Origin of the sequence: Streptomyces sp. KL116D (genome assembly GCF_030766975.1) — a bacterium.
Lineage (GTDB): Bacteria > Actinomycetota > Actinomycetes > Streptomycetales > Streptomycetaceae > Streptomyces > Streptomyces longispororuber_A.
The window spans coordinates 114,090-170,351 of sequence record NZ_JASERH010000026.1; the positions used below are offsets into that span (position 1 = coordinate 114,090).

52 protein-coding genes and 3 tRNA genes (2 of these 55 running past the window's edge) are annotated in these 56,262 nt (G+C 70.7%); 34 read left to right on the top strand and 21 right to left on the bottom strand.

Annotation, left to right across the window (positions count from 1 at the left end):
* The 9 genes from dnaA to RBJ77_RS08415 all read left to right on the top strand — a co-directional run.
* On the top strand, window positions 1-397 hold the end of the coding sequence (gene dnaA / locus RBJ77_RS08375) for a chromosomal replication initiator protein DnaA (protein ID WP_372344351.1). The gene continues 1,586 nt to the left of window position 1, outside the view; 397 of the gene's 1,983 nt are visible here — the last part of the coding sequence; its start codon lies beyond the left edge, outside the window; it ends in the stop codon at window positions 395-397.
* Window positions 398-1,299: 902 nt separating this feature from the next.
* Complete coding sequence (gene dnaN / locus RBJ77_RS08380) at window positions 1,300-2,430, top strand: DNA polymerase III subunit beta (protein ID WP_255981007.1); 1,131 nt, start codon at window positions 1,300-1,302, stop codon at window positions 2,428-2,430.
* Window positions 2,431-2,596: 166 nt separating this feature from the next.
* Window positions 2,597-3,472, top strand: a complete 876-nt coding sequence (gnd, locus tag RBJ77_RS08385) for a phosphogluconate dehydrogenase (NAD(+)-dependent, decarboxylating) (RefSeq protein ID WP_372344352.1) — start codon at window positions 2,597-2,599, stop codon at window positions 3,470-3,472.
* Between the two features lie 72 nt (window positions 3,473-3,544).
* Window positions 3,545-4,669, top strand: a complete 1,125-nt coding sequence (recF, locus tag RBJ77_RS08390; protein WP_372344353.1) for a DNA replication/repair protein RecF — start codon at window positions 3,545-3,547, stop codon at window positions 4,667-4,669.
* Window positions 4,666-5,226 (top strand): DUF721 domain-containing protein, encoded by a 561-nt coding sequence (locus tag RBJ77_RS08395; RefSeq protein ID WP_372344354.1) that lies wholly within the window; start codon window positions 4,666-4,668, stop codon window positions 5,224-5,226. The genes recF and RBJ77_RS08395 overlap by 4 nt, the downstream gene beginning before the upstream one ends.
* A 275-nt stretch (window positions 5,227-5,501) precedes the next feature.
* Window positions 5,502-7,574 carry a DNA topoisomerase (ATP-hydrolyzing) subunit B gene (gene gyrB / locus RBJ77_RS08400; protein ID WP_372344355.1) on the top strand — a complete coding sequence of 691 codons (2,073 nt, stop codon included), beginning with the start codon at window positions 5,502-5,504 and terminating at the stop codon, window positions 7,572-7,574.
* A gap of 42 nt (window positions 7,575-7,616) precedes the next feature.
* A complete protein-coding gene (gene gyrA, locus RBJ77_RS08405) occupies window positions 7,617-10,241 on the top strand; it encodes a DNA gyrase subunit A (RefSeq protein ID WP_372344356.1) in 2,625 nt (874 codons plus the stop codon).
* Window positions 10,242-10,259: 18 nt separating this feature from the next.
* Window positions 10,260-10,949 (top strand): DUF3566 domain-containing protein, encoded by a 690-nt coding sequence (locus tag RBJ77_RS08410; protein WP_372344357.1) that lies wholly within the window; start codon window positions 10,260-10,262, stop codon window positions 10,947-10,949.
* Window positions 10,950-11,092: 143 nt separating this feature from the next.
* Window positions 11,093-11,166: transfer RNA gene (locus RBJ77_RS08415), tRNA-Ile, on the top strand.
* A 58-nt stretch (window positions 11,167-11,224) separates the two neighbouring features.
* Here the strand turns inward: RBJ77_RS08415 and RBJ77_RS08420 are convergent.
* Window positions 11,225-11,638, bottom strand: coding sequence for a DUF6193 family natural product biosynthesis protein (locus RBJ77_RS08420; RefSeq protein ID WP_372344358.1), 414 nt, complete (start codon window positions 11,636-11,638; stop codon window positions 11,225-11,227).
* 220 nt (window positions 11,639-11,858) lie between these two features.
* On the opposite strand from RBJ77_RS08420, the gene RBJ77_RS08425 reads away from it, so the two are divergent.
* Complete coding sequence (locus tag RBJ77_RS08425) at window positions 11,859-12,326, top strand: hypothetical protein (protein WP_372344359.1); 468 nt, start codon at window positions 11,859-11,861, stop codon at window positions 12,324-12,326.
* A gap of 477 nt (window positions 12,327-12,803) precedes the next feature.
* Here RBJ77_RS08425 and RBJ77_RS08430 read toward each other — a convergent pair whose 3' ends face one another.
* The gene (locus tag RBJ77_RS08430) at window positions 12,804-13,142 is read right to left on the bottom strand and encodes a DUF6344 domain-containing protein (RefSeq protein WP_372344360.1); all 339 of its coding nucleotides are present in this window, start codon (window positions 13,140-13,142) and stop codon (window positions 12,804-12,806) included.
* A 325-nt stretch (window positions 13,143-13,467) separates the two neighbouring features.
* Here RBJ77_RS08430 and RBJ77_RS08435 point away from each other — a divergent pair, with 325 nt between their 5' ends.
* Together RBJ77_RS08435 and RBJ77_RS08440 are read left to right on the top strand one after the other, a co-directional pair.
* A complete protein-coding gene (locus RBJ77_RS08435; RefSeq protein WP_003999697.1) occupies window positions 13,468-13,596 on the top strand; it encodes a DLW-39 family protein in 129 nt (42 codons plus the stop codon).
* A gap of 214 nt (window positions 13,597-13,810) precedes the next feature.
* Window positions 13,811-15,304: a hypothetical protein gene (locus RBJ77_RS08440; RefSeq protein WP_372344361.1), complete on the top strand. Its 1,494-nt coding sequence runs from the start codon at window positions 13,811-13,813 to the stop codon at window positions 15,302-15,304.
* 98 nt (window positions 15,305-15,402) lie between these two features.
* On the opposite strand, the gene RBJ77_RS08445 is transcribed toward RBJ77_RS08440, so the two are convergent.
* Complete coding sequence (locus RBJ77_RS08445; RefSeq protein ID WP_372344362.1) at window positions 15,403-17,163, bottom strand: protein kinase; 1,761 nt, start codon at window positions 17,161-17,163, stop codon at window positions 15,403-15,405.
* Window positions 17,164-17,298: 135 nt separating this feature from the next.
* Complete coding sequence (locus RBJ77_RS08450; RefSeq protein ID WP_255973463.1) at window positions 17,299-17,847, bottom strand: helix-turn-helix domain-containing protein; 549 nt, start codon at window positions 17,845-17,847, stop codon at window positions 17,299-17,301.
* Window positions 17,848-18,030: 183 nt separating this feature from the next.
* Here RBJ77_RS08450 and RBJ77_RS08455 point away from each other — a divergent pair.
* Window positions 18,031-18,103: transfer RNA gene (locus tag RBJ77_RS08455), tRNA-Ala, on the top strand.
* Between the two features lie 96 nt (window positions 18,104-18,199).
* Here RBJ77_RS08455 and RBJ77_RS08460 read toward each other — a convergent pair.
* A complete protein-coding gene (locus tag RBJ77_RS08460; protein WP_372344392.1) occupies window positions 18,200-18,904 on the bottom strand; it encodes a DUF5324 family protein in 705 nt (234 codons plus the stop codon).
* 323 nt (window positions 18,905-19,227) lie between these two features.
* Here RBJ77_RS08460 and RBJ77_RS08465 point away from each other — a divergent pair, with 323 nt between their 5' ends.
* A complete protein-coding gene (locus RBJ77_RS08465) occupies window positions 19,228-19,755 on the top strand; it encodes a peptidylprolyl isomerase (protein ID WP_372344363.1) in 528 nt (175 codons plus the stop codon).
* A gap of 114 nt (window positions 19,756-19,869) precedes the next feature.
* Complete coding sequence (locus RBJ77_RS08470; protein ID WP_372344364.1) at window positions 19,870-20,763, top strand: rhomboid family intramembrane serine protease; 894 nt, start codon at window positions 19,870-19,872, stop codon at window positions 20,761-20,763.
* Window positions 20,764-21,064: 301 nt separating this feature from the next.
* Here the strand turns inward: RBJ77_RS08470 and crgA are convergent, their stop codons facing one another.
* Window positions 21,065-21,322 carry a cell division protein CrgA gene (gene crgA, locus RBJ77_RS08475; protein WP_255973469.1) on the bottom strand — a complete coding sequence of 86 codons (258 nt, stop codon included), beginning with the start codon at window positions 21,320-21,322 and terminating at the stop codon, window positions 21,065-21,067.
* Window positions 21,323-21,475: 153 nt separating this feature from the next.
* Between crgA and RBJ77_RS08480 the strand changes: the two genes are divergently transcribed.
* The 6 genes from RBJ77_RS08480 to RBJ77_RS08505 are packed head-to-tail and all read left to right on the top strand — an operon-like array spanning window position 21,476 to window position 25,889.
* The gene (locus tag RBJ77_RS08480) at window positions 21,476-22,255 is read left to right on the top strand and encodes a DUF881 domain-containing protein (RefSeq protein ID WP_372344365.1); all 780 of its coding nucleotides are present in this window, start codon (window positions 21,476-21,478) and stop codon (window positions 22,253-22,255) included.
* Between the two features lie 26 nt (window positions 22,256-22,281).
* A complete protein-coding gene (locus RBJ77_RS08485; protein WP_372344393.1) occupies window positions 22,282-22,989 on the top strand; it encodes a class E sortase in 708 nt (235 codons plus the stop codon).
* Between the two features lie 40 nt (window positions 22,990-23,029).
* Window positions 23,030-23,191 (top strand): hypothetical protein, encoded by a 162-nt coding sequence (locus tag RBJ77_RS08490; protein ID WP_150188316.1) that lies wholly within the window; start codon window positions 23,030-23,032, stop codon window positions 23,189-23,191.
* On the top strand, window positions 23,188-23,826 hold the full coding sequence (locus tag RBJ77_RS08495; protein WP_255973473.1) for an aminodeoxychorismate/anthranilate synthase component II: 639 nt from the start codon (window positions 23,188-23,190) through the stop codon (window positions 23,824-23,826). The genes RBJ77_RS08490 and RBJ77_RS08495 overlap by 4 nt, the downstream gene beginning before the upstream one ends.
* Complete coding sequence (locus RBJ77_RS08500; RefSeq protein WP_372344366.1) at window positions 23,823-25,106, top strand: class E sortase; 1,284 nt, start codon at window positions 23,823-23,825, stop codon at window positions 25,104-25,106. The genes RBJ77_RS08495 and RBJ77_RS08500 overlap by 4 nt, the downstream gene beginning before the upstream one ends.
* A 48-nt stretch (window positions 25,107-25,154) precedes the next feature.
* Window positions 25,155-25,889 carry a class E sortase gene (locus RBJ77_RS08505; protein WP_372344367.1) on the top strand — a complete coding sequence of 245 codons (735 nt, stop codon included), beginning with the start codon at window positions 25,155-25,157 and terminating at the stop codon, window positions 25,887-25,889.
* Window positions 25,890-25,969: 80 nt separating this feature from the next.
* On the opposite strand, the gene pknB is transcribed toward RBJ77_RS08505, so the two are convergent.
* The 6 genes from pknB to RBJ77_RS08535 all read right to left on the bottom strand — a co-directional run bounded on the left by pknB (window position 25,970) and on the right by RBJ77_RS08535 (window position 34,110).
* The gene (gene pknB / locus RBJ77_RS08510; RefSeq protein ID WP_372344368.1) at window positions 25,970-27,961 is read right to left on the bottom strand and encodes a Stk1 family PASTA domain-containing Ser/Thr kinase; all 1,992 of its coding nucleotides are present in this window, start codon (window positions 27,959-27,961) and stop codon (window positions 25,970-25,972) included.
* A gap of 204 nt (window positions 27,962-28,165) precedes the next feature.
* A complete protein-coding gene (locus tag RBJ77_RS08515; RefSeq protein ID WP_372344369.1) occupies window positions 28,166-29,623 on the bottom strand; it encodes a peptidoglycan D,D-transpeptidase FtsI family protein in 1,458 nt (485 codons plus the stop codon).
* On the bottom strand, window positions 29,620-31,047 hold the full coding sequence (locus RBJ77_RS08520) for an FtsW/RodA/SpoVE family cell cycle protein (protein WP_255973483.1): 1,428 nt from the start codon (window positions 31,045-31,047) through the stop codon (window positions 29,620-29,622). The genes RBJ77_RS08515 and RBJ77_RS08520 overlap by 4 nt, the downstream gene beginning before the upstream one ends.
* A 24-nt stretch (window positions 31,048-31,071) precedes the next feature.
* Complete coding sequence (locus RBJ77_RS08525; protein WP_372344370.1) at window positions 31,072-32,613, bottom strand: Stp1/IreP family PP2C-type Ser/Thr phosphatase; 1,542 nt, start codon at window positions 32,611-32,613, stop codon at window positions 31,072-31,074.
* Window positions 32,614-32,744: 131 nt separating this feature from the next.
* Window positions 32,745-33,263 carry an FHA domain-containing protein gene (locus RBJ77_RS08530; RefSeq protein ID WP_255973487.1) on the bottom strand — a complete coding sequence of 173 codons (519 nt, stop codon included), beginning with the start codon at window positions 33,261-33,263 and terminating at the stop codon, window positions 32,745-32,747.
* A gap of 10 nt (window positions 33,264-33,273) precedes the next feature.
* A complete protein-coding gene (locus RBJ77_RS08535; RefSeq protein ID WP_255973489.1) occupies window positions 33,274-34,110 on the bottom strand; it encodes a DUF3662 and FHA domain-containing protein in 837 nt (278 codons plus the stop codon).
* A 432-nt stretch (window positions 34,111-34,542) separates the two neighbouring features.
* Here RBJ77_RS08535 and RBJ77_RS08540 point away from each other — a divergent pair.
* Window positions 34,543-34,626: transfer RNA gene (locus RBJ77_RS08540), tRNA-Leu, on the top strand.
* Window positions 34,627-34,788: 162 nt separating this feature from the next.
* Here the strand turns inward: RBJ77_RS08540 and RBJ77_RS08545 are convergent.
* The gene (locus RBJ77_RS08545) at window positions 34,789-35,442 is read right to left on the bottom strand and encodes an FMN-dependent NADH-azoreductase (protein ID WP_372344371.1); all 654 of its coding nucleotides are present in this window, start codon (window positions 35,440-35,442) and stop codon (window positions 34,789-34,791) included.
* Window positions 35,443-35,568: 126 nt separating this feature from the next.
* Between RBJ77_RS08545 and RBJ77_RS08550 the strand changes: the two genes are divergently transcribed.
* From RBJ77_RS08550 to RBJ77_RS08565, 4 genes are all read left to right on the top strand, one after another.
* A complete protein-coding gene (locus tag RBJ77_RS08550) occupies window positions 35,569-35,979 on the top strand; it encodes a winged helix-turn-helix transcriptional regulator (protein WP_372344372.1) in 411 nt (136 codons plus the stop codon).
* A gap of 102 nt (window positions 35,980-36,081) precedes the next feature.
* Window positions 36,082-37,569, top strand: coding sequence for a DUF2252 domain-containing protein (locus tag RBJ77_RS08555; protein WP_372344373.1), 1,488 nt, complete (start codon window positions 36,082-36,084; stop codon window positions 37,567-37,569).
* Window positions 37,570-37,873: 304 nt separating this feature from the next.
* Window positions 37,874-38,740 (top strand): hypothetical protein, encoded by an 867-nt coding sequence (locus tag RBJ77_RS08560; protein WP_372344394.1) that lies wholly within the window; start codon window positions 37,874-37,876, stop codon window positions 38,738-38,740.
* Window positions 38,741-38,771: 31 nt separating this feature from the next.
* Window positions 38,772-39,119: a rhodanese-like domain-containing protein gene (locus RBJ77_RS08565; RefSeq protein ID WP_372344374.1), complete on the top strand. Its 348-nt coding sequence runs from the start codon at window positions 38,772-38,774 to the stop codon at window positions 39,117-39,119.
* Window positions 39,120-39,225: 106 nt separating this feature from the next.
* Here RBJ77_RS08565 and RBJ77_RS08570 read toward each other — a convergent pair whose 3' ends face one another.
* The 6 genes from RBJ77_RS08570 to paaA form a co-directional block, all read right to left on the bottom strand.
* Entirely contained in the window at window positions 39,226-40,392 is a 1,167-nt protein-coding gene (locus RBJ77_RS08570) for an acyl-CoA dehydrogenase family protein (protein WP_372344375.1), read from the bottom strand.
* A gap of 99 nt (window positions 40,393-40,491) precedes the next feature.
* Complete coding sequence (gene paaE / locus RBJ77_RS08575) at window positions 40,492-41,607, bottom strand: 1,2-phenylacetyl-CoA epoxidase subunit PaaE (RefSeq protein ID WP_372344376.1); 1,116 nt, start codon at window positions 41,605-41,607, stop codon at window positions 40,492-40,494.
* Window positions 41,604-42,224, bottom strand: a complete 621-nt coding sequence (paaD, locus tag RBJ77_RS08580; RefSeq protein WP_372344377.1) for a 1,2-phenylacetyl-CoA epoxidase subunit PaaD — start codon at window positions 42,222-42,224, stop codon at window positions 41,604-41,606. The genes paaE and paaD overlap by 4 nt, the downstream gene beginning before the upstream one ends.
* On the bottom strand, window positions 42,218-42,946 hold the full coding sequence (gene paaC / locus RBJ77_RS08585; protein WP_372344378.1) for a 1,2-phenylacetyl-CoA epoxidase subunit PaaC: 729 nt from the start codon (window positions 42,944-42,946) through the stop codon (window positions 42,218-42,220). The genes paaD and paaC overlap by 7 nt, the downstream gene beginning before the upstream one ends.
* Window positions 42,943-43,254, bottom strand: coding sequence for a 1,2-phenylacetyl-CoA epoxidase subunit PaaB (paaB, locus tag RBJ77_RS08590; protein ID WP_372344379.1), 312 nt, complete (start codon window positions 43,252-43,254; stop codon window positions 42,943-42,945). Before paaB ends, paaC begins: the two co-directional genes overlap by 4 nt.
* Window positions 43,251-44,240 (bottom strand): 1,2-phenylacetyl-CoA epoxidase subunit PaaA, encoded by a 990-nt coding sequence (paaA, locus tag RBJ77_RS08595; RefSeq protein WP_255973505.1) that lies wholly within the window; start codon window positions 44,238-44,240, stop codon window positions 43,251-43,253. Before paaA ends, paaB begins: the two co-directional genes overlap by 4 nt.
* Before the next feature lie 756 nt (window positions 44,241-44,996).
* On the opposite strand from paaA, the gene RBJ77_RS08600 reads away from it, so the two are divergent.
* From RBJ77_RS08600 to RBJ77_RS08610, 3 genes are read left to right on the top strand one after another with little or no spacing between them, the layout of a single operon-like run.
* On the top strand, window positions 44,997-45,704 hold the full coding sequence (locus RBJ77_RS08600) for a DUF5819 family protein (RefSeq protein ID WP_372344380.1): 708 nt from the start codon (window positions 44,997-44,999) through the stop codon (window positions 45,702-45,704).
* Window positions 45,701-46,915, top strand: coding sequence for an HTTM domain-containing protein (locus RBJ77_RS08605; protein ID WP_372344381.1), 1,215 nt, complete (start codon window positions 45,701-45,703; stop codon window positions 46,913-46,915). The genes RBJ77_RS08600 and RBJ77_RS08605 overlap by 4 nt, the downstream gene beginning before the upstream one ends.
* Before the next feature lie 37 nt (window positions 46,916-46,952).
* On the top strand, window positions 46,953-47,720 hold the full coding sequence (locus RBJ77_RS08610; protein WP_372344395.1) for a TrmH family RNA methyltransferase: 768 nt from the start codon (window positions 46,953-46,955) through the stop codon (window positions 47,718-47,720).
* A 16-nt stretch (window positions 47,721-47,736) separates the two neighbouring features.
* Here RBJ77_RS08610 and paaN read toward each other — a convergent pair whose 3' ends face one another.
* Complete coding sequence (gene paaN / locus RBJ77_RS08615) at window positions 47,737-49,440, bottom strand: phenylacetic acid degradation protein PaaN (RefSeq protein ID WP_372344382.1); 1,704 nt, start codon at window positions 49,438-49,440, stop codon at window positions 47,737-47,739.
* Between the two features lie 205 nt (window positions 49,441-49,645).
* Between paaN and RBJ77_RS08620 the strand changes: the two genes are divergently transcribed.
* Together RBJ77_RS08620 and RBJ77_RS08625 are read left to right on the top strand one after the other, a co-directional pair.
* On the top strand, window positions 49,646-51,154 hold the full coding sequence (locus RBJ77_RS08620) for a 3-hydroxyacyl-CoA dehydrogenase (RefSeq protein WP_372344383.1): 1,509 nt from the start codon (window positions 49,646-49,648) through the stop codon (window positions 51,152-51,154).
* Window positions 51,151-51,777, top strand: a complete 627-nt coding sequence (locus RBJ77_RS08625; protein ID WP_372344384.1) for a TetR/AcrR family transcriptional regulator — start codon at window positions 51,151-51,153, stop codon at window positions 51,775-51,777. Before RBJ77_RS08620 ends, RBJ77_RS08625 begins: the two co-directional genes overlap by 4 nt.
* Before the next feature lie 129 nt (window positions 51,778-51,906).
* On the opposite strand, the gene RBJ77_RS08630 is transcribed toward RBJ77_RS08625, so the two are convergent.
* On the bottom strand, window positions 51,907-52,416 hold the full coding sequence (locus RBJ77_RS08630; RefSeq protein ID WP_255973515.1) for an Lrp/AsnC family transcriptional regulator: 510 nt from the start codon (window positions 52,414-52,416) through the stop codon (window positions 51,907-51,909).
* A 174-nt stretch (window positions 52,417-52,590) separates the two neighbouring features.
* On the opposite strand from RBJ77_RS08630, the gene pdhA reads away from it, so the two are divergent.
* The 3 genes in view from pdhA to RBJ77_RS08645 are tightly spaced (at most 43 nt apart) and all read left to right on the top strand, a layout consistent with a single transcriptional unit that may run on beyond the window.
* Window positions 52,591-53,757, top strand: coding sequence for a pyruvate dehydrogenase (acetyl-transferring) E1 component subunit alpha (pdhA, locus tag RBJ77_RS08635; protein WP_372344385.1), 1,167 nt, complete (start codon window positions 52,591-52,593; stop codon window positions 53,755-53,757).
* Complete coding sequence (locus tag RBJ77_RS08640) at window positions 53,754-54,776, top strand: alpha-ketoacid dehydrogenase subunit beta (RefSeq protein WP_372344386.1); 1,023 nt, start codon at window positions 53,754-53,756, stop codon at window positions 54,774-54,776. Before pdhA ends, RBJ77_RS08640 begins: the two co-directional genes overlap by 4 nt.
* A 43-nt stretch (window positions 54,777-54,819) precedes the next feature.
* Window positions 54,820-56,262, top strand: partial view of a dihydrolipoamide acetyltransferase family protein gene (locus RBJ77_RS08645; RefSeq protein WP_372344387.1) — the 5' portion only. Its footprint extends 12 nt past the window's final position; 1,443 of the gene's 1,455 nt are visible here — the first part of the coding sequence; its start codon is at window positions 54,820-54,822; its stop codon lies beyond the right edge, outside the window.

Consider the following 56,262-nt stretch of genomic DNA (forward strand, 5'->3'; position numbering starts at 1 on the left):
GATCCGGGTCACGGCCTTCGCGTCGCTCAACCGACAGCCCGTGGACCTGGGGCTCACCGAGATCGTCCTCAAGGACCTGATCCCCGGTGGCGAGGACGCGGCCCCCGAGATCACGGCGACGGCCATCATGGCGGCGACCGCGGACTACTTCGGTCTGACGGTGGAGGACCTCTGCGGATCGTCGCGCAGCCGCGTGCTGGTGACGGCGCGCCAGATCGCGATGTACCTGTGCCGGGAGCTGACGGACCTGTCCCTGCCGAAGATCGGCGCGCAGTTCGGCGGCCGCGACCACACGACCGTGATGCACGCGGACCGCAAGATCCGCGCGCTGATGGCCGAGCGGCGCTCCATCTACAACCAGGTCACCGAGCTCACCAACCGCATCAAGAACGGCTGACAGCAGCCCGGTCACGGCTCTGCCCACGCCTCCGAAGGGCGCTCCGGAACGACTTCCGGGGCGCCTTTCTTCATGTCGACGTGCGCTCGCGGAGGCCGCCGCACGAAGGCGGTGTTCGATTTCCGGCCGCGTTACGGGTGTTCTCCACAGATGTTCCGGGTTTTTCCGATCCACACCCTGGGGACCGCGAAGTTGTCCAGACTGCGTCCACAGGGGCTCCTGGTGACAGAGCATCAGGGCAGGTCAGCGGGCTGTGGATTGGTGGACAGAAGATCTCCACAGGCTGTGGACAGATTTTTCTTCCACAGGGTGTGCATTTCGTTGTCCACCGTCGACCCACAGGATGACAGCCCTTGTGCACAGCGATCCGGAGCTTCTCCACACGGCTGTCCACTGTTCGGCAACGCGACGCGCCTCGTCACCGTGGCGAGTGAAAGGCGTCACACCAAGGGGGTCGGTTGGGCTGTGGGGAACGGGGGTAAAGCTGGGGACGGCGCTGGGGAGAAGTACCCCGAGCCTGTGCATCGGGTGTGCAGAACTTTCGGCCGTCCACAGAAACCGTGAGTTGTCCACCGCCTCGGCCCACAGCCTCCGTGGACAAAAAACCGGCTCTGACCTGCGAACTAACGGTTATCCACGGTTTCCACAGCCCCTACTACTACTCCCAACTAGAGAGAGCTGGGAATTCGTTTCGAAGTGGGGGCTGTGCACAACTTGCTCTCGGCACCCCGGCCGCGGCTCGGCACGACTTGACCGAGGCGGGCAACGACTGTCAGTGCGGTGCGTCAGACTGGTCCCCGGTGTTCTCCCCATCGGTGGGCCGAGCGACACCACGTCTGACGACGAAGACCGAGACCAATGCAGGGCGAGAGCAGCCAGCAACGCGCAGGAGGCGGCTTACGGTGAAGATCCGGGTGGAACGCGACGTACTCGCGGAGGCGGTGGCCTGGGCGGCACGCAGCCTCCCGGCACGACCGCCTGCGCCGGTCCTCGCCGGCCTTCTCCTGAAGGCCGAGGAGGGCGCACTCAGCCTGTCGAGCTTCGACTACGAGGTCTCGGCACGCGTCTCCGTGGACGCGGAGGTCGACGAGGAAGGCACGGTGCTCGTCTCCGGCCGCCTGCTCGCCGACATCTGCCGCGCCCTCCCCAACCGTCCGGTGGAGATTTCCACAGACGGTGTACGAGCGACCGTGGTCTGCGGCTCCTCGCGATTCACACTCCACACCCTCCCTGTGGAGGAGTACCCGGCGCTGCCGCAGATGCCGACCGCCACGGGCACCGTCCCCGGCGAGGTCTTCGCCTCCGCCGCGCAGCAGGTGGCCATCGCCGCCGGCCGTGACGACACGCTGCCCGTCCTCACCGGTGTGCGCATCGAGATCGAGGGCGACACGGTGACGCTGGCGTCCACCGACCGCTACCGCTTCGCCGTGCGCGAGTTCCTGTGGAAGCCGGAGGACCCGGAGGCGTCCGCGGTCGCCCTGGTGCCCGCCAAGACGCTCCTGGACACCGCCAAGGCCCTCACGAGCGGCGACACGGTCACGCTGGCCCTGTCCGGCTCGGGTGCCGGTGAAGGCCTCATCGGCTTCGAGGGCGCCGGTCGCCGCACGACGACCCGCCTGCTCGAGGGCGACCTGCCGAAGTACCGCACGCTGTTCCCGACGGAGTTCAACTCCGTGGCCGTCATCGAGACCGCCCCCTTCGTGGAGGCCGTCAAGCGCGTGGCCCTCGTCGCCGAGCGCAATACCCCGGTGCGGCTCAGCTTCGAGCAGGGCGTGCTCATCCTGGAGGCCGGCTCCAGCGACGACGCACAGGCTGTGGAAAGGGTCGACGCCCAGCTCGACGGCGACGACATCTCCATCGCCTTCAACCCGACGTTCCTGCTGGACGGTCTGAGCGCGATCGACTCCCCGGTCGCGCAGCTGTCCTTCACGACGTCCACCAAGCCCGCGCTGCTCTCCGGCAAGCCGGCCGTGGACGCCGAGGCGGACGAGGCGTACAAGTACCTGATCATGCCGGTGCGGCTGTCGGGCTGAGGTCCCTGAGAGGCAGGCCGCTCGGGTGTTCGCCTGAGCGGCTATGCCCACAGGTGTGCGTGAGCGTCCGGGTTTAGGCTCGGACGCAGGTGGGAGAGCCGCGTCACCCCGCGGCTCGTACCGCCCCGCACCACCTCACGCCCCGTCGCAACGTAAGGAACCACTGATGGAGCTCGGTCTCGTCGGCCTCGGCAAGATGGGCGGCAACATGCGCGAGCGCATCCGCCGCGCAGGCCACACCGTCATCGGCTACGACCGCAATCCGGACCTCGCGGATGTCCACAGCCTCGAAGAGCTTGTGGGCAGGCTCAAGGGTCCGCGCGTGGTGTGGGTGATGGTCCCCGCCGGTGCCGCGACCCAGTCCACGGTCGACGAGCTGGCCGAGCTGCTGCAGCCCGGCGACATCGTCGTCGACGGCGGCAACTCGCGCTGGACGGACGACGAGAAGCACGCGAAGGAGCTCGCCGAGAAGGGCATCGGCTTCGTCGACTGCGGCGTCTCCGGCGGCGTCTGGGGCCTGGAGAACGGCTACGCGCTGATGTACGGCGGCTCCGCCGAGGACGTCGCGAAGGTCCAGCCGGTCTTCGACGCGCTGAAGCCCGAGGGCGATTTCGGCTCGGTCCACGCGGGCAAGGTCGGCGCCGGCCACTTCGCGAAGATGGTTCACAACGGCATCGAGTACGCCATGATGCAGGCCTACGCCGAGGGCTGGGAGCTCCTGGAGGCCGTGGACTCGGTGACCGACGTCCGCGAGGTCTTCCGCTCCTGGCAGGAGGGCACGGTCATCCGTTCCTGGCTGCTGGACCTGGCGGTCAACGCCCTCGACGAGGACGAGCACCTCGACAAGCTGCGCGGTTATGCACAGGACTCCGGCGAAGGCCGCTGGACTGTGGAAGCCGCCATCGACAACGCCGTCCCGCTGCCGGCGATCACCGCGTCGCTCTTCGCGCGCTTCGCCTCGCGGCAGGAGGACTCGCCGCAGATGAAGATGATCGCGGCGCTGCGCAACCAGTTCGGCGGCCACGCCGTCGAGAAGAAGTGACCCGCCGCAAGAAGTAATCCACAGCTGTAGACAACCGCTGTTCAGAACGTTGGGGGAGGTCGGCCCACGACCATGCACGTCACGCATCTGTCGCTGGCCGACTTCCGCTCGTACGCCCGGGCCGAGGTCCCTCTCGACCCGGGCGTCACCGCGTTCGTGGGCCCCAACGGACAGGGCAAGACGAACCTGGTGGAGGCCGTCGGCTACCTCGCCACACTCGGCAGTCACCGGGTCTCCTCGGACGCGCCCCTGGTCCGCATGGGGGCCGAGCGCGCCGTGATCAGGGCCCAGGTCCGGCAGGGCGAGCGGCAGCAGCTCATCGAGCTCGAACTGAACCCCGGCAAGGCGAACCGCGCGCGGATCAACAGGTCGTCGCAGGTCAGGCCGCGTGACGTGCTGGGCATCGTCAGGACCGTGCTGTTCGCCCCCGAGGACCTGGCCCTGGTGAAGGGCGATCCGGGCGAGCGCCGCCGCTTCCTGGACGAGCTGATCACCGCCCGCTCCCCGCGGATGGCCGGCGTGCGCTCCGACTACGACCGGGTCCTCAAGCAGCGCAACACGCTCCTGAAGTCGGCCGCCCTCGCGCGGCGGCACGGCGGCCGCTCCATGGACCTGTCCACGCTCGACGTGTGGGACCAGCACCTCGCGCGCGCGGGCGCGGAGCTGCTCGCCCAGCGGCTCGACCTGATCGCGACGCTGCAGCCGCTGGCCGACAAGGCGTACGAGCAGCTGGCGCCCGGCGGCGGACCGGTCGCCCTGGACTACAAGCCGTCCTCGCCCGAGATCGTCGGGCACGCGCGCGAGGAGCTCTACGAGCAGCTCCTGGCCGCACTCGAAGCCGCCCGCAAGCAGGAGATCGAGCGGGGCGTCACGCTGGTCGGCCCGCACCGCGACGAGCTGCTCCTCAAGCTCGGCCAGCTGCCCGCGAAGGGGTACGCGAGCCACGGCGAGTCCTGGTCGTACGCGCTGGCGCTGCGGCTGGCCTCGTACGACCTGCTGCGGGCCGAGGGGAACGAGCCGGTGCTCGTCCTCGACGACGTCTTCGCCGAGCTCGACGCGCGGCGCAGGGAGCGGCTGGCGGAGCTGGTGGCGCCCGGTGAGCAGGTTCTGGTGACGGCCGCGGTCGACGACGACGTACCGGGCGTGCTGGCGGGTACCCGGTACGCGGTCTCCGACGGGACGGTGGAGCGTCTGTGAGCGCCGACGAACCCGGCGGAAACGCCGGTGCGCCGCGGGAACCACAAGGCGATCCCGAGCATTCAGGAGTCGACCTCGCCCGCGTCGCCCTCCGTGCGGCCAAAGAGGCGGCACGCGCGCGTGGTGCCTCGGCACAGCAGAAGAAGCAGGCCCGGCGCGGCGGCGGACTGCGGTCGGGTGCGCGCGCCGACGGGCGGGATCCGATGGGCCTCGGCGCGGCCATCAACCGGCTGATCACCGAGCGCGGCTGGGAGACCCCGGCGGCCGTCGGCGGCGTGATGGGCCGCTGGCCGCAGATCGTCGGTGACGACCTCGCCAAGCACTGCGTGCCGCAGAAGTACGACGAGGACGAGCGCGTCCTGGTCGTGCAGTGCGATTCGACGGCCTGGGCGACGCAGGTGCGGATGCTGGCTCCGCAGCTGGTCAGACGCCTGAACGAGGACCTCGGGCACGGCACCGTGCGGCGCATCGACATCAAGAATCCCGGCAGTGGCGCCCGTCGCTACGGCCCCTTGCGAGCCCCCGGAAGCACAGGTCACGACGACACCTACGGGTGAGCGCGCGCACACGGTAGCGGGGGGTTGACACCCCGAAGCGCTGAGTGCCGCTGTGAGCCTCTTGGAGCCCCGCTCCCCATAGGGGGAGTCGGGCGAGACCGGTTGAGGGCGGCACATGGGGACTCAGGTACCGGCAAACCCCCATCACTGTCAGTGCTACCGGTACACTGGAGAGCAATCCCGCCCCACTTGTGGGACGCACCGAGCAACGCTGACTAGGGCCTACCGAAAAAACACGCCGCAGCCGCTCCGGCCACCAACCGGGAGCTTGGCTTGTGCTGTGCCAGAAAGGGCGCTTCGTGGCCGATTCCGGCAACCCCAACGAGAACATCCCGACCATCGACGCTGACGCGCACGCGAACGTAGGGGCGACAGACGCCTCGTACGACGCGAGCGCGATCACCGTCCTCGAAGGGCTGGACGCGGTCCGCAAGCGACCTGGCATGTACATCGGCTCGACCGGTGAGCGTGGTCTGCACCACATGGTGCAGGAGGTCGTGGACAACTCCGTCGACGAGGCGCTGGCCGGTCACGCGGACACGATCGACGTCACGATCCTTCCCGACGGCGGCGTCCGCGTCATCGACAACGGCCGCGGCATCCCCGTCGGCATCATCCCCTCCGAGGGGAAGCCGGCCGTCGAGGTCGTCCTGACCGTGCTGCACGCGGGCGGCAAGTTCGGCGGCGGCGGTTACGCCGTGTCCGGCGGTCTGCACGGCGTCGGTGTCTCCGTCGTGAACGCCCTGTCCACGAAGGTCTCCGTCGAGATCAAGACCGACGGCCACCGCTGGACGCAGGACTACAAGGCGGGCGTGCCGACCGCACCGCTCGCCCAGCACGAGGCCACCGAGGAGACCGGTACCTCGGTCACCTTCTGGGCCGACGGCGACATCTTCGAGACCACCGAGTACTCCTTCGAGACGCTGTCGCGGCGCTTCCAGGAGATGGCCTTCCTCAACAAGGGCCTGACGATCAAGCTGACGGACGAGCGCGAGTCGGCCAAGGCCACCGCCGGTGCCGACAGCGCCGAGGGCGCCGACGACCACGAAGCGCGGACGGTGACGTACCACTACGAAGGCGGCATCGTCGACTTCGTGAAGTACCTCAACTCCCGCAAGGGCGAGGTCGTCCACCCCTCCGTGATCGACATCGAGGCCGAGGACAAGGAGAAGCTCCTTTCCGTCGAGGTCGCGATGCAGTGGAACACGAGTTACAGCGAGGGCGTCTACTCCTTCGCGAACACGATCCACACGCACGAGGGCGGCACCCACGAGGAGGGCTTCCGTGCCGCGCTGACCGGTCTCATCAACCGGTACGCGCGCGACAAGAAGCTGCTGCGCGAGAAGGACGACAACCTCACGGGTGACGACATCCGCGAGGGTCTGACCGCGATCATCTCGGTGAAACTCGGCGAGCCGCAGTTCGAGGGCCAGACCAAGACCAAGCTGGGCAACACCGAGGCGAAGACCTTCGTCCAGAAGGTCGTGCACGAGCACCTCACGGACTGGCTCGACCGGAACCCGGTCGAGGCGTCGGACATCATCCGCAAGTCCATCCAGGCGGCCACCGCGCGCGTGGCGGCCCGCAAGGCGCGCGACCTGACCCGTCGCAAGGGTCTGCTGGAGTCCGCGTCCCTGCCGGGCAAGCTCTCCGACTGCCAGTCGAACGACCCCACCAAGTGCGAGATCTTCATCGTCGAGGGTGACTCCGCCGGCGGCTCGGCCAAGTCCGGCCGGAACCCGCAGTACCAGGCGATCCTCCCGATCCGAGGCAAGATCCTCAACGTCGAGAAGGCGCGGATCGACAAGATCCTGCAGAACCAGGAGATCCAGGCACTGATCTCCGCGTTCGGCACCGGAGTCCACGAGGACTTCGACATCGAGAAGCTCCGCTACCACAAGATCATCCTGATGGCGGACGCCGACGTCGACGGCCAGCACATCAACACCCTGCTGCTGACCTTCCTGTTCCGCTTCATGCGGCCGCTGGTCGAGGCCGGGCACGTGTTCCTGTCGCGTCCGCCGCTCTACAAGATCAAGTGGGGCCGTGAGGACTTCGAGTACGCGTACTCGGACCGCGAGCGCGACGCCCTGATCGAGCTGGGCAAGCAGGCCGGCAAGCGCATCAAGGACGACTCGGTCCAGCGCTTCAAGGGTCTCGGTGAGATGAACGCCGAGGAGCTGCGCATCACGACCATGGACCAGGAGCACCGCGTCCTCGGCCAGGTCACCCTCGACGACGCCGCCCAGGCCGACGACCTGTTCTCGGTCCTCATGGGTGAGGACGTCGAGGCGCGCCGATCGTTCATCCAGCGCAACGCCAAGGACGTCCGCTTCCTCGACATCTGAGTCGGTCTCAGCTGACCGCCGCAGAAAGGATCTTCACCAGCAATGGCCGACGAGAACACCCCCATTACTCCTGGCATCCCTGAAGAGGGCGGCGACATCGCCATGCGCATCGAGCCCGTCGGGCTCGAGACGGAGATGCAGCGCTCCTACCTCGACTACGCGATGTCCGTCATCGTGTCCCGCGCCCTGCCGGACGTGCGCGACGGACTCAAGCCCGTCCACCGCCGCGTCCTGTACGCGATGTACGACGGCGGCTACCGGCCCGAGAAGGGCTTCTACAAGTGCGCCCGCGTCGTCGGCGACGTCATGGGCAACTACCACCCGCACGGCGACTCCTCGATCTACGACGCCCTGGTCCGCCTGGCGCAGCCGTGGTCGATGCGGATGCCGCTGGTGGACTCCAACGGAAACTTCGGCTCTCCGGGCAACGACCCCGCCGCCGCCATGCGCTACACCGAGTGCAAGATGGCGCCGCTGTCCATGGAGATGGTCCGGGACATCGACGAGGAGACCGTCGACTTCACGGACAACTACGACGGCCGCTCCCAGGAGCCGACCGTCCTGCCGGCCCGCTTCCCGAACCTGCTGATCAACGGCTCGGCCGGCATCGCGGTCGGCATGGCCACCAACATCCCGCCGCACAACCTGCGCGAGGTCGCGGCGGGCGCCCAGTGGTACCTGGAGAACCCGGAGGCCTCGCACGAGGAGCTCCTGGACGCGCTCATCGAGCGCATCAAGGGCCCCGACTTCCCGACCGGCGCCCTCGTGGTGGGCCGCAAGGGCATCGAAGAGGCGTACCGCACCGGTCGTGGCTCCATCACGATGCGCGCGGTCGTCGAGGTCGAGGAGATCCAGAACCGCCAGTGCCTGGTGGTCACCGAACTCCCGTACCAGGTCAACCCGGACAACCTCGCGCAGAAGATCGCCGACCTGGTCAAGGACGGCAAGGTCGGCGGCATCGCCGACGTCCGTGACGAGACGTCGTCGCGCACCGGCCAGCGCCTCGTCATCGTGCTGAAGCGCGACGCCGTCGCCAAGGTCGTCCTGAACAACCTCTACAAGCACACCGACCTGCAGACGAACTTCGGCGCCAACATGCTGGCGCTCGTCGACGGCGTGCCGCGCACCCTCTCGCTGGACGCGTTCATCCGCCACTGGGTGGGCCACCAGGTCGAGGTCATCGTCCGCCGTACGCGGTTCCGGCTGCGCAAGGCCGAGGAGCGCGCCCACATCCTGCGCGGCCTCCTGAAGGCCCTGGACGCCATCGACGAGGTCATCGCACTCATCCGGCGCAGTGACACCGTGGAGGTCGCGCGAGAGGGCCTCATGGGCCTCCTGCAGATCGACGAGATCCAGGCCAACGCGATCCTCGAGATGCAGCTGCGCCGACTGGCCGCCCTGGAGCGCCAGAAGATCGTCGCCGAGCACGACGAACTGCAGCTGAAGATCGACGAGTACAACGCGATCCTGGCCTCCCCGGAGCGCCAGCGCCAGATCATCAGCGAGGAACTCGCGGCGATCGTCGACAAGTTCGGCGAGGACCGCCGCTCCAAGCTGGTGCCCTTCGACGGTGACATGTCCATCGAGGACCTGATCGCCGAAGAGGACATCGTCGTCACCATCACGCGCGGTGGCTACGTCAAGCGCACCAAGACGGTCGACTACCGCTCGCAGAAGCGCGGCGGCAAGGGCGTCCGCGGTACGAAGCTCAAGGAAGACGACATCGTCGACCACTTCTTCGTGTCCACGACGCACCACTGGCTGCTGTTCTTCACGAACAAGGGCCGCGTCTACCGCGCGAAGGCGTACGAGCTCCCGGACGCCGGCCGTGACGCCCGTGGGCAGCACGTCGCCAACCTGCTGGCCTTCCAGCCGGACGAGGCGATCGCCGAGATCCTCGCGATCCGCGACTACGACGCGGCGCCCTACCTGGTCCTCGCCACCAAGGCGGGCCTCGTGAAGAAGACGTCCCTGAAGGACTACGACTCGCCGCGTTCCGGTGGCGTCATCGCCATCAACCTCCGCGAAGCGGCGGACGGTTCCGACGACGAGCTGATCGGCGCCGAGCTGGTCTCCTCCGAGGACGATCTGCTCCTCATCAGCAAGAAGGCGCAGTCCATCCGGTTCACCGCGACGGACGACGCACTGCGCCCGATGGGCCGTGCCACCTCGGGCGTCAAGGGGATGAGTTTCCGCGAGGGCGACGAGCTGCTCTCGATGAATGTCGTCCGGCCGGGTACTTTCGTGTTCACCGCCACCGACGGTGGGTACGCAAAGCGGACCAACGTCGACGAGTACCGCGTCCAGGGTCGCGGTGGCCTCGGTATCAAGGCCGCCAAGATCGTGGAGGACCGTGGATCGCTCGTCGGCGCCCTGGTGGTCGAGGAGACCGACGAGATCCTCGCCATCACGCTGTCCGGCGGTGTGATTCGTACGCGAGTCAACGAGGTCAGGGAGACGGGCCGTGACACCATGGGCGTCCAACTGATCAACCTGGGCAAGCGCGATGCCGTCGTCGGCATCGCTCGTAACGCCGAGGCCGGTCGTGAGGCCGAGGAAGTCGACGGAGACGCCGCGGAGGACGCGGACGGCGCCGTGACCGACGAATCGGCCCAGGACGAGAATGCCGTCGGAACGGACGAGGGCGGGCAGTCCTCGGCCGAGTAGCGCGAGGAGTGAGTCATCGTGAGCGGAGCCACGGGCGCAGGCCCTACCGGGGCATCCCCCGGTACGGAAACCGAGGGCGGCCGTGGCTCCGCTCATGACTCGCAGGACTCGCACGAGTCTCATGGATCCCAGGGGGGAACTGTGACGGACACCCGAGGTCCGCAGACCCAGCAGTACGCAGCCGGTGGTGGCGGACCCCTGCCGGGTGAGAGGCAGGAGCCGCAGCAGGCGGCCCAGCCGTATCACCCGCCGCAGGCGTACCAGAACGCCCCGGCAGGAGCGGCAGCTCCGGCAGGAGCGGTCCGCAGGCCGCGCACCGGGGCACGCACCACCCCGCGCACCCGCAAGGCGCGGCTGCGCGTGGCCAAGGCCGATCCGTGGTCGGTGATGAAGGTCAGCTTCCTGCTCTCCATCGCGCTCGGCATCTGCACGATCATCGCGGCCGCCGTGCTGTGGATGGTCATGGACGCCATGGGCGTCTTCTCCACGGTCGGCGGCACGATCTCCGAGGCCACGGGCTCGAACGAGTCCAACGGCTTCGACCTCCAGTCGTTCCTGTCGCTGCCGCGCGTCCTGATGTTCACGACCGTCATCGCGGTCATCGACGTCGTCCTGGCGACGGCGCTCGCGACGCTCGGCGCCTTCATCTACAACCTCTCCGCCGGCTTCGTCGGCGGCATCGAGCTCACGCTCGCCGAGGACGAGTAGGCGCTTCTCCGCTGCCTACGGGCCGTTGGAGAGCAGCTGGAGAGCCGCTGGTGGGCGGGCCAGGACTATCGATTTTGGGACTGGCCCCCTGGTGCGCTAATCTTCAGAGGTCAGCGCGCGGGACACACACCGCAGAGCGCGGCGGGGCTATAGCTCAGTTGGTTAGAGCGCATCCCTGATAAGGATGAGGCCACAGGTTCAAATCCTGTTAGCCCCACATGCGAAAAGACCCCCAGTCGGAATCGGCTGGGGGTCTTTGACATCTACGGCTGACATCAGCCGCTCTGTGCCTGATCTCTGTCCTTCTGCTGATCCAGCTTCGTGGCTTCGTGCGCGGCAAGCTCTTCAGGGGTGCCCACGAAGGCAGGACCGCAGTCCGGCGGCAGGCGGTCGACCACGAGGGCGATGGCTTCCTGCACTGTGGCTACCTGTCCTACCCACTCGGATCGCAGCGGCCCGAGGGCCCAATAGGTGCCTTCGGTGCCGGGCGCGATGTAGGGGATGTCCCAAGTCCACCCCTTCTCGGTGCAACGGCTGAAATGAAGCTCCCCCATGCCCGTCCAGGGGAAGAGCTGCCGCAGACGCGGCTCGGCGTAGGCGGCTTCCAGTAGCTCGGTGTGAACGCGCCCGTCGTCACGTACCTTCTGCCAGCCCGCTTCGACGATGGGGTTCGATGAGTTCTGGGTCATGGCGCCATCATGCGCCTGCCTCAGAGCCCCAGGACGAGCTAGCCGATCAACGGATCTTCCAGAAGCTCGGCGAGCATCGCGACGGCTTGCCGCTCGTCGGAGCCGACCACATGCGTGTAGACGTCCGTCTTGATGGATCGAGGGCCTGTTCCTGGCCGTGCGGATCGCGGGGGGCGGGCACACCGTTCCACTCGCCGCCTACGAGCGGGAGGCTGCCCACATGAATCCTGTCTTCACGAGCCTGGTTGCGGTGGTCGGCACCCTTGCTGGTTCCACTCTCACGTTCCTGTTCCAGCGACATATCGCTCGTCAGGGCGAGGTGTTCGCGCGCAGCCAGCAGTTATGGCATGAGAAGACTGCTGCCTACACCGCACTGGCCGCCAGCCTCACGGACTTTCGGCGGAGCCAGAACGACCGCTGGCACTTGGAACGGGAGGATCCCGCCCATGCCGATGTCGTCAGGGCACGCGAAGAGTCCTACCAGCGGCGGGCCGACGCTACCGCGGCCTTGTGCCGGGTGCGTCTTGTCTGTGGTGATTCAGCCCTGAGCCAGCTGGCTCAAGATGCCCTCGACGCCGCAACTGATGTCCATCTGGCGGGGAGTGAGCAAGATCGCGCAGAGCGTGGCCAGACCGCCCGTCTGGCTCTCGACAGTTTCCTGGCTCAGGCAGCGTCACAGATCCTCTAGGCCGCCGTGCTGCGGGGAGCTGCCTACGGGAGGCGTCCTCTTTCGTTGTGCTGCCGTCCGTCCCGGACTCCGGACACGCCGAAAGGGCCCTCTCAGCCGAAGTGAGCGGCTGGGGCCTCGTGTCCTGCGTGTTGGTGCGTCTACGGGTTCGTGCTGGGCGTTCTCGCGGCTGATCTCAGGGGCGGCCCATCTGAATGCCGCCGTCTGTCTGCCGTGCCGCATGCGTACGTAGGACGTACTGCGGCTCTTGGGCTGTGTGCGGTCCTGCGGTCCTGCTGTTGTTCTGCGGTCCTGCGTTCCTGCGTTCCTGCGGTCTTTCGAGCCTTCAGTGTTTCTCGTTCACTGCGCGTACTTCATTTGCTGCGCCTACTGCGCCTACTGCGCCTACTGCGGTGCTTCGGCGACTTGGGCGACTTCGGTGTTGCCGTTCCTACAAGGTGGAGCGTTCAGCCCTGCTCGTCGCGTGGACGGTGCGGGCTACGGCTGGGCCGCGAGTGCCTCGGTCGCCAGGCCCGCGTCGCTGTCGTCCTGCTCGGTGTCGGCCGGCGGGCGGTGGCGGCAGCTCGGGGAGGAACCGTGCGCCTCGGCGCGGATGCGCTGCTTCATCGTGGGTGGCAGGGACCTCTTGAAGGCCCAGTAGAGCGGAGCGGAGGCAGTGGCGGGGGCGCTGACCGCGGTGGCGTTGCGGGCGGCCTCCTCCGTCTGTTGCGCGGGAGCGGCCGCGGCGGCCGGGGAGACGAGTCCGAGCGCCGAGAAGAGCGCGATGAAGGCAGAGATGACGACGGTCCACAGCGTCATGACCCGGTTCTTGGTCATGGCCCCTCACTTTCAGGTTGGGCGATTTGCGTACTTTCCTCATGATGTGTATGCGGAGCCTGAAGTGTGGGACCGGCGCCCGTGGCGCGTCGATCTTCAGATGAACACCACTCGGATGGGCGCAAGAAGCCCTGAATGTCGATGAATGCGGTGAATTTCACAGTCTGGGAGTGACTGGAAGGCGATGTTCGGAGTTGCAGGGTCCGGTTCGACTGCTGTACGCCTGGCGGGAGTTGGGGTCCAGCCAGGTCACCGATCGATATCGGTCGGTGTGTATAGTCGGGCGCCAGAGGTCCCCTACGTCAACGAAAGACGAGGTCGCGCGGTGAAGAAGCTTCTCCTGGTCGCACTGGCCGCCATCGGCGGGCTCCTCGTGTACCGCCAGATCCAGGCGGATCGCGCCGAGCAGGATCTGTGGACGGAGGCGACTGACTCCGTGCCCACGGGTTCGTGAGTATCGACAACAGTCACTTCACAGACCCCGGTCGCAGCAGCGGCCGGGGTTTTGTGTTGCCGGGATGTCCCGGGATGCGTAGATCCTCGGTCTTGTGTACGGCGTCGGGCGGGCGCGTTCACGTATGCGACGCCCTCCCTTGCGCGCGCAAATGAGTGGCGGGATTCCGGCGCACGGCGGGCAGGACGCGGGCCGGGGCGGCAGGATGCGGTCCATGGGGAGGCTCATGAGGCGGCTGGTGGAGGTGCGGGGCGGCCGAGGTCTGGCGGCAGTCGTCGCCGGGGCGGGGCTGTGCGCGGCGTCTGCGCTGCCCGCGACCGCGGCAGGGGACACCGATCCTTACGTCTTCGCCGACGGTGCCCGCAGCGTGACCGGGGCGCGGAGCAGTACGGATGCGCCGCGGCTCAAGACGGGCGAGACCTACCGGAGTTCGCTGGGGACCGGATCGCGCGGCACCGCCTACTTCAGCGTCGAGCTGGACGGCGCCGCCAACGCGTACGCCTCCGTCGTCGCCGTTCCCCCGCTGGGATCCGATGTGAGGGCGACGTACTCGGACGGCATCTCCGTGACGCTGAAGGATCGCAACGGGAACCGCTGCGACGCGGAACACGCCACATTCCGTTCCGGGGCGTACCCGCGGCCGATCGCGGCCGTCGCCGAGCGGCTCGTGCGGTCCGGCGGGCTGCGGTGCCAGACGGCGGGGACCTACTACGTGGTCGTGGAACGGAAGGCGGACGCCGAGTCCACGCGGGAGCCCTGGGGGCTCGAGCTGAAGGTCGCCACCGAACCGGGCCTCGTGTCGCCGGCGCCCACGCAGGGACCGGAGGTCTGGCCGTCCGCGTCGGTGCAGCCGCCGGCCGGGTCGGGGGCGCAGCGCAGCGGGGGCACCGGCTTCAACGATGCCCGGGCGTTGACGTCCGGCGTGTGGAAGGACCGGATCGGGCCCGGGCAGAGCCACTTCTACCGGGTTCCGGTGCGGTGGGGGCAGCAGCTCTTCCTCGACGCGGAGTTGGGCAGTGAGGCGGGCGACACGGCGCGCAGGGGGACCGTGGCAGGGGCCCTCGACATGGAGCTGTACAACCCGGCGCGGGCCTCGGTGGCGGCCAAGGAGGCCTCCTACGCGGGGGATCCGACGTCGGCGGCCTTCGATCCGCTGCCGCCCGTGGCGTACGAGAACCGCCATCTGATGCGGGACGACGAGGCGGCGATGCGGTTCGCCGGCTGGTACTACGTCAAGGTCACCCTCAATCCGGCGATGGCGGAGAAGTTCGGGGACAAGGCGTCCGGTGTGACGCTGCGGGTGACGGTGGACGGTGATGCGGAACGGGCGCCGGACTACGTGCGTGACGCGGGGGAGTTCCAGGTGACCGAGGGGGACCTGGAAGCCGCCGAGAGCGGGGAGGGCGGGGCGGTCTGGAGCGAGGACTCGAAGGGGAGCGGGTCGGGGGCGGGCGGGGCCGATGAGGGTTCCCGTTCCGGCTCGGGCTCTGGTTCCGGTCGTGAGGGGTCCGGTGGGTCCGGTGGGGCTTCCTCGGGTGCGGCGGGCGATGCGGCCGGGGCCGGCTCCGGTTCTGCTTCCTCTTCTACGTCGCCGGGGAGCGGGGCGATGACGGTGCTGGGGGTCGCGGGGATCGGCACGGGCACCGCACTGCTGCTGTGGCTCGGGGTGTGGCGGATGGTCGCGGTGCGGCGGATGCGGGTGAGGTAGGTGGCCGTCGGCTCGCCGGGACGGTGCCTCAGGTCCGGTGCCCCTGGGGGCCTCGGGTCGATGCTTCCTGGGCCCCAGGCCCGATGCCTCCTGGTGCCTCAGGCCTGGGTCAGCGCCCAGATGCCCACGGCGAAGCAGAGCAGGGCCAGGAGAAGGACCGGGATCGTCACCTTTGGGGGCGGTCCCGGTCGGCGTTTGGGAACCTCTCGGCTTCGAGCGGTGTACAGAGAGTGACGGCTTCGTTCGTGCGGGACCAGGGCGGTCGTCGCGTGGGCCGGCTGAGGGGAGAGGGCATGAGGGGCGTGGGTGACGTGAGTGACGTGGCTGGCGTGGCTGGCGTGGGGGACATGGGTGGCTTCGGGCGGGAGGGGCGACGTGCGTGGGGCGACGGCGAAGGGGTGCGGTTCGGGCGTCGGGTCGGAGGCGTCTGGGGTGGGGCCGGGCTGTGGTTCCGGCGTCGGCGGCTGGTGCCCGGACGTCGGCTCGGGCATCGGGGCGAGGGGAAGGACCGCCGGCATAGGGGGTACCGGTGGTGGCGGTGGCGGGAGCTGGTCGTCGGGCGTCAGCGGCGGGGGGAGGTGGAAGCTTCCCGTCTCCGACATGGAGGGGAGCGGAGCGGGCGGGCCCGGCTCCTGGATCGACCCCTGCACCGGTTCTTGTCGGGCCGGTTCCTGAGCCGGTTCTCGGACCGGTTCCTCCACCGGCTCCTGGGCCGGCTCCCGGACCGGTTCTCGGGCTGGCTCTCGGGCCGGATTCGGGAGCTGTTCCTGAACCTGGTCCTGGAGCGGTTCCCGGGGCGGCAGCGGCGTGGACTCGGGCTGCGGCGTGGGCTCGGGGTGTGGCAGGGAAGGGGGCTCGGCCGGTGGGGCGGGGACCATGCGCGGGGCCGTGGGAGGCGTGGCATAGGGCGTGGGGTGCTCGCCCGGTGGGGTCGGACGCGTCGCCGTGGTGTGTACGGGGCGGGCGCGGCGGCCACGGGTGGCGGGGCCGTTCGGGCCGAACCCAGGGGGGAGCGGGCCGAGTTGGTCGAAGACCTCGATCAGCTCGTCGTCGGGGCCGGGCTCGGGCAGCAGCTCCGTGGCCGCGAGGAGGGCCTTGCGCGCGCCGGTGGCGGTGCGGAAGCGGGCATCCGGATCGGGCTGCAGCAGCCCGGCGAGGACACCCCACAGCGGGCCCGGGACGCCTTGCGGTGCGCCGGGAGTGCCGTGGTCCGCGAAGTGTTCGATCAGCGCCTTGGAGTCGGGCTTGGCGCCTTCGAGGAGGTAGAGCGCGACGAGTCCCGCGGCGAAGAGGTCGGCGGGGAAGTCGGGCTCCGCGCCCAGCGCCTGCTCGGGCGCGAAGTAACCGGGCGTCCCCACGACGTAGTTGGTCTCCGTGAGACGCGGCTCGCCCTTGCGCATCGCGATGCCGAAGTCCGAGAGGCGCAGGTGCGGCAGGCCGGTGCCGGTGGCCTCGAGCAGGATGTTGGCGGGCTTGATGTCGCGGTGCACGACGCCCTCGGCGTGCACCGCGGTGAGGCCCGACAGGAGCTGGTCGAGCAGGACGCAGACGAACTGCGGCGGCAGCGGGCCGTAGTCGCCGATGAGATGGGCCAGCGAGCCGCCCGCGACCAGCTCCATGGTGAACAGGACCTTGTCGTCGTCCGCGGCCCAGCTGGCCGGGGCCAGCACGTGCGGATGATCGATGCGCAGTGCCTGCTCGCGCACGAAGCGCAGCAGCGTGTGGGCGTCGCTCTGCTGGAGGACCTTGGCCGCCACATAGCGGTGGCGCCGGTGGTCCCAGGCGCGCCAGACCGCGCCCACTCCCCCACGGCCGATCGGATCGGCCAGCTCGTACCGGCCGGCGAAGACCTCACCCATGGTCGTGCGTCGCTCCCCTCCCGGGCCCGCGATGCGGAAGGCCCCCTCGGACGTCGCGCAGGGTCCCCCGGTCCACCCCGCGGCCGCCGGCGAGGGCGGCCGCGGAGCGGCACCCGGTGCCGCGTCCCCTCGGGGTCAGCTCTGGTGTGCCTGGTAGTGGGCGACGGCGTCGGACGTGCGCCCGGCGCCGTACACCCGGAGGAACTCTGCCAGTTCCGGGTGGGTGGGGGCGAGGGAGTCCGCGGCGTCGATGATGTCGCCGGCCGCCGAGACGGAGCGCAGCAGCGACTGGATCTCACGGACGACGCGCTTCACGGTGGGCGCGCCCGAACTGGTCGACGTCTGGCCGGTGTTGGTGAGCATCGAGCCGCCCTGCGACTTCTTGATCTCGTCCATGCGCTCGGTGGCCTCGGCCGCGCTGACACTGCCGTCGGCCACCTGACCTGCCAGGTCCTGCAGCAGCTGCACGCGCTGCACCACGGCCGGGTTGCCGATCTTGGCGCGCTGGCCGCTCATCAGCTGGGACAGCATGGGCGCGGAAAGGCCGAGGACGCCCGCCAGGCGGGCCTGGTTGAGGCCGAGATCCTCGATCAGCCGACGGAAGAGCGCCCCCAGCGGCTCCCCGTACCAGTTCCGCTGGAGCTCCCGGGCTCTTGCGGTAGCTTCCTGCTGTGCGGCGTCCATTGCGTCTCCCCATCGCTTCCCCAAGTACGGTGCTTCGCTGCCGCGAAGCACGTGGGGCATCTTACGGAGAGTGGTCGCCCGCCGGGACCCCCAATCCTTTTGCGGGATACCGGGGGTGACCCGGTACTCTGGTCTGCGGTGCTCGCCCGGGGCGTAGATCTTCCCGTGCGATGCGCTGTTTTCGGGGCCTTAGCTCAGTTGGTAGAGCGCTGTCTTTGCATGGCAGATGTCAGGGGTTCGACTCCCCTAGGCTCCACAGCCCGAAGCCCCTCCGGCCAGGTTCCGTCCTGGTCGGAGGGGCTTCGTCGTTCCTGTGGGCGCCCGCGGTGCGGGCTTCGGCACGGGGTCGGGCTCAGCGCCTGCCCTCCGGGCCGGTGTCCGCCTCGGCCTCGGCCTGCTTGGCCTGCACCTCGGGGTCGAGGATGTCCTGGCCACTGCCGTCGACGGAGGTCAGCGGCGTGGAGTCGGGCACCTCGGTGGCGGCCGGCGGTTCGACGAGCCAGTCTGGGTTGGCCTGCTTGTCCCACCACTTCCAGGCGACGAAGGCGCCGCCCGCCAGAACTCCGAGGACGGCCAGGCCCTTGGCGAGGCGACCGGCACGTGCCCGGCGCTCGTGCTTGCGGGCGAGCTTGCGGATCTCCTTCGGGGAGACCTGTCCGCGCAGGGCGGCGATGGCGGCCACACTGCGGGCCGCCGCCTCCTCGCGCACGGGACCGGTCGCGGCCACGGCCTGCTCGATCCGCGGCTTCGAGTACTCGGCGGCCTGGCGGGCAGCGTTCATGGTGCGGACCGCGGCTTCGTGCGCGGCGTGATCGACCTTCGGCGGTACGTGGGTGCGTGCCTGCTCCAGACGTGGAGCGAGGTGGGCGCCGTACTGGACACGCGCCTGCTGCGCTGCCTGCGAGACCTTCGGGCCGAGCACGACGCGGGCGTCGTGCGCGTACTGGGCGGCCCGGTCCTTGGCCGTTTCGGCGTAGGGCGCCACCACTTCCGCGGCGTGCAGCACGCTGTCCTTCGCCGAGCCGGTCGCGGCGCGCACGCTGTCGATGCGGGTCACGGGATCCTCCTCCTCGGTGGCGTACAGGTATTTCACCTTTCCACCCTTTTGCGGATCATGCCTGCCAGAAGCGCCAATGCGGTGGTAAGGCTTGGTAGGACTCAGTAAGGATCGGTAAGGGGCCTGGCGACGACAATGCCACGGATCGTGGCGGGGCGCGCCTGCTCGGTACCGAGTAGACCGGTTTTCGGTGGCTGAAACCCCGGGCGCCCCGGTCGGTCGCTGGTGGAGACCCGCGCACAACCCTGACAAGTCCGCCGGGGGCCGCCCCGGCCGAGCCGTGCGAGGATCGGGAAGGCACCAGAGTCAACGGAAGGCAGATCGTGGCCGAGCAGCTGTACGCCACCCTCAAGACCAATCAGGGCGACATCGAGGTGCGGCTCCTGCCGAACCACGCTCCGAAGACGGTCAAGAACTTCGTGGAGCTCGCCAAGGGTGAGCGTGAGTGGACCAACCCGGAGACCGGCGAGAAGTCCACGGCCCCGCTCTACGACGGCACGGTCTTCCACCGGGTGATCAGCGGCTTCATGATCCAGGGCGGCGACCCGCTGGGCAACGGCACGGGTGGCCCGGGTTACCAGTTCGAGGACGAGTTCCACCCCGACCTGGCCTTCACCAAGCCGTACCTGCTGGCCATGGCCAACGCCGGGCCGGGGACGAACGGCTCGCAGTTCTTCATCACCGTCTCGCCGACCGCCTGGCTGACCCGCAAGCACACCATCTTCGGTGAGGTCGTCGACGAGGCCAGCCAGAAGATCGTGAACGCCATCGCCACCACGCAGACCAATCCGCGCACGGACCGTCCGGTCAACGACGTGGTCATCGAGTCGGTGACCGTCGAGACCCGGTAAGCCCGGAGGGAACCAATTCGCCCTGCTCGTCCGTAAGGATGGGCGGGGCGCTGTGTTGAGGGACCCGGCGCCGACGTATCCGTACGAACCGCTCTGTACGAGGGGACGACCGTCATGGACCAGGCGCCCGGCAGCCCGCAGGAACCGCAGGACGCCCAGGGCCTGCCCGGCTGCTACCGGCACCCGGACCGGCTGACGGGGATCCGCTGCACCCGTTGCGAGCGGCCCATCTGTCCGGAGTGCATGGTCAGCGCCTCGGTCGGGTTCCAGTGTCCCGAGTGCGTCCGGGGCGGATCGGGGACCGGGCACGCGCCCACCGCGAACCAGCCGCGGACGATGGCCGGGGGCACGGTCGCCGCCGACCCCCGCCTGGTCACCAAGGTGCTGGTCGGGCTGTGTCTCGCCGCGTTCCTGGTGCAGCTCACGGTCGGGGACCGGTTCACCGACCGGTTCGACATGCTGGGCCGCGCCTGGGTGCCCGGGCTCGGGCTCGAAGGGGTCGCGGAAGGGCAGTGGTACCGGCTGCTGACCGCGATGTTCCTGCACGGCGGCTACATCCACCTCGCCTTCAACATGCTCAGCCTGTGGTGGATCGGCGGTCCGCTGGAGGAGGCGCTCGGCCGGGCCCGCTACCTCGCGCTGTACTTCGTGTCCGGACTCGCGGGCAGCGCGCTCAGCTATCTCCTCGCCGCACCGAACCAGCCCTCGCTCGGTGCCTCCGGAGCGATCTTCGGACTCTTCGGCGCGACCGCCGTGCTGATGCGCCGGCTCAACTACGACATGCGTCCGGTCATCGCGCTGCTCGTGATCAACCTGATCTTCACGTTCAGCTGGGCGAACATCGCCTGGCAGGCCCACATCGGCGGCCTGGTCGGCGGGCTCGTCGTCGGGTACGCCATGGTGCACGCCCCGCGCGAGCGGCGGGCCCTCATCCAGTACGGGACCTGCGCCGTGGTGCTGCTCGCCGTGCTCGTCACCGTCGTCGTACGGACCGCGCAGCTCACCTGAGCCCGGTATTTCACCGATGATGACCGACGTTGTCCACAGCGTGTGCCGGATCTTGTGCATGCCGTGGAGAACAACTGTGCCCCTTGTCGCTGACCTGGGTTTTCCCAGGAAGGGCAAGGGGCGAACAGGTGGTCGAGCGAGGGGGAGCCGGTCACACCGGCGTCAACACCCAGTGGGTTATCCACAGATCGTCTGACCTTTTCCCCACTGTGGAAAGTCCTGTGGATAACTCAGTGGATAGCTTGGGGCAGAGCTGCTTCCCCGGGTGCTTCCGCGGTTGCTTCCCGAAGGGCTTCCGCGGTCACTTCCACTGCGTGGAGACGCCGAAGCCCGCGGCGATGAAGCCGAATCCCACGACGATGTTCCAGTTGCCGAGCGAATCGATCGGCATGGATCCGTCCGTCACGTAGAAGACGACAATCCAGGCAAGTCCGATCAGGAACATCGCCAGCATCACCGGGGCCACCCAGCCGCGGTTGGTCAGCTTGATGTTCGCGGCCTGCTTCGAGGCGGGCGGCGGCGTGTAATCGGCCTTCTTGCGGATACGTGACTTCGGCACGAGGGTCTCTCCTGTCGATGCGCTGCGTGGCCGCGCAGGGAACGTGGGCTGGCTCCGGAGCAGCGTACAAGTGGAAGTTCAAGGGAATCTGAGCGCTCCCCCGGGCGTCCGTTAGCGTAGTGCTTCCGCGGCGCCGAAGGAGATAAGGGTACGTTGAGCAATTCTGCCGACCCTCGAACCGGGCCTGACCAAGGTTCCGCCCGGGGCCGATTCCGGCCCGTGCGGGTGCTCACAGTGGGCGTTTTCGCCCTCGCCGGGCTCATCTTCTTCACCAGTTTCAATACGGCCAAGGGCACCAATATCCGTACGGATGCGTCCCTTCTGAAGCTCTCCGATCTGATTCAGGAGCGCAGCCACAACAACAAGGAGCTGGAGGAGTCCAACAGCGGTGCGCGCGACGACGTCGAGGCGCTCGCCGAGCGGGACGACGGCTCCACCAAGGCGGAGGACCAGAAGCTGGACGGCCTGGAGAAGGCGTCCGGGACGAAGAAGCTGAAGGGCGAGGGCGTCTCCGTCACGCTCGACGACGCCCCGCCGAACGCCACGGCCAAGCTCCCCGGCTACCCGGAGCCCCAGCCCAACGACCTCGTCATCCACCAGCAGGACCTCCAGGCCGTGGTGAACGCCCTGTGGCACGGCGGCGCCGAGGGCATCAAGGTCATGGACCAGCGCCTCATCTCCACGTCGGCCGTGCGCTGCGTCGGCAACACCCTGATCCTCCAGGGCCGGGTCTACTCGCCCCCGTACAAGATCACGGCCGTCGGTGACCCGGAGAAGCTGAAGGACGCCGTCGCGGCCTCGCCGGAGATCCAGAACTACATGCTCTACGTCAACGCCTACGGGCTCGGCTGGAAAGTCGAGGACGACGGGGCGGTGACTCTTCCCGGCTACTCGGGCACAGTGGATCTCCACTACGCGAAGCCCGTGAACTAGCCGCCAGGAGACACCGGGGGGTGTCGGTGCGAGTCGTCGTCAGGACGTTCAGCGAGCTGTGCATCACCGTCGGCGCCGTGATCGTGCTGTTCGTCGTGTATGTGCTGTTCTGGACCGGGGTGAAGGCCGACAGCGCGATGGACCGGCAGATCGACGTCCTCCAGGACCAGTGGGCGAAGCGGCCCGTCGCGACCGCGACCCCCGCTCCCGACGCCTCGGCGGATCCGTCGACGGACTCCTCGCCGCCGAAGCCGGCCGCGTACCAGGACGGCAAGCCGTTCGCCGTGATGTACATCCCGCGGCTCGGTTTCACGTGGAACAAGCCGGTGCTGGAGGACACGAAGGTCGGGACCCTGAAGAAGGGGCTCGGGCACTACTCCGGCACCGCGCAGCTCGGGCAGAAGGGGAACTTCTCCGTCGCCGGGCACCGGCGCACGTACGGCGACCCGTTCAAGGACTTCCCGAAGCTGCGGCGGGGGGACGCCGTGGTCCTCACGGACGGGACCACCTGGTTCACGTACCTCGTCGACACCGGGCCGTACAAGACGGTGCCCAGCGACATCGGCGTCATCGACCCCGTGCCGCGCAAGTCCGGCTACGAGGAGCCCGGCCGCTATCTGACCCTGACGACGTGCGATCCCGAGTGGGGTCACAGCCATCGGCTGATCGTCTGGGCGCACCTTGATTCCACTCAGCCTGTGGAGGCAGGGAAACCGGAGGCGTTGCGCCGTTAGTCTGGTGCGGTACGCAGACGGTGTGGAGGGAGCGACCGGCATGTACGGCTGGATCTGGCGGCATCTGCCGGGGAACGCGTGGGTGAGGGCACTGATCTCGTTGGTGCTCGTCCTCGCGGTCGTGTACGTCCTCTTCCAGTACATCTTCCCGTGGGCCGAGCCGCTGCTGCCCTTCAACGACGTGACGGTGGACGGCCAGTGAGTGCGCGCATTCTCGTTGTCGACAACTACGACAGCTTCGTGTTCAACCTCGTCCAGTACCTGTACCAGCTGGGCGCCGAGTGCGAGGTGCTGCGCAACGACGAGGTGACCACCTCGCACGCGCAGGACGGCTTCGACGGCGTGCTGCTCAGCCCGGGCCCGGGCGCCCCCGAACAGGCGGGCGTGTGCATCGAGATGGTCCGGCACTGCGCCGCGACCGGGGTGCCCGTCTTCGGCGTCTGCCTCGGCATGCAGTCGATGCAGGTCGCCTACGGCGGTGTGGTGGGCCGGGCGCCGGAGCTGCTGCACGGCAAGACCTCGCTCGTCCGGCACGGCGGCAAGGGCGTCTTCGCGGGCCTGCCCGACCCGTTCACGGCGACGCGGTACCACTCGCTGGCCGCCGAGCCCGGCACCGTACCGGACGAGCTGGAGGTCACGGCGCGGACCGAGGACGGCATCGTCATGGGCCTGCGCCACCGGGAACTGCCCGTCGAGGGCGTCCAGTTCCATCCGGAGTCGGTCCTCACCGAACACGGGCACCTGATGCTGGCCAACTGGCTGGAGGAGTGCGGGGACGCGGGAGCGGTGGCCAGATCGGCCGGGCTCGCGCCCGTGGTGGGCAGGGCCTCGGCGTGACCGCGCTGCGCCCGGAGCAGGACGGGGCAGGTGGGTTCGAGGAGGCCGTACGGCGGCTCGACGACCCGCTGAACGACCCGCTGCCGGGCCGGCACCCGTCGCCGTGGTTCCGGGCGGCGGGCGCGGAACCGCAGGAGCAGCCGCAGACGGCGGCTGAGCGCCCGGAGCCCGAGCCCGAGTGGTACGACCCCGAGGGGTACGCGCAGGACTGGTACGGAGCCCAGCAGGGGCCTCGGCCGACAGCGCAGACACCACCGCAGGCGCAGCCGCACACCCAGCCGCAGCCTCATGCGCATGCGCAGCCTCAGGCACCGACACCCACACCGGCACCGGCGCCACCACCCGCGCCGTCCCTGGCGCGGGACGACGAGACGGTCGCCCTGCGCACCGCCGACACCCGCCGAATAGCCGAAGCCGGCCAGGAATCCGCACCCGGGTCCGCGCGAGAGCCCGAGCCGGTCGCCACCGGCGGCCGTGCGGCCCGCAGGAAGGCGGCGAAGCGGGGCGGCGGGCGGCACGCGGGGGCGGCGGCCGCGACACCCGCCGGGAGCGACGACGACCGGCCGCTGAGCCGGGTCGAGGCGCGGCGCGCGGCCAAGGCCCGCAAACCGAGCGCCGGGGTGATCGCGAGCCGGGCGATCGGCGAAGTCTTCATCAGCATCGGGGTGCTGATGCTGCTGTTCGTCACGTACCAGCTCTGGTGGTCGAACATCCGGGCCCACAGCCTCGCGGGGAACGCCCGCCACCACCTCGAGGACGACTGGGCGAGCGGCAAGGGCAAGCCCGACACGTTCCAGCCCGGCCAGGGCTTCGCGATCCTCTACATCCCGCGCCTCGACGTCGTCGTGCCGATCGCCGAGGGCATCAGCAAGCCCAAGGTGCTCGACAAGGGAATGGTCGGGCACTACGGCAAGGACAGCATTCCCACGGCGATGCCGGACGCGAAGCAGGGGAACTTCGCGATCGCCGGGCACCGCAACACCCACGGCGAGCCGTTCCGCTACATCAACCGCCTCGAACCGGGCGATCCGATCGTCGTCGAGACCCAGGACACGTACTACGTGTACAAGATGGCGAGCATCCTTCCGCAGACGCCGCCGTCCAACACGACGGTGCTCAATCCGATCCCGGCGGGTTCCGGATTCACCAAGGCGGGTCGTTACATCACTCTGACGACCTGCACTCCGGAATTCACCAGTACGTATCGAATGATCGTCTGGGGCAAGATGGTCGAGGAGCGCCCGCGCAGCAAGGGGAAGCCGGACGCGCTCGTCGAGTAGGCGTTCACCGGCAGCGGCATTACGGGCACAGGGACGGGGCAAGAGGAAGTGGCAGCGACGACCGACCACGAGGAAGAGGCCGAGCAGAAGGCCCCCTCGCCCCCGCCCCGGCGCGGCCGGATCGCGACCGCGGTCAGCGTCTTCGGCGAACTGCTCATCACGGCGGGCGTACTCCTGGGCCTGTTCGTCGTCTACTCGCTGTGGTGGACGAACGTGATGGCCGACCGCGCGGCGGACAAGCAGGGCGACAAGGTGCGCGACCACTGGGCCGACAACCGCGGCCCCGGCGCCCTGGACACCAAGGACGGCATCGGGTTCCTGCACGTACCGGCGATGAACAAGGGCGAGGTCCTGGTCGAGAAGGGCACCACGTCGAAGGTGCTCAACGATGGTGTGGCCGGCTACTACACGGACCCCGTGAAGGCGACGCTGCCGACCAGCGGCAAGGACGGCAACTTCTCGCTGGCCGCGCACCGGGACGGGCACGGCGCCAAGTTCCACAACATCGACAAGATCAGCAAGGGTGATCCGATCGTCTTCGAGACGAAGGACGACTGGTACGTCTACAAGGTCTTCAGCATCCTTCCGGAGACCTCGAAGTACAACGTGGACGTCATCGGCCAGGTGCCCAAGGAGTCCGGCGTGAAGAAGGCCGGGAAGTACATCACGCTGACGACCTGCACCCCGGTCTACACCTCGCGCTACCGGTACGTGGTCTGGGGCGAGCTGGAGCGCGTCGAGAAGGTCGACAGCGAGCGGACGCTGCCGAAGGAACTGCGCTAGCGGCCTTTGCCGTACGACGAAAGACCGGAGCCCCGGCCCCCTGGAGAGGGGGCCGGGGCTCCGGTCGTCACCGGTTCGGGTCAGCCGCGCAGGCCGCCGAAGAGGCCGCCGTCGCCGCCGTTGCCGTTCCCTCCGCCGCCGCCCACCGTGGTCAGCGTGACCGTGGTGCTCGCCGGGTCGGACGGGGTGTTGGCCGCCGGGTCCTGGGTGACGACGCGGGCGTCGTCGCTCTGGTCGCTGCCGGCCGCGAACTGGATGTTGGTGAAGCCCGCGTCCTGAAGGATCTTCTTGGCGTCCTTCACCTTCTGGCCCTGCACACCCGGTACCGCGGTCTGCGCGGCCGCCTTGGCGACCTTCAGCTGGACCGTGGAGCCGGGCTCCGCCTGACTGCTCGCGGCGAGGCTCTGGTTGAAGACCTTGCCGGGCTCGGCCGCGGTGGACTCCTCCTCGGTGCAGCTGGCCTGGAGGTCGCTGTCCTTGAGCTGGGCCGTGGCCTCCTCACAGGTGAGGTTGCCGCCGGAGACGTTCGGGACGGTGACCGTTTCCTTCTTCTTGGCCACGGTCAGGGTGATGGTGCTGCCCTTCTGGACCTCGGTGCCGAGCTCGGGGTCCTGGTCGAGGACCGTCCCGGGGTCCTCGGCGGACTCCTCGGACTTGGTCTCGACCGTGAACTGGTACTTGGCGCCCTCGAGCTTGGCCCGCGCGTCGTCGATGTTGTCGCCCTTGACGCTCGGCACGGCCACCTTCGGCGCACCCGTCGACATCCGGACCGTGATCGTCTCGTTCTTCGCGAGCTGACCGCTCTTCGGGTCCTGCGCGCAGACGGTCTTGGCCGGCTGGTCCTCACAGGCCATGGGGCTGCCCTTGACGACCTTCAGATCGACGTTCCCGGCCTTCTTCTCGGCCGCCGCGAACGTCTCACCCACCAGGCTCGGCACGTCGACCTTGTCGTCGCCCGCGCCGCTCCCGCTGAACGCCCACTTGCCGATCAGGATCGCGCCCACGAGCACCAGGACGCCGGCGAGCACCAGCAGGATCGTGGAGGTGCGGTTCTTGCTCTGGCGGCGCCGGTCGGGGCGGTCGTCGTAGCCGTAGCCGCCGTCGTCCGGATTGACCGGGGGCAGCATCGACGTCTGGCCGCCGCCGTTCTGCGGGCGCAGCATCGCCGTCTGCTGGTCGTCCGGGTGGCCGCCGTAGCCGACCGCGCCCATGGCGGCCGTGGCCGCGACGGGCTGGCCGTCCAGGCACGCCTCGATGTCGGCGCGCATCTCGTCGGCCGACTGGTAGCGGTAGTCCGGGTCCTTGACCAGGGCCTTCAGGACGATGGCGTCCATCTCGGGCGTGATCTCGGGGTCGAACACCGACGGCGGCTGCGCCTCTTCCCGCACGTGCTGGTACGCCACCGCGACCGGGGAGTCCCCGACGAACGGCGGACGGACCGTCAGCAGTTCGTACAGGAGGCAGCCGGTCGAGTACAGGTCGGAGCGGGCGTCGACCTGCTCGCCCTTGGCCTGCTCGGGCGAGAGGTACTGGGCCGTGCCGATGACCGCCGCGGTCTGCGTCATCGTCATGCCGGAGTCGCCCATCGCGCGGGCGATGCCGAAGTCCATGACCTTCACCTGGCCGGTGCGGGTCAGCATGACGTTGGCCGGCTTGATGTCGCGGTGGACGATGCCCGCCCGGTGCGAGTACTCCAGGGCCTGGAGGATGCCGACCGTCATCTCCATGGCGCGCTCCGGCAGGAGCTTGCGGCCGGAGTGCAGCAGCTCACGGAGCGTGGAGCCGTCGACGTACTCCATCACGATGTACGGGATGGAGACCCCGTCGACGTAGTCCTCGCCCGTGTCGTAGACCGCCACGATCGCGGGATGGTTGAGCGAGGCGGCCGACTGGGCCTCCCGGCGGAACCGGGCCTGGAACGACGGGTCGCGCGCGAGGTCCACCCGCAGCGTCTTCACCGCCACGGTGCGGCCGAGCCGGGTGTCGTGCGCGAGGTAGACCTCCGCCATGCCACCACGGCCGAGCACCTGGCCCAGCTCGTACCGGCCGCCGAGGCGACGCGGCTCTTCCATGGTTACCTACCAGCCCTCTCCGTCGGTCCCGACCGTCCCGTGCGGGGTCGGGCGGTGTGCTGTCCGGGCATACCGTACCCGGCTTGCCCGGCGTGACCTGGCCACCACCGTGACCCGTGACAGGACCGGTATCGCCACGTGCGTCTATGTGAAGAACGGGTGACCGGGGTCACAAGCCTCTGTGAACCCCGGTCGCTTCCGTCACTACTTGCTGTTGATGACCGCTTCCATCACGCTCTTCGCGATCGGGGCGGCCAGACCGCCACCGGAGATGTCCTGGCGGCTGGCGGCGCTGTCCTCGACGACCACGGCCACGGCGACCGGGAAGCCCGACGACGTCTTCGCGTAGCTGACGAACCAGGCGTACGGCTTCTCGCTGTTGTCGACGCCGTGCTGGGCGGTACCGGTCTTGCCGCCGACCGTGGCGCCCGGGATCCGCGCGTTCTGGCCGGTGCCCTCGTTGACCACCGTCTCCATCATCGACTGGAGGTTCTGCGCGTTCTCCTCGGAGAGCGGCTTGCTCAGCTCCTTCGGCTCCGTCTTCTCGATGGTGTCGAGGTTGGAGGCCTTGAGCTCGTCGACCATGTACGGCTCCATGAGCGTGCCGTCGTTGGCGATCGCGGAGGCGACCATGGCCATCTGGAGCGGGGTGGCCGCGGTGTTGTACTGGCCGATGGACGACAGGGCCGTCTGCGACGGGTTCATGTCGTCGTCGAAGTTCGACGCGTTCGAGCGGACCGGGACGAACTGCTCCTTGTTGAAGCCGAACTTCTCGGCCTCCTCGACCATCTTGTCGTTGCCGAGGTCGGAGCCGATCTTGCCGAAGACGGTGTTGCAGGAGACCTTCAGGGCGACCCGCAGCGTCGCGTCCTCACACGGGATGTTGCCCTCGTTCTTCAGCGGCGTCGTGGTGCCCGGCATGGTCCACGGCAGCGGCGTCTGCGTCTTCTTGTCCGGGGCGTAGTCGCCGCTCTCCAGCGCGGCCGCGGCCGTCACCAGCTTGAACGTCGAACCCGGCGGGTACGTCTCGCGCAGCGCCCGGTTCAGGAGCGGCTTGTCCTTGTCCTTGTCGAGCTTGGCGAACGTCTCGCCGTCCTCGTTCGTGTTGCCGGCGAACGACGACGGGTCGTACGACGGCGTCGACGCGAGCGCCAGGATCTTGCCGGTGGACGGCTCGATGGCGGCGACGGCTCCCTTGCCGCGGTTCTTCAGGCCGTCGTACGCGGCCTTCTGCGCTGCGGCGTTGAGGGTGGTGACGACGTTGCCGCCCTCCTTCTTCTTGCCGGTCACCATGTCGAGGGTGTTCCGGAAGAAGAGCCGGTCGTCGTTGCCGGTGAGGATGCCGTCCTCGAGGTTCTCGATCTGGCTGGCGCCGACGACCTGCGAGGCGTAACCGGTGACGGGCGACCACATGGGCCCGTCCTTCCAGGTCCGCTTGTACTTGAGGTCGGTGCCGGAGGTCGCCTTGGAGCCGGTGATCGACTTGCCGTCGACGACGATGTCGCCGCGCGGCGTCGAGTACCGGGCGATGATCACGCGGCGGTTGTCGTCGTCCGAGGCGAGCTGGTCGGCCTTGACGTACTGGAGCCAGTTGTCGCGGATCAGCAGGGTCAGGATCAGGAGTCCGCAGAAGATCGCGATCCGGCGCAGGGGCTTGTTCACGGTCGGACCACCTGGGTCATCTCGGCGTCGGGGCTCGGCGTGGGGCTGGGGGCCGGGCGTCGGGCGGTGTCGCTGATGCGGATCAGGATGCCGATCAGCGCCCAGTTGGCGATGACGGACGAACCGCCGTACGCGAGGAACGGCATCGTCATACCGGTGAGCGGGATGAGGCCCATGACACCGCCCGCGACGACGAACACCTGGAGGGCGAAGGCGCCGGACAGACCGACGGCGAGCAGCTTGCCGAACGGGTCGCGGGCCGCGAGCGCGGTGCGCACGCCCCGCTCCACGATCAGCGCGTAGATCAGCAGGAGCGCCATCAGACCGGCCAGACCCAGCTCCTCGCCGAAGGTGGCGAGGATGAAGTCGGAGTTGGCGGCGAAGCGGATCAGCTCGGAGTGGCCCTGGCCCCAGCCGGTGCCGAGGGTGCCGCCGGAGCCGAAGGCCCACAGGGCCTGCATGGCCTGCTCGGAGTGGCCGCCCACACCGGCCCGGCTGAGCGTGTACTCCTTCATCGGGTCGAGCCAGGCGTCGACGCGCTGCTGGATGTGCGGCTCGAAGCTGGCCACGCCCACGGCGCCGACCGCGGACATCAGCAGACCGAAGACGATCCAGCTGGTCCGCTCGGTGGCGACGTACAGCATGATGACGAACATTCCGAAGAACAGCAGCGACGTACCGAGGTCGGTCTCGAAGACCAGGATGAGGATCGAGATCCCCCAGACCACGAGGATCGGACCGAGGTCTCGGCCGCGCGGCAGGTACAGGCCCATGAAGCGGCGCGAGGCGAGCGCCAGGGCGTCCCGCTTCACCATCAGGTACCCGGCGAAGAAGACCGCGAGCACGATCTTCGCGAACTCACCGGGCTGGATGGAGAACGAGCCGACGTGGATCCAGATCTTGGCGCCGTAGAGGTTCACGCCCAGGCCCGGCACCAGCGGCAGCAGCAGCAGGACGATCGCGCCGAGCATCGAGATGTACGTGTAGCGCTGCAGGACGCGGTGGTCCTTCAGGAAGAACAGCACGGCGATGAAGAGCGCGATGCCGATCGCCGTGTACATGAGCTGCTTGGGCGCGGCGCTGCCCGCCTGGCCGATCGACTGCAGCAGCTCGGACTGGTCGAGCCGCCAGATGACGACCAGGCCCAGACCGTTGAGGAGCGTGGCCAGCGGCAGCAGCAGCGGGTCCGCGTACGCCGCGAACTTGCGCACCACGAGGTGGGCGACGCCGGCGAGCAGGCCGAGGCCCAGGCCGTAGCCGAGCAGGCCGGCCGGCAGCGAGCCGTCGAGGGCCAGGCCCACGTTGGCGTACGCGAAGACGGGGATGACCACGGCGAACACCAGCAGCATGAGCTCGGTGTTGCGCCGGCTGGGCGCGCCGATGGCGCCGATGGTCGACGTATGGGTCGTGGAACTACTACTCATGGCGTGCTGAGGCCCCCAACGGCTCTACTGCTGTGCGCACGCCTTGGCCAGCTGCTGCTCTTCCTCGGAGAGAGTGGGGCCAGGGGTGGGCGTGGGAGATGACGGTGACTTGGCCTTGCCGGACGGCGAGTTCGACGGGTTCGGCGTGGGGGTCTCCGAACGGAACGACGCCTTGGAGGCGGTGCCCCCGGTCGTCGTGCCGCCGGCTTCGCCCTCGCCGGTCTTCGCGTTCTTCTCGCTCTCGGCCCGCTGCCGCTCGGCCTGCTTCTTGCACGCGTTGGCCTGCGCGGACAGCTCGTCGATCTTGTCCTGGGCGGCCGCGAGGTCGCCTTCGGCGATCGTGGCCTCGACCTGCTTCTGCTGGTACGGAGGCAGGTACTTGAGCTCGATCTCCGGGTGGTCCTTCTCCACCTCGGACAGGCTCACCCAGGCGAGATCCTGGTTGATGCCGCGGTAGAGCGCGACGTGCTCGTCGTTCGAGCCGACGAAGTACTGGGTCTGCGTCCAGCGGTAACCGCCGTACAGGCCACCGCCGATGACGGCGAGCGCGAGCACGGTGTACACGGATCTCTTGAGCCACTTGCGGCCGCGGCGCGGCTTCACGAAGTCGTCGTCCGTGTACGCGCCGAAGCCCCCCTCGGGTGCGTAGCCGGTGGTGTCGCCGCTGCCGGGCGGGCCGAACTCGCCGCCACCGCCCTGGCCGGGGACGGGCCTGCCGAGTCCGGCGGCACGGCCCGCGGGGGTGTCCATGCCGCCGTTGTCGTGCAGCTGGTGCTGGTTCTCGGCGACCGCGCCGACGATGACCGGGGCGTCCGAGATCTGGCCGGCGAGGGTGTCGCCGCTGTCGATGTCGAGGACGTCCGCGACGATCACGGTGATGTTGTCGGGGCCGCCGCCGCGCAGCGCCAGCTGGATCAGGTCCTGGACCGTCTCCTGCGGGCCCTGGTAGCTGGCGAGCGTCTCCTCCATCGTCTGGTGGGAGACGACGCCGGACAGGCCGTCCGAGCAGATCAGGTACCGGTCGCCGGCCCGCACCTCGCGGATCGAGAGGTCGGGCTCGACGTGGTCGCCGCTGCCCAGCGCGCGCATCAGCAGCGAGCGCTGCGGGTGCGTGGTGGCCTCTTCCTCCGTGATGCGGCCCTCGTCGACGAGACGCTGCACCCACGTGTGGTCCTGCGTGATCTGTGTGAGGACGCCGTCCCGCAGCAGATAGGCGCGCGAGTCCCCCACGTGTACGAGACCGAGTCGCTGTCCCGTCCACAGGAGGGCGGTGAGCGTGGTCCCCATGCCCTCGAGCTGGGGGTCCTCCTCGACCATCATGCGCAGCTGGTCGTTGGCCCGCTGAACGGCGGTGCCGAGCGACGTCAGGATGTCGGATCCCGGTACGTCGTCGTCGAGCGCGACGATCGTCGAGATCACCTCGGACGAGGCGACCTCACCGGCGGCCTGGCCGCCCATGCCGTCGGCGATCGCGAGCAGCCGCGGGCCGGCGTAGCCGGAGTCCTCGTTGCCCTCGCGGATCATGCCTTTGTGCGATCCGGCGGCGAAGCGCAGTGACAGACTCATGCGCACCTCGCCCGTCGGCTCCGGGTACATCCGCACGGTGCCCACCCTCCGGTCGGGAGCGCGCCGGTGTCCGTCGTCCGGACCGCCGCGTCGGCTCGCTCGCTCCGCTCGCGCTCATTCATGATGTAGCACTACTTCCGCAGCTCGATGACGGTCTTGCCGATGCGGATCGGTGCCCCCAGCGGGATCGGCGTGGGCGTCGTGAGGCGGGTCCGGTCGAGATACGTGCCGTTGGTGGACCCGAGATCCTCGACGATCCACTGGCCGTCCCGGTCCGGATAGATCCTGGCGTGCCTGCTGGACGCGTAGTCGTCGTCCAGCACGATCGTGCTGTCGTGGGCACGGCCGAGCGAGATGGTCTGCCCCTGCAGCGCCACCGTCGTCCCCGTGAGGGTGCCCTCGGAGACGACCAGCTTGCTGGGGGCGCCACGGCGCTGGCGGCCGCCGCCCGACTGCTGCTGGCGCTGCTGCGGAGGCGCGGACTGGCGTGCGGCCTGCTGCTGCGGCCGCCCGCCCTCACGCCGCGCGCCGCGCTGTGTGACGCGCGTTCCGAACAGGTCGCTGCGGATGACCTGGACGGCCACGATCACGAACAGCCACAGAACGGCCAGGAAACCCAGCCGCATGACCGTCAGGGTCAGCTCTGACATTGCCCCCGCTTCACCCTTCGGCTTGCCGGTAAACGATGGTGGTGGAGCCCACGACGATCCGCGAGCCGTCGCGGAGCGTAGCGCGGGTGGTGTGCTGCCCGTCCACCACGATCCCGTTGGTGGACCCGAGGTCCTGGATCGTCGAGGGCGTGCCGGTGCGGATCTCGCAGTGCCGGCGCGAGACGCCGGGGTCGTCGATCCGCACGTCGGCCTCGGTGGACCGGCCGAGCACGAGGGTGGGGCGGGAGATCTGGTGCCGGGTCCCGTTGATCTCGATCCAGTGCCGCACGCGGGCGCCCGGCATCGGGCTCGCGCCGGGGCGCTGGGCCGCCGCTGCCGGGGCCTGCGGAGGCCGGCCGGGAGGCGGGCCCGCGGGCATCGGCGGGGCCGCGGTGGGCTGCGGGTAGCCGTAGCCGCCGGGCGCCTGGTTGGGACGGGCCGCGGTGGGGCGCTCGGGACGCTCCTGGCTGGTGGACGAGGCGAGGGTGCGGCTGCGCACGCGGTACAGACCCGTGTCCAGGTCCTCCGCCTTCTCCAGGTGCACCTTGATGGGGCCCATGAAGCTGTAGCGCTGCTGCTTCGCGTAGTCGCGCACCATGCCCGACAGTTCGTCGCCGAGCTGTCCCGAGTAGGGGCTCAGGCGCTCGTAGTCGGGCGCGCTGAGCTCCACGATGAAGTCATTGGGGACGACCGTCCGCTCGCGGTTCCAGATCGTCGCGTTGTTGTCGCACTCGCGCTGCAGCGCGCCCGCGATCTCGACGGGCTGGACCTCGGACTTGAAGACCTTGGCGAAGGTGCCGTTGACCAGACCCTCGAGACGCTGCTCGAACTTCTTCATGACTCCCATGGGGCACCTCCTCCTTCGTGGCCGTCCTGCTCGCCGTGGTTCGCGTGCTCTGGTTCTTCCTCGTACTGCTTACTGATCGTATCCACGCGTCGGGAAATCGGCTGGTTCCCCCTGTCCGCCCGCTCGATGAGTGTCGACGCTCACAGCCCCTCTCGCGGCCCCTCTTGTGAGGGATCGTAGAGGTGGCCTCAGGACAGTGTCCCGTACGCGGCTGTGGACGGGACGGCCTCCGGCAGGACCGGGACAGGACCGTGGCCGGGGCGCGACGCGGCGGTGCCGTTCGTGCGGGGGTGTGCCGAGGTACGTCGGGTCAGGTGCCCGTCCGGGGCCCCCGGAAACGGATGTGAATCCACCCTCCGCAGCGTGCTAATCTTCTGGATGTCGGAAGGCGCTCACCCCGAAAGGGCGAGGGAGCCGGAAGACGCACCCAATGCGCGGGTGGCGGAATAGGCAGACGCGCTGGATTCAGGTTCCAGTGCCCGCAAGGGCGTGGGGGTTCAACTCCCCCCTCGCGCACAGCGAAAAGCCCCGCAGGTCTTCGGATCTGCGGGGCTTTTGCGTTCCCCGGGGAAGCCGGGGGCGTGCACGGCGAAGGGCGCCGCAGGCCGATGGCCTGCGGCGCCCTTGTGCGTGCGCGGTGCGTCCCCTGTGGGTTATGTCACCTTCGCGCCGCCGTCGTCACGCGGCGGTGCGGGCGGCGATCTCCTTGCCCTTCGCCCGGGCGTCCTGGAGGGCCTTCTCGCGGGAGGCCTCGTAGAGCGGGACGAGCTCGGCCATCGCCGGGTTGGCGGGCGCCATCGTCAGCTCCGGGACGATGAACTCGAGGTCCAGGGCGAGGGTGTCGCGCAGGATCGCGGTGAGGAAGTTCTGCACGTACTCCATGTCCTCGCGCGGGGTGCCCGGGGCGTAGGAGCCGCCGCGGCTGGCGACGACGGTGACCGGGGTGCCCTTGGCGGACGGGGCCTCGACGCCCGCGGTGCGGCCGAACAGGATCACGTTGTCCAGCCACGCCTTGAGGGTCGAGGGGACCGAGTAGTTGTACATGGGGGCGCCGATGAGGATCGCGTCCGCGCTCTCCAGCTCCCGGATCAGCTGCTCGCGCCCGGCGAAGGCGGCGGCCTGCTCCGGGGTGTGCCCGGCCGGGTCGGCGAAGCCGGCGAGGTGGGCGTCGGCGGTGATGTGGGGGACCGGGTCCGCCGCGAGATCTCGGTAGACGACCGTGCCTTCGGGGTGCTGCTCCAGCCAGGCCTGGCGGAAGGCGTCCGTGACGGGGCGCGAGGCGGAGGCGGGACCGGCGAAGACGGACGAGTCGATGTGCAGCAGCGTGGCCATGGTTTCTCCCTTGAGAACGCTAGGGGCGCACCCTGGGCGCCGGTCTAGCCATTTCGTATGTAGCTATTGATAACACAGGGACTTACTTTTTTTCATCCCCGTACGGGAGCGCAGTACTCTGGAGCCATGGCGGGCAACGCGGAAGACAGGAACGGGACGGGCACGGGCGCTGCCGTGGCCCACGGTCCTCAGGCGTGTTCGACGGTCGACATCGGGATGACGCGCGTCTTCGGGCTGCTGGGCAAGCGCTGGACGGGGCTCGTCGTGGCCGCGCTCCTCCAGGGACCCGTGCACTTCGCGGACCTGCGCCGGGCCATCCCCGGCATCAGCGAGCGCATGCTGTCCGACCGGCTCACGGAGCTGGGCGCGGCCGGGCTCGTCGTGCGCCAGGTCGACGAGGGGCCGCCGCTGCGCGTCTCCTACCGGCTCACGGCGGCGGGCGCCGCGCTCGGACCCTCGCTGCGGGAGCTGGGGAACTGGGCGGAGAAGTACCTCGGCGCCGAGGGCGGGACGTGCCCGGAGGAGTTCCGGAAGTGACGCGACCGCACGTGATCGACATCACCTGAGGCGGTACGGTCGGACCGGTCACAGCGGTGGGCGTGCACGGCTCCGTGGGACGGGGCGGGGGAGGCGGTCGGCATGGGCGGACTCGGTGAATCAGTGGTGGCTCTGCCGCGCCAGGGCGGCGGGGACGGCGGGTCGCGGGACGCGCGGTGGCTGCCCCGGGTGCCGGGGTTCGCGGCGGTTCCCGGCGCCTCCGGCGGATCGGCGGACGCGTACGGTGCGGCGGTCTCGTCGAAGGCGGCCGGCAAGGCGCTGCGCGGGCGGGTGTCCCGGGCCTCGCACGCCGACTTCACGCTGGGCACCGACCGGCCGGACGCCGTCGCCGCCGTCGAGGAGTCCAACCGCGGCCGGATCGACGCGCTGACCCCGATCCGCGTCGGGCGGATGGCCGCCACCCCCTTCGCCTTCCTGCGCGGATCCGCCGGGCTGATGGCGTACGACCTGGTGCGCACGCCGCTGACCGGCATCGGCGCGCAGATCTGCGGCGACGCCCACGCGGCCAACTTCGGTCTGTACGGCGACGCCCGCGGCGGCCTCGTCATCGACCTCAACGACTTCGACGAGACCGTGCACGGCCCCTGGGAGTGGGACGTGAAGCGGCTCGCCACCTCGCTCGTGCTCGCCGGCCGGGAGGCCGGGGCGGACGAGGACACCTGCCGCAGGGCCGCGCACGACACGGTGGGCTCCTACCGGCGGACCATGCGACTGCTCGCGAAGCTGTCCGCGCTCGACGCGTGGAACGCCATCGCGGACGAGGAGCTCGTCTCCCACACCGACGCGCACGATCTGCTCGGCACCCTGGAGCGGGTCTCCGAGAAGGCGCGGCACAACACCAGCGGCCGGTTCGCCGCCAAGTCCACGGAGGCCGTGGCGGGCGGCGGGCGGCGGTTCGTGGACGCGCCGCCGGTGCTGCGCCGGATCGCCGACGACGAGGCGGCCGCCGTCGCCGGGGCGCTCGCCGGGTACCTGGGCACGCTGTCCGAGGACCGGCTGCCGCTCCTCGCCCGGTACGCGATCCACGACGTGGCGTTCCGCGTCGTGGGCACCGGCAGCGTGGGCACGCGGTCGTACGTGGTGCTGCTGCTCGACCACCGCGGCGAGCCGCTGGTGCTGCAGGTGAAGGAGGCGCGGCCGTCGGCGCTGCTGCCGTACCTGTCCGCGGTCGGGTTCGAGGCGCCGGCCGTCGAGCACGAGGGGCGGCGCGTGGTGCTCGGGCAGAAGCGGATGCAGGTGGTCAGCGACATCCTGCTCGGCTGGACCACGGTCGGCGAACGGCCCTTCCAGGTCCGCCAGTTCAGGAACCGCAAGGGCAGCGTCGACCCGGCCGCGCTCGCCGCCGACCAGGTCGACGACTACGCCCGGATGACGGGTGCGCTGCTCGCCCGCGCCCACGCGCACAGCGCCGACCCGCGGCTGATCGCCGGGTACTGCGGCAAGAACGAGGAGCTGGACGAGGCGGTGGCCGCCTTCGCCGTGACGTACGCGGACCGGACCGAGGCGGACCACGCGGAGCTGGTGCGGGCCGTGCGGGAGGGCCGGGTGGCGGCGGAGGCGGGGGTGTGAGTCCGGGCCTCCGGGCGGCCGTCCCCCGCGCCCGGTCGGCGCGGGGAGGGCCCCCTGGGGCGTGCCCTAGGCTGGACGGGTGACGACCCCGGAGAGCGATGTGGCAGAGCAGCCGGAGCAGCCGGAACATCCGGAGGAGCGGCCGGGGCAGCTCGGGCAGCCCGAGCAGCCGGGGGAACCGGCGGATCAGCCCCGGGAGCGCCTCAAGGACCGCTTGAAGGAACGCCTCGAACAGCGTGCTGAGGAGCGGGCTGCCGAGGAGCGGGCTGCCGAGGGGCGGACCGCTGAGGAGCGGGCCGCCGGCGTGGAGTCGTCCGGTGCGGGCGACCTGAGCGGTACGGCCGCGCAGGCTGCCGGGGAGTCGGCTCAGGGTGCGGTCGCGGAGCCCGTTCGGGAGCGGGCCGAGGAGCGGCTGGAGCGGGCCGTGCGGGCCGCCGAGCAGGCGCTGATCGAGTTCGAGATCGCCGTGGAGACCTTCCGGGTCGAGGTGGAGAACTTCTCGCGGATCCACCACCAGAAGCTCGGGCCGATGTACACGCGCCTCGACGAGCTGGAGGCGCTGATCGCGGAGGCCACGGCCGCGCGCACCGGCGACCCGGAGGACCGGCGCAAGGCGGACGAGGCCCGGTCCCGGGTGATGCCGATGCCGGGCGTCGAGGAGCTCTTCCACGGGTGGATGGACGGGGACGGGCTGTTCCCGGAGGCCGCCGCGATGCTGACCGAGCAGCCCGTGCGGCCGCCGCAGCGGGTGCGGCCCAGCGACGAGGCCCGCAAGCTCTACCGCGAGCTGGCCCGCAAGGCGCACCCGGATCTGGCGCAGGACGACAAGGAGCGGGCCCGGCGCGACGAGTTCATCGCGCGGGTCAACGCGGCGTACGGGCGCGGTGACGAGACGCTGCTGCGGGAGCTCGCCGCGGAGTGGGCCGCGGGCCCGGTGCCGCCCGAGCGGCAGCCGTCGCCCAGCGAGGAGCTGTACGCCCGGCTGGAGTGGCTCGCCCAGCGCAAGGAACTGCTCACGGCGGTCGCGCGGGAGCTGGAGGAGAGCGCCATCGGCTCGATGCTGCGGATGGCGCCGGACGACCCGGACACGCTGCTCGACGAGATCGCCGAGCAGTTGCTCGCGCAGGTCGCCGAGCGGGAGGCCGAGCTGGAGCGGCTGACCGCGTCCTGAGGCGGTGCGCGCCTCGGGTAGCGTCGGGGGCATGGTTTTCGGTTCTGGTGTGCCCACGATCGGTGTCGACGAGCTCAAGGACGGCGACTTCCTCCTCGATGTGCGGGAGGACGACGAGTGGCACGCGGGTCATGCCGCCGCCGCGCTGCACATCCCCATGAGCGAGTTCGTCGCGCGCTACGGCGAGCTGACCGAGGCCGCCCCGCAGGACGGCCGGGTCAACGTGGTCTGCCGGGTCGGCGGCCGCTCCGCCCAGGTCACGCAGTACCTGCTGCAGCAGGGCGTCGACGCGGTGAACGTGGCGGGCGGCATGCAGGCGTGGGAGGCGGCCGGCCGTCCGGTCGTGGACGACAAGGGACAGCCGGGCGCCGTCGTCTAGGACCCGCTCACCCTCCCGACCGGTCGGCCGCGGGACCTGCTCAGTCTCTCGACCGGTCGGCAGCGGGACCCGCTCATCCTCCGGACCGGTCGACCGCGGGACCCGCTCAGCCGAGCGGGTGCGCGGCGAGCAGGTCGCCGAGTGCCTCCTCGTGGGCGGCGGCCGGGCCGAGCGACAGCTCCAGGTGCTTGGCCCACGCGTGATAGCGGTGCAGCGGGTAGTCCGTGTCGGCGCCGAAGCCGCCGTGCAGGTGCTGCGCGGTCTGCACGACGCGTCGTACGCCGTCGGACGCCCAGGTCTTGGCGACCGCCACGTCACCGGCGACCGGCAGGGCGCCCGCGGCCCCGCTGCTGATGCGCCAGGCGGCCTGCCACAGGGTGGCCTCCATGGCCCGCAGATCGATGTAGCGGTCGGCAGCCTGCACGGCGACGGCCTGGAACGTGGCGATCGGATGCCCGAACTGCTCGCGCTTGCCCGCGTAGTCGCTGGTCATCTTGAGGACGCCCTCGCCGAGGCCGAGCGCCAGCGCACAGGTGCCGGTGGCGAGCAGATCGTGCAGCCGGGGCCAGGCCGCCGCGTCCTCGATGACGTGCCGGGGGTCGATGTGCACGCCGTCCAGCCGCAGTTCGGCCAGCCGCTCGCCGGTCGTGGAGATCTGCTCGGCGACGGTGAGGCCGGGCAGCTCCGACGCCTGCCCCGCGGCCGGGCCCGGGAGGATCGCGAGGACCGCGGAGCCGTCACCGGTGTGGGCGGGCACGACGATCCGGTCGGCGCCGAACGCCCAGGGCACCGCCGTCTGCACCCCGTCCAGGATCCAGCCCGCGCTCGCGGTGCCGGTCTCGCACCGGGCCGTGACCGCGAGCTCGGCCGGGTCGTGCCCGGTGCGACCCGCCGACGCCACGGTCAGGGCGAGCTCGCCGCGGCCCGCGCGGGGGAGGAGCTCCTGCCTCAACTCCTCGTCGCCGTACGCCTGGACGGTCGCCGCCGCCGCGCTGTGCTCGAGGAGCGGGAGCCGGGCCAGGACCTTCGCGGACTCGCGCAGCACCAGGCACAGCGCGACGGCGTCAAGCCCCGCCCCGCCGTGCTCCGGCCCGATCAGCAGGCTCAGCAGATCGGCGTCGGCGGCCTTGGCCCACAGCGCCCGGTCGAAGTCGTCGGCCACCGCGCCGGAGGTGAGCGAAGGGCTCGGTACGCCGTCGGGCGCCACCGGAGTGAACACCGCCTTCGCCGCCTCGACGGCCGCCTGCTGCTCCTCGGAGAAGGTGAAGTCCACCGGTCGTTCCTCCCGTTCCCACTGTGCTCACCAGGATCTGACGGACCGTCAAGATAGAGCAGGCGCTCCGAGAAGAGAACAGGTTCTCCATGGCCGTGCTCAGCGGTCGAAGTCCAGCTCCACCGTCTCCGTGGTCGGATGGGACTGGCAGGCCAGCACGTAACCGGCCTCGGTCTCCTCCGGCTCCAGCGCGAAGTTGCGGTCCATGGCGATGGAACCCGAGACGAGGAAGGCACGGCAGGTGCCGCACACGCCGCCCTTGCACGCGTACGGCGCGTCCGGCCGGTTGCGCAGCACCGTCTCCAGGAGGGACTCCCCGTCCTGCACCGGCCAACTGCCCGAACGGCCGTCGAGCTGCGCCGTCACCGTGCTGTGCGCGGGCGCCGAGGCTCCGGCCGGACGGGCCGGACGGGCCGGTACCGGGCCGTCGTCCACGTGGAAGATCTCCTCGTGGATGCGGTCGCGCCGCACGCCCAGGCCCCGCAGCGCCCGCTCGGCGCCCTGCACCAGGCCGAACGGTCCGCACAGGAACCAGCCCGCCACCCGCTCCACCGGCAACAGCGCCGGCAGCAGCGCCGCGAGCCGCTCCCGGTCGAGCCGGCCCGACGCGAGCCCGGCCTGCTGCTCCTCCCGGGAGAGCACGGTGACCAGCTGGAACCGGTCGGCGTACCGGTCCTTCAGGTCGGCGACATCCTCCAGGAACATCGTCGACGCGGTGGTCCGGTCGCTGCGGATCAGGCAGAACCGGGCCTCGGGGGTGCGCTCCAGGAGCGTCGTCGCGATCGAGAGGACCGGGGTGATGCCGCTGCCGCCGACCACCGCGGCGTAGTGCCCGGGGGCCGGGTCGAGGGTGAAGCGGCCGGCCGGGGTCATCACCTCCAGCTCGTCGCCGACGGCGATCTCCTTGTGGGCGTACGTCGAGAACGCGCCGCCGTCCACCAGGCGCACGCCGACCCGCAGCAGCCGCGGCGCCTCGTCGGCCGGGGCCGCGGAGCAGATCGAGTACGTGCGGCGGATCTCGGCGCCGTCCGCGGTGCGGCGCAGGGCGAGGTGCTGGCCCGGTGCGTAGCGGTACGCCTCGCGCAGCTCGTCGGGGACGGTGAAGGTGAGGGCGACGGAGTCGTCGGTGAGCCGGTCGACCGCCGTGACCCGGAGCCGGTGGAACCGGGCCCTGGGCGTGCCCTGCGCCACCTCGGGAGTCGCCTCCTGGGTCATCGCAACTCCTTGAAGTGGTCGAAGGGTTCACGGCAGGCGAGACAGCGGCGCAGCGCCTTGCAGGCCGTGGAGGAGAACCGGCTGAGCAGCTCGGTGTCGGTGGAGCCGCAGTGCGGGCAGGCGATCGCGTCCGTCCCGTCGGCCGGGTCCGTCGTCCCGTCGGCCGGGTCCGTCCCGGCGGTGCCGCCCGGCTCGCCGGTGTGCCGGGTCGGGCCGAGGGAGAGGGCGACCGGTCCGGCGGGCGCGCGCGTGGTGCGGGGCGGCGCGATGCCGAACTCGCGCAGCTTGCGGCGGCCTTCGGGCGTGATGTCGTCCGTCGTCCAGGCGGGGGAGAGCACCGGGCGGACGGTGACCTCGGGGACGCCGTGCTCGTGCAGGACCCGCTCGATGTCGGTCGACATGGCCTCGATCGCGGGACATCCCGTGTACGTGGGGCTCAGCTCGACCTCGACCCGGCCGGGGCCGAGCGTGTGCACGGCGCGCAGCACGCCCAGCTCGGTCAGGCTCAGGACGGGCAGCTCGGGGTCGGGCACCGAGCCGGCGATCCTGCGCAGCTCCGCCTCGAGCGGTGTCTCCCCGCCGACGGCCTCGTGCGGGGCGCGGGCGAGCGTCACCATGACGCCCCCGGGTGGCTGCGGTGCAGGTGCTGCATCTCGGCGAGCATCCGGCCGAACGACTCGGTGTGCAGGCCCTGGCGTCCGGCCCCGGCGCTCCAGGCACCGGTCTGCGGGCCGTCGGGCACCGTCAGCGTGGCCTCGCTCAGCACCGAGGTCACCGTCGCGTGCCAACTGACCTGCATCTCCTGCCAGTCGACGGGGACTCCCGGGACGGGCTGGAACAGCTCGCCCGTGAAGCGCCACAGGGCGTCCACCGCGCGCTGCGTCCGGGCGTGGCTCTCCTGCGTGCCGTCGCCGAGCCGCAGCGTCCACTGCCGGGCGTGGTCCTGGTGGTAGGCCACCTCCTTGACCGCCTTGGCGGCCAGCGGCGCGAACTCCGATTCCCCGTCCGCCAGTTGGCCGTACAGCAGCTGCTGGTACACGGAGAAGAAGAGCTGGCGGACGATGGTGTGCGCGAAGTCGCCGTTCGGCTGCTCGACCAACTGCACGTTCCGGAAGGCGCGCTCCTCGCGGAGGTAGGCCAGCTCGTCCTCGTCGCCCACCGTGCTCAGCAGGACGCGGGCCTGGCCGAGCAGGTCGAGCGCGATGTTCGCCAGGGCGACCTCCTCCTCCAGGACCGGGGCGTGGCCCGCCCACTCCCCCAGGCGGTGGGAGAGCACGAGGGCGTCGTCGCCGAGGGCCAGGGCGGCCGCCGCGACATCCGTCCGCACGGGCTGCGTCACAGGTGCTTCACCCCTTCAGGGATCTCGTAGAACGTGGGGTGCCGGTACGGCTTGTCCGCGGCGGGCTCGAAGAACGGGTCCTTCTCGTCCGGCGAGGAGGCGGTGATCGCCGCCGACGGCACGACCCAGAGCGAGACGCCCTCGCCGCGCCGGGTGTACAGATCCCGCGCGTTGCGCAGGGCCAGCTCCGCGTCCGGGGCGTGCAGGCTGCCGGCGTGGGTGTGGGCCAGGCCCCGGCGGGAGCGCACGAAGACCTCCCACAGGGGCCACTCCGGCCCGCTGGAGGTGCTGCTGGGGGTCTCGCTCATGCCGCCCTGCCTTCTTCCGTCGTGGCCTTGGAATGCTTGGCCGCGTGGGCCGCGGCGGCCTCGCGCACCCAGGCGCCCTCGTCGTGGGCGCGCCTGCGCTGGGTGATGCGCTGCTCGTTGCACGGCCCGTTGCCCTTGAGGACCTGCTTGAACTCCGTCCAGTCGATCGGACCGAAGTCGTGCTGGCCCCGCTCCTCGTTCCACCGCAGCTCCGGGTCGGGGAGCGTCAGGCCGAGGGACTCGGCCTGGGGGACGCAGATGTCGACGAAGCGCTGCCTCAGCTCGTCGTTCGAGTGGCGCTTGATCTTCCACTCCATCGACTGCGCCGAGTGTGCCGACTCGTCGTCGGGCGGGCCGAACATCATGAGCGAGGGCCACCACCAGCGGTCCACCGCGTCCTGGGCCATCGCGTGCTGCGCCTCGGTGCCCCGGCTGAGCGCGAGCAGCAGCTCGTACCCCTGCCGCTGGTGGAAGGACTCCTCCTTGCAGATCCGGACCATGGCGCGGGCGTACGGCCCGTACGAGCAGCGGCACAGCGGCACCTGGTTCGTGATTGCCGCGCCGTCCACCAGCCAGCCGATCGCTCCGACGTCGGCCCAGGTCAGCGTCGGGTAGTTGAAGATCGACGAGTACTTTTGGCGGCCGCTGTGCAGCTTGTCGAGCAGCTCGTCGCGGCCGGTGCCGAGGGTCTCCGCCGCGCTGTACAGATACAGCCCGTGCCCCGCCTCGTCCTGCACCTTCGCCATCAGGATCGCCTTGCGGCGCAGGGAGGGGGCGCGCGTGATCCAGTTCGCCTCGGGCTGCATGCCGATGATCTCGGAGTGGGCGTGCTGGGCGATCTGGCGCACCAGCGTGGCGCGGTAGGCGTCGGGCATCCAGTCGCGCGGCTCGATGCGCTCGTCCGCCGCCACGGCCGCGTCGAAAGCGGCCTGGAACCCGGCGGTGCCGTCCGGCCGCGCCGTCTGCTGCGGTGCTGCTGTCGCCATTCCAGGCCCCCTCGACCTCGGCTGTCCGGTTCACGGCCGGGCCTTGACCCGCTCCCGACCGATCGTTCGGTTCGTCGGATTCAATGGTGGGGCGCGGCGCCGTAGGGTGTCAACCCTGAACGTCCCGGCCTGTGGATAACCGCAGGCATCTGTGCCGGGCCGCCGCTCCCCAGTACCGTTCCGTGCGTCGCAGCCGCGGGACGTCGACGCGGAATCGGTTCGGCGTCGGGCGCCGGACGCCGGATGGGCCAGAGGATCGAAGGACCGGGATCGGGGAGACCGATGGAGACGGAAGCAGGCGCCGCGGACGAGGGCGCCCGTCCCCTGCCGGAGCGGACGGTTCCGCAGCCGGCCGGGCCCGGCCCCGCCGATTCCGGATCCGGGGCGGAGCCGGCTGAGTCCGGGGCCGGGGCCGGGTTCGGGGGGCCCGCTGAGTCCGGACCTGGGCCTGAACCCGCCGATTCCGGTCCCGGGCCTGAACTCGCCGATTCCGGTCCCGGGCCCGAACCCGCCGATTCCGGAGCCGGATCTGAGCCCGCCGATTCCGCACCCCGATCTGGCCCCGAGCCTGAGCTCGCCGGGTTCCGGCCCGGACCCCGGCTCCAGCCCGCCGAGCCAGGGCCCCAGCCGGCCGCTCCCGGAGGCCAGCCGGCCGATCGCGGCCCCCAGTCGACCGATCGCGGAGGCCAGACGGCCGATCGCGGCCCCCAGCCGGCCGATCGCGACGCCGATCCCGCTCCCCGCCCTTACCCCGCCATGCCCCCGCCGCCCGCCCGCCCGGGCATCGCCGGGCTCTCCTTCCGGTACCAGGTGGTCGCGGCCCTCGCCCTCGCGGTCGTCGCCGTCGGTGCCTGCTTCCACCTCGCGATGGTGTTCCTGCACGTCGCGCCCGCGAACACGGTGTCCAAGCAGCACGGCGCGCTGGTCGACGACTGGGTCTACCCGGAGTTCGAGCAGAACTGGAAGCTGTTCGCCCCCAACCCGCTGCAGCAGAACATCGCCGTGCAGGCCCGCGCCGAACTGCGCACACCCGACGGCGAGCTGCGGCAGACCCGCTGGTACGACCTGTCCGCGCAGGACGGCGCGGCCATCGACGGGAACCTGCTGCCCAGCCACACCCAGCAGAACGAACTGCGCCGCGCCTGGGACGTCTACGTGGGGACGCACGACGCGCAGGACCGGCCCACCGGCCTGCGCGGCACGCTGTCCGAGCAGTACCTGCGCCGCATCCTCGTGCTGCGGCTGGCCCGGCTGGACGTCGGCGGCGGCAAGGACGTGATGGAGCGCGTCCAGGTCCGCTCCCGGTCCACCACGATCGAGCCGCCGAAGTGGAGTGACGAGAAGGTGAACCAGAAGCCGCTCTACCGGCAGGTGGCCTGGTGGACGGTGACCTCGCACGACGCGCCGCTCGACAGCGGCACGCGCGTGCGGGTGCTGGCCCCGACGGCCGGCGGTGCCCGATGAGCCGCGTCGAGGTCCCCGTCACGGGACGGCTCGCCACCGGTGTCCAGCGGGTCACCGCGTCCGCGCTCGGCCCGTACCAGAGCGCCGTCATACGGATCGGGTTCTCCGCGACCTGGCTGCTGTTCCTGCTGCGCGAGTACCCGCACCGGCGGGAGCTGTACGGCCCCGACGGGCCGTGGAGCTGGGGCATGGCGCAGCAGCTCATCGCGGACAACGACGCGTTCACCGCGCTGATGTGGTCCGACGGCCGGGTGTGGTTCGAGTTCGTCTACGCGGCGGCCGTGCTCGCCTCCCTGCTGCTGATGCTGGGCTGGCGGACGCGCACCATGTCGGTGTTCTTCATGATCGGCGTGCTGTCGCTGCAGAACCGCAGCGTCTTCCTGGGGGACGGCGGCGACAACGTCATCCACCTCATGTCGATCTACCTGGTCCTCACCCGGTGCGGGCAGGTGTGGTCGCTCGACGCGCGGCGGGCCGCACGCGCGCGGGAGGGGCTGTTCACCGAGGACCGGACCGGGCCCGTCCTGTGGTGGGTCGTGGGCCTCGCGCTCTCGGTGAGCACGTTCACGGGGGACCTGAGCGGCGGCTGGGCGGCCTTCTTCTGGGGGCTGTGGGGCGTCCAGGGGGTGTGGTGGTACCTGAACCGCCGCGATCCGTTCGGCGAACCGCGCCTGCTGTGCGACGTCGTCGCGAACCTCGTCCACAACGCCGCCCTTCTGGTGATCATGGTCGAGGCGTGCCTGATCTACGCGACGGCCGGCTGGTACAAGATCCAGGGCAGCCGCTGGCAGGACGGCACCGCGGTCTACTACCCGCTCCACCTGGACTACTTCTCGCCGTGGCCCGCCCTGGGCGAGCTGCTCACCGCGTACGGCCCGATCGTGCTGCTCGTGACGTACGGGACGGTCGTCGTCCAGGTCGCCTTCCCGTTCACGGTCTTCAACCGGCGCGTGAAGAACGTCCTGCTGGCGCTGATGATGGTCGAGCACTCCGTCATCGCCGTGGTCCTCGGACTGCCCTTCTTCTCGCTCGCGATGATCGCCGCCGACGCGGTGTTCCTGCCGACGTCGTTCCTGAAGCGGATCGGCGGCCGGGTGGCACGCGCGCGTGGCCGCGTCCTCGCCCGTACGAGGCGTGCCGCGGTGCCCGGCCAGCGCCCGGCGGACGGCGTCGAGCCGCTGGCGGCACAGCCGCCCACGGCGCGCACGTAGGCTTCCTGCCATGAGCGGGACGGACACGGCGGACGGCATGCGGCACACCACTTCCGAGGGCGCCGTACGCGACTGGCGGCGGCTCGCGGACACGGCGGTGCTGCTCGACGGGTTCCACGCCCTCAAGCACGCCGTGCGCTTCGGCGCCGACGTCCCCGTCGCGCTCGCGGCCGACCGGGCGGCCACGCTCGCGCTGGCGGACGAGCTGGCCCCCGACGTCGTACCGCGGCTGGCCGGGCTCCTCGTGGAGGTACCGGGCGACGTGCTGCGCGGGCTCGTGCCGCGGCCGCATCCCACCGGCGTCGCCGCGCTCGCCGGGCGCCCCGCGCGGGCCGACCACCTCGCCGCGCTCGGCAGGACCGGACGCACGACCCCGGTCGTCGTCCTCGACAACCCGCGCAACCTCGGCAACGCGGGCGCCGTCATCCGCCTCGCCGCCGGCTACGGCGCCACCGGCGTCGTCACGACGGGCAGCCTCGACCCCTGGCACCCCACGGTCGTCCGGGGCGGGGCCGGGCTGCACTTCGCGACCGCCGTGGAGCGGCTCGCGGTCGACGAGCTGCCGAGCGGCCCGCTGTACGCGCTCGACCCCGAGGGCGCCGACATCCGCGGTCTGAGGCTCCCGGACGACGCCCTGCTGGCCTTCGGGTCCGAGCGCAGCGGCCTGTCACCCGAACTGCGCGAGCGCGCCGACCAGTTGGTGTCCCTGCCGATGCGGCCCCAGGTGTCCAGCTACAACCTGGCCACCAGCGTCGGGATGACGCTCTTCCACTGGAGCGCGCACAGCGCGCACGCGCCCCAGTAGCTCCCCTGCCGCTGCCTCACACGGTCTCGCGGCGGACCTCGACCACCCGGAAGCGGTTCGCCACGAAGGCGCCGTCGCACAGGGCCGCGTTCGCCGCGGGGTTGCCGCCCGAGCCGTGGAAGTCGGAGAACGCCGCCGTCTGGTTCACGTACACCCCGCCCGTCAGGTTGAGCGACAGCTGGGCGCACTCCTCCAGGCAGACCTCCTCGACGGCCTGCGCGACCTCTTCGGAGGTGGTGTACGCGCCGACCGTCATGGCGCCCTTCTCGCGCACCGTGCGCCGCAGCAGCTCCACCGCGTCCTGAGTGGAGTCGACGGCGACCGCGAAGGAGACCGGGCCGAAGCACTCGCTCATGTAGGCGGCCTCCGCGTCCGGCTTGGCGCCGTCCAGCTTGACCATCGCCGGGGTGCGCACGACGGCGTCGGGGAAGTCCGGGTTGCTGATCTCCCGGGTGGGGAGGGCGACTTCGCCGAGGCCCGCGGCCGCGTCCAGGCGGGCCTTCACGTCCGGGTTCACCAGGGCGCCCAGCAGTGCGTTCGCCCGGGCGTCGTCGCCGAGGAGGCCGCCGACCGCCTGCGCGAGGTCCGCGACGACCTCGTCGTACGACTTCGGGCCCTCGTCCGTGGTGATGCCCTCGCGCGGGATCAGCAGGTTCTGCGGGGTGGTGCACATCTGGCCGCTGTACAGGGACAGCGAGAACGCCAGGTTCGACAGCATGCCCTGGTAGCGGTCGGTCGAGTCGATCACGACCGTGTTGACGCCGGCCTTCTCCGTGTAGACCTGCGCCTGCCGGGCGTGGGTCTCCAGCCAGTCGCCGAAGGCGGTCGAGCCCGTGTAGTCGATGATCTTGATCTCGGGGCGCACGGCCAGGGTCTTGGCGATGCCCTCGCCGGGCCGCTCGGCCGCCAGCGCCACCAGGTTCGGGTCGAAGCCCGCCTCGGCGAGGACCTCGCGGGCGACCTGGACGGTGAGCGCGAGCGGCAGCACCGCGCGCGGGTGGGGCTTCACGAGCACCGGGTTGCCGGTCGCCAGGGAGGCGAACAGGCCCGGATACCCGTTCCACGTCGGGAACGTGTTGCAGCCGATCAGCAGCGCGACGCCGCGCCCGACCGGCGTGAACTCCTTGGTCAGCACCAGGGGGTCGCGCTTGCCCTGGGGCTTGGACCACTCCGCGGTGTCGGGGGTGCGCGCCTGCTCCACGTACGCGTACGCCACGGCTTCGAGGCCGCGGTCCTGCGCGTGCGGGCCGCCGGCCTGGAACGCCATCATGAAGGCCTGGCCGCTGGTGTGCATGACCGCGTGCGCGAACTCGTGCGTCCGCGCGCCGATCCGGGCCAGGATCTCCAGGCAGACCACCGCGCGCACCTCGGCGCCCGCCTCGCGCCATGCGCGCATGCCCGCGCGCATGGCCGGCAGCAGGGTGTCGATGTCGGCGTGCGGATAGGTGATGCCCAACTCGATCCCGTACGGCGAGACTTCACCCCCGACGAAGTCGTCCGTGCCCGGCTGGCCCAGGTCGATGCGGGTGCCGAGCAGGGCGTCGAAGGCGGCCTTGCCCTCCGGCATGCTCAGGCTGGGGCGCCCCTCGGTGTCCCCGTACGCCTTGGGGTGCTCGGGGTGGGGGGACCAGTAGGCGCGGGTGCGGATGGTCTCCAGCGCCTTGTCGAGCGTCGGCCGGTGCTGGGCGATCAGGTCGTGGGCGGTCAGGTCGGCGGCCATGGCGGACCAACTCCTCGTCGGCAGCGGCTCTCCGTCGAGCCGCAGAGCTGGGGCGGGACTGGGGCAGGGCTGGGCAGGGACGAGCGGACAGAGTTAGAGTAACCGAACGATCGGTCGGGACAAGGGGGTGCGGAAAAGCTGTGGAAAACCGGCTCAATGAGCCCCGCGCCCGCGCGGTGCCGCCGGGTGCGGGAGGATCACCGGCATGACAGCACATGAGCGTCTCGTGGGCGTGGTGGGCACCGGCACCATGGGCCAGGGCATCGCCCAGGTCGCGCTGGTCGCGGGGCATCCCGTCCGGCTGTACGACGCTGCTCCCGGCCGGGCGGAGTCGGCCGCCGGGGCGATCGCGGCCCGGCTCGACCGGCTCGTCGAGAAGGGCCGGATGTCCGCGGACGAGCGGGCGGCCGCCGTCGGCCGTCTCGCGCCCGCGCAGACGCTGGACGAGCTGGCGGACGCGGCCCTCGTCGTCGAGGCCGTCCTGGAGCGGCTGGACGTCAAGCAGGCGCTGCTGCGCGACCTGGAGGCCGTCGTCGCGGACGACTGTCTGCTCGCCACGAACACCTCGTCCCTGTCCGTCACGGCGATCGGCGGGGCGATGCGCCTGCCGGGACGTTTCGTCGGACTGCACTTCTTCAACCCGGCGCCCCTGATGCCGCTGGTGGAGGTCGTCTCCGGCTCCGCCACCGACGTCACCGCGGCCACGCGCGCGTACGAGACCGCACGCGCCTGGGGAAAGACGCCCGTGGCCTGCGCCGACACCCCCGGCTTCCTGGTGAACCGGATCGCGCGGCCCTTCTACGCGGAGGCGTTCGCGGTCTACGAGGACCAGGGTGCCGAGCCGGCGACCATCGACGCCGTGCTGCGCGAGAGCGGCGGCTTCCGGATGGGCGCCTTCGAACTGACCGACCTCATCGGCCAGGACGTCAACGAGGCCGTGACGCGCTCCGTGTGGGAGGGCTTCTTCCAGGACGTGAAGTTCCGGCCGTCGCTGGCCCAGCGCCGGCTGGTCGAGGCCGGGCGCACCGGCCGCAAGTCGGGCCAGGGCTGGTACGCGTACGGGGAGGGCGAGGAGCGCCCAGAGCCGCGCACGGAGGCCCCCGCCGACCAGCCCGCCTACGTGGTCGCCGAGGGCGATCTGGGGCCCGCGCGCGAGGTGCTCGCCCTCATCCGTGAGGCGGGCATCGAGGTGCGCGAGGAGGACGAGGACAACGGCACGCGTCTGGTGCTGCCCGGCGGCGGCCAGCTCGCCCTGGCGGACGGGCAGACGTCGATCGAGTACCGGGACGTCGTCTACTTCGACCTCGCGCTCGACTACCGCAAGGCGACCCGGATCGCGCTGGCCGCCGCCCGGGACGCGAACCAGCGCACCGTGCAGGAGGCCGTCGGCCTCTTCCAGGCGCTCGGCAAGGACGTCAGCGTCATCGGGGACGTCCCCGGCATGATCGTCGCCCGTACCGTCGCCCGGATCATCGACCTGGCGCACGACGCCGTCGCCAAGGGCGTGGCCACCGAGGAGGACGTCGACACCGCCATGCGGCTCGGCGTGAACTACCCGCTGGGACCCATCGAGTGGAGCCGCAGGCTCGGCAAGAACTGGGCGTACGCCCTCCTCGACGACCTGCATCTGCGCGACCCCTCCGGGCGCTACGCGCCGTCCCTGGCGCTCTACCGCCACTCGTACGCCCCCGACAAGCGGGAGGGCTCCGCATGACCACCGCACGACGCGCTGCCGCCGTACGACGCGACCCCGCCGTACGGCGCGACACCTACACGCCCGACAGCCTGCTCGCGGTCGCCGTGACCGTCTTCAACGAGCGGGGCTACGACGGCACGTCCATGGAGCACCTCTCCAAGGCGGCGGGCATCTCCAAGTCGTCGATCTACCACCACGTGACGGGCAAGGAGGAGCTGCTGCGCCGCGCCGTCAGCCGTGCGCTGGACGGCCTCTTCGGGATCCTCGACGAGGAACCCGCGCGCGTGGGACGCGCGGTGGAGCGCCTGGAGCACGTCACGCGGCGCATGGTCGAGGTGCTGACCGCCGAACTGCCCTACGTGACGCTCCTGTTGCGGGTGCGCGGCAACACGGGCACCGAGCGGTGGGCCATGGAGCGCCGCCGGGAGTTCGACCACCAGGTCGCCGCGCTGCTCAAGGCGGCCGCGGCCGACGGGGACGTGCGCAGCGACATAGACGTGCGGCTCGCCACGCGCCTCGTCTTCGGGATGATCAACTCGATCGTGGAGTGGTACCGGCCCGACGGCGGCGGCCTCGCCGACCGCGAGGTGGCCGACGCCGTCGTGGAACTGGTCTTCCAGGGCCTGCGCAAGGAAGGCTGACGGGCTGACGGCCCGTGCGCAAGGAAGGCCGACGGACGGGCGGCCGTGCGCGAGGAAGGCCGACAGACGGGCGGCCGTGCGCGAGGAAGGCCGACGGATGGGCCCCGCGCCCCCGACGGGCCCTGGGCGTCAGGCGTCCGGCTCCAGGTCCTCCTCCTCGAAGACCAGCAGCGTGCGGGTGCTGAGCACCTCGGGGATGGCCTGGAGCTTGGTGAGGACGAGTTCGCGCAGGGCGCGGTTGTCCTGTGTGTGGACCAGGATGAGCACGTCGAAGTCGCCGCTGACCAGCGCGATGTGCGAGGCCTCCGGCATCCGGCGCAGCTGGTCGCGGACCGTGCGCCAGGAGTTCTGGACGATCTTGAGCGTGATGTACGCGGAGGCACCCTGACCGGCCCGCTCGTGGTTGACGCGGGCGCCGAAGCCGCGGATCACGCCGTCGTCGATGAGGCGGTTGATCCGGGCGTACGCGTTCGCCCGTGACACGTGGACACGCTCGGCCACGGACCGTATCGACGCCCGGCCGTCCTTCTGCAGCATCTGCAGGATGTCGCGGTCGATGGCGTCCAGCGGACGGGCCGCGGGGTCGTAGCCGCCGGATTCCGGGCCCCCGGAGCCGTCGGCCATTTGTTCAGATGCCATGTGCCCCCGCCTCCTTACCATGGACGTACTGCGTTCATCTCAGGCTGTGGAGAACCGTTTGTCCACAGCCTGGAGGTGCCTGTAGCCAAAATGTGCCGACGACCGAACAATCGGTAGGTGAGGCGCATCACATCCGACGCGCCTTCACAGCCACTCCCACGAGGAGGTGCCGTCATGACGGTCATGGAGCAGCGGGACGCCCGCGGCGCCGGCGCACCGACGCCGCCGCCCGCCTGGCAGCCCCGCACGGACCCCGCGCCGCTGCTGCCCGACGCGGAGCCCTATCGGGTGCTGGGCACCGACGCCGCCGCGGACGCCGATCCCGAGCTCCTGCGCCGGCTCTACGCGGAGGTGGTGCGCGGCCGGAGGTACAACGCGCAGGCGACCGCCCTGACCAAGCAGGGCCGTCTCGCCGTGTACCCGTCGACGACCGGCCAGGAGGCCGCCGAGGTCGCCGCGGCGCTCGCCCTGGAGGAGCGCGACTGGCTCTTCCCCAGCTACCGCGACACCCTCGCCGCCGTGGCCCGCGGCCTCGACCCCGTCCAGGTCCTGACCCTGCTGCGCGGCGACTGGCACACCGGCTACGACCCGCGTGAGCACCGCATCGCGCCGCTGTCCACCCCGCTGGCGACGCAGCTCCCGCACGCCGTGGGCCTCGCGCACGCCGCACGGCTCAAGGGCGACGACGTGGTGGCGCTCGCCATGGTGGGCGACGGCGGGACCAGCGAGGGCGACTTCCACGAGGCGATGAACTTCGCCGCCGTCTGGCAGGCGCCGGTCGTCTTCCTGGTGCAGAACAACGGGTTCGCCATCTCCGTGCCGCTGGCCAAGCAGACCGCGGCGCCGTCCCTGGCCCACAAGGCCGTCGGGTACGGGATGCCGGGCCGGCTGGTCGACGGGAACGACGCGGTGGCGATGCACGAGGTCCTCACCGAGGCCGTCACCCGCGCGCGCGGGGGCGGTGGTCCGACGCTGGTCGAGGCCATCACGTACCGGATGGACGCGCACACGAACGCCGACGACGCGACCCGCTACCGCAGCGACGCCGAGGTCGAGACCTGGCGCGCGCACGACCCGATCCTGCTCCTGGAGCGGGAGCTGACGGAGCGCGGACTCATCGACGAGGCGGGGATGCGGACCGTGCGCGACGACGCGGAGCGGATGGCCGCGGCCCTGCGCGAGGCCATGAACCAGGACCCGGTGCTGGACCCGATGGACCTGTTCACCGACGTGTACGCCGAGGAGACCTCCCAACTGCGCGAGCAGGCGGCCCAGTTGCGGGCCGAGCTGGAGGCCGAGGCCGAGGCGTCCGAGGGATCCCAGGAAGGGGGCGGGGAATGACCACCGTCGCCGCCAAGCCGGTCACGAAGTCGGTCACCAAGCCGGCGACCATGGCGCAGGCGCTCGGCAGAGCACTGCGGGACGCCATGGCCGACGACCCGACCGTGCACGTCATGGGTGAGGACGTGGGCACCCTCGGCGGTGTCTTCCGGATCACCGACGGGCTCGCCAAGGAGTTCGGCGAGGACCGCTGCACGGACACCCCGCTGGCCGAGGCCGGCATCCTCGGCACCGCCGTCGGCATGGCGATGTACGGCCTGCGGCCCGTCGTGGAGATGCAGTTCGACGCGTTCGCCTACCCGGCCTTCGAGCAGCTGATCTCGCACGTCGCGCGGATGCGGAACAGGACGCGCGGCGCCATGCCGCTGCCCATCACCGTCCGCGTGCCCTACGGCGGCGGCATCGGCGGCGTCGAGCACCACAGCGACTCCTCCGAGGCGTACTACATGGCGACGCCCGGCCTCACCGTCGTCACGCCCGCCACGGTCGCCGACGCGTACGGGCTGCTGCGGCGCTCGATCGCCTCCGACGACCCGGTCGTCTTCCTCGAACCCAAGCGCCTCTACTGGACGAAGGACTCCTGGAACCCCGAGGCACCGGCGGACGTCGACCCCATCGGCACGGCGGTGGTCCGCCGCCCCGGGACCAGCGCCACGCTCATCACGTACGGGCCGTCCGTGCCCGTCTGCCTGGAGGCCGCAGAGGCGGCCCGCAGCGAGGGCTGGGACCTCGAAGTGGTCGACCTGCGCTCCCTGGTGCCGTTCGACGACGCGACGGTCGCCGCGTCCGTGCGCCGCACCGGGCGGGCGGTCGTGGTGCACGAGTCGGGCGGTTTCGGCGGGCCGGGCGGGGAGATTGCCGCGCGCGTCACCGAGCGCTGCTTCCACCACCTGGAGGCGCCGGTGCTGCGGGTGGCCGGTTTCGACATCCCGTATCCGCCGCCGATGCTGGAGCGGCACCACCTCCCGGGAGTGGACCGGGTGCTGGACGCCGTGGCGCGGTTGCAGTGGGATCAGTGAGAGTGGGACCGGTGCAGGACGGCGGGGAAGGGACGGTGCGCTGATGGCACGGGTTCTTGAGTTCAAGCTGCCCGATCTCGGGGAGGGGCTCACCGAGGCGGAGATCGTGCGATGGCTGGTGCAGGTCGGGGACGTCGTCGTCGTCGACCAGCCGGTCGTCGAGGTGGAGACGGCCAAGGCGCTCGTCGACGTGCCGTGCCCGTACGCGGGCGTGGTCACGGCCCGCTTCGGTGACGAAGGGGCCGAACTGCCGGTCGGCGCACCGCTGCTGACGGTGGCCGTCGGGGCGGAGGACACAGCTGCCGTTGCCGGCGGGGCGTCCGGGGGTGCCGGTGCCGCGTCGGAGAGTTCCGTGAAGCCGGAGAAGAAGCCCGAGGGGCCCGAGAAGGCTGAGAAGTCGGAAGGCTCGGGGAACGTGCTGGTGGGGTACGGGACCGCCGCCGCCCCGGCCCGGCGCAGGCGGGTCAGGGCCGCGGCGGCCGAAGCGGCGGCCACGCGCCCGACGGCCCTCCGCGAGCCCGCCGCGCCGCCCGTCCGGCCCGGCCGGCCGGCCGGTCCCGTCCCGGTGATCTCCCCGCTCGTCCGCAGGCTGGCCCGTGAACACGGGCTCGATCTGCGCGAGTTGACGGGGTCCGGGCGGGACGGGCTCATCCTGCGGGCGGACGTGGAGAGTGCGATGACGGCTCGCGCCGAGGCGCCCGCCGCGACGACTGCGGCGCCCGTATCCCCGACATCGGCACCGGCACCGGCACCGGCTCCCGCGCCCACGGCTCCCGCTCCCACGACCGCCGCTCCGCAGGGCCACCGCACGCCCCTGCGCGGCATCCGGGGCGCCGTCGCCGACAAGCTGTCCCGCAGCCGGCGCGAGATTCCCGACGCCACGTGCTGGGTGGACGCCGACGCCACCGAACTCATGCACGCGCGCGTGGCGATGAATTCCGCGACCGGGCCGTCCGCCGGGCCGAAGATCTCCGTCCTGGCGCTCCTCGCCCGCATCTGCACGGCGGCCCTGGCCCGTTACCCGGAGCTGAACGCCACGGTGGACATGGAGCGGCGCGAGATCGTGCGGCTCGACGAGGTGCACCTCGGGTTCGCCGCGCAGACCGAGCGCGGGCTCGTCGTCCCCGTCGTACGGGACGCCCACGCGCGCGGGGCGGAGTCCCTGAGCGGCGAGTTCGCGCGGCTCACCGAGGCGGCGCGGACCGGGACGCTGACGCCGGGCGACCTGACTGGCGGCACCTTCACGCTGAACAACTACGGGGTGTTCGGGGTCGACGGCTCCACGCCGATCATCAACCACCCCGAGGCCGCCATGCTCGGCGTCGGCCGGATCACCCCCAAGCCGTGGGTCCACGAAGGGGAGTTGGCGGTCCGCCAGGTCGTCCAGCTCTCCCTCACCTTCGACCACCGGGTGTGCGACGGGGGCACCGCGGGCGGCTTCCTGCGCTACGTGGCGGACTGCGTGGAACAGCCGGCGGTGCTGCTG

Bases quoted from the DNA above. Each gene is read 5' to 3' on its own strand.
- gnd (WP_372344352.1), top strand. From the start codon at position 2,597: ATGGAGCTCGGTCTCGTCGGCCTCGGCAAGATGGGCGGCAACATGCGC.
- recF (WP_372344353.1), top strand. From the start codon at position 3,545: ATGCACGTCACGCATCTGTCGCTGGCCGACTTCCGCTCGTACGCCCGG.
- gyrA (WP_372344356.1), top strand. From the start codon at position 7,617: ATGGCCGACGAGAACACCCCCATTACTCCTGGCATCCCTGAAGAGGGC.
- RBJ77_RS08420 (WP_372344358.1), bottom strand. From the start codon at position 11,638: ATGACCCAGAACTCATCGAACCCCATCGTCGAAGCGGGCTGGCAGAAG.
- RBJ77_RS08425 (WP_372344359.1), top strand. From the start codon at position 11,859: ATGAATCCTGTCTTCACGAGCCTGGTTGCGGTGGTCGGCACCCTTGCT.
- RBJ77_RS08430 (WP_372344360.1), bottom strand. From the start codon at position 13,142: ATGACCAAGAACCGGGTCATGACGCTGTGGACCGTCGTCATCTCTGCC.
- RBJ77_RS08440 (WP_372344361.1), top strand. From the start codon at position 13,811: ATGGGGAGGCTCATGAGGCGGCTGGTGGAGGTGCGGGGCGGCCGAGGT.
- RBJ77_RS08445 (WP_372344362.1), bottom strand. From the start codon at position 17,163: ATGGGTGAGGTCTTCGCCGGCCGGTACGAGCTGGCCGATCCGATCGGC.
- RBJ77_RS08450 (WP_255973463.1), bottom strand. From the start codon at position 17,847: ATGGACGCCGCACAGCAGGAAGCTACCGCAAGAGCCCGGGAGCTCCAG.
- RBJ77_RS08470 (WP_372344364.1), top strand. From the start codon at position 19,870: ATGGACCAGGCGCCCGGCAGCCCGCAGGAACCGCAGGACGCCCAGGGC.
- RBJ77_RS08490 (WP_150188316.1), top strand. From the start codon at position 23,030: ATGTACGGCTGGATCTGGCGGCATCTGCCGGGGAACGCGTGGGTGAGG.
- pknB (WP_372344368.1), bottom strand. From the start codon at position 27,961: ATGGAAGAGCCGCGTCGCCTCGGCGGCCGGTACGAGCTGGGCCAGGTG.
- RBJ77_RS08520 (WP_255973483.1), bottom strand. From the start codon at position 31,047: ATGAGTAGTAGTTCCACGACCCATACGTCGACCATCGGCGCCATCGGC.
- RBJ77_RS08525 (WP_372344370.1), bottom strand. From the start codon at position 32,613: ATGAGTCTGTCACTGCGCTTCGCCGCCGGATCGCACAAAGGCATGATC.
- RBJ77_RS08530 (WP_255973487.1), bottom strand. From the start codon at position 33,263: ATGTCAGAGCTGACCCTGACGGTCATGCGGCTGGGTTTCCTGGCCGTT.
- RBJ77_RS08535 (WP_255973489.1), bottom strand. From the start codon at position 34,110: ATGGGAGTCATGAAGAAGTTCGAGCAGCGTCTCGAGGGTCTGGTCAAC.
- RBJ77_RS08545 (WP_372344371.1), bottom strand. From the start codon at position 35,442: ATGGCCACGCTGCTGCACATCGACTCGTCCGTCTTCGCCGGTCCCGCC.
- RBJ77_RS08550 (WP_372344372.1), top strand. From the start codon at position 35,569: ATGGCGGGCAACGCGGAAGACAGGAACGGGACGGGCACGGGCGCTGCC.
- RBJ77_RS08555 (WP_372344373.1), top strand. From the start codon at position 36,082: ATGGGCGGACTCGGTGAATCAGTGGTGGCTCTGCCGCGCCAGGGCGGC.
- RBJ77_RS08565 (WP_372344374.1), top strand. From the start codon at position 38,772: ATGGTTTTCGGTTCTGGTGTGCCCACGATCGGTGTCGACGAGCTCAAG.
- paaE (WP_372344376.1), bottom strand. From the start codon at position 41,607: ATGACCCAGGAGGCGACTCCCGAGGTGGCGCAGGGCACGCCCAGGGCC.
- paaD (WP_372344377.1), bottom strand. From the start codon at position 42,224: ATGGTGACGCTCGCCCGCGCCCCGCACGAGGCCGTCGGCGGGGAGACA.
- paaB (WP_372344379.1), bottom strand. From the start codon at position 43,254: ATGAGCGAGACCCCCAGCAGCACCTCCAGCGGGCCGGAGTGGCCCCTG.
- paaA (WP_255973505.1), bottom strand. From the start codon at position 44,240: ATGGCGACAGCAGCACCGCAGCAGACGGCGCGGCCGGACGGCACCGCC.
- RBJ77_RS08600 (WP_372344380.1), top strand. From the start codon at position 44,997: ATGCCCCCGCCGCCCGCCCGCCCGGGCATCGCCGGGCTCTCCTTCCGG.
- RBJ77_RS08605 (WP_372344381.1), top strand. From the start codon at position 45,701: ATGAGCCGCGTCGAGGTCCCCGTCACGGGACGGCTCGCCACCGGTGTC.
- RBJ77_RS08610 (WP_372344395.1), top strand. From the start codon at position 46,953: ATGCGGCACACCACTTCCGAGGGCGCCGTACGCGACTGGCGGCGGCTC.
- paaN (WP_372344382.1), bottom strand. From the start codon at position 49,440: ATGGCCGCCGACCTGACCGCCCACGACCTGATCGCCCAGCACCGGCCG.
- RBJ77_RS08620 (WP_372344383.1), top strand. From the start codon at position 49,646: ATGACAGCACATGAGCGTCTCGTGGGCGTGGTGGGCACCGGCACCATG.
- RBJ77_RS08625 (WP_372344384.1), top strand. From the start codon at position 51,151: ATGACCACCGCACGACGCGCTGCCGCCGTACGACGCGACCCCGCCGTA.
- RBJ77_RS08630 (WP_255973515.1), bottom strand. From the start codon at position 52,416: ATGGCATCTGAACAAATGGCCGACGGCTCCGGGGGCCCGGAATCCGGC.
- pdhA (WP_372344385.1), top strand. From the start codon at position 52,591: ATGACGGTCATGGAGCAGCGGGACGCCCGCGGCGCCGGCGCACCGACG.
- RBJ77_RS08640 (WP_372344386.1), top strand. From the start codon at position 53,754: ATGACCACCGTCGCCGCCAAGCCGGTCACGAAGTCGGTCACCAAGCCG.